Below are 55,603 nucleotides of genomic sequence, written 5' to 3'. Positions count from 1 at the left end.
TGGATTTGGACACCATCAAATCCGGCCTTATGCACAATCCGTGCGGTTTCCGCGTAGCGCGCGATGGCCTCATGAATATCCTCAACCGTCATGGCGCGCGGCTTGGCGAACAACCCCAACATGCGCAGCTTTTCCGACGACGGTGACAAGGGCCGTGCATTCACCACCATCGGGCATTGCCGGCCGGGATGATTGATCTGAACCCAGGCTTGCGTCGCGTTGCGTTTTGAGGCCTCGGCCCATTGCGACAGCGCCGCAAGATCGCCCTCGTCTTCCACCACAACATTGCCGGGGCGCTCCAGATAACGGCGATCCACCATCACGTTGCCGGTGACCTGCAAAGCCAAGCCACCCTTGGCCCAACGGTCATAAAGGGTCAGATGCCGGTCGTTGGGGGCATCATCTTTGCCGGCCATTGCCTCGGTCATGGCACTTTTGCAAAAGCGGTTCTTTAGCACGGTGCCATTAGGCAGCGTGATCGGCGCAGCGAGCGGGCTGGTCATGAACAGTGGCCTTTGCATTTAGGTCAGAGGGCAAACATATGCCCTGACGGGTTAAGTACAACGCTTGGGCTTGCAGATCGACAATCAAGCCTGCACTAAATGCACCACACAAACACAGGAACCGGCCCCATGGATGCATCGCCCGCTTTTCAAGACAGCCTGCCCGTCAGTTCAGATGCGCTTTTGGGCAGGTTACGCGGCTGGGGCTTGGATTTCACATACCACGAGCATGTACCATTGCGCACCGTCGAGGATGCCAAACAGGTTGAGGCCGACTTGGTGGTGGCGGGCGAGACGCCGTTTCGGCTCAAGAATCTCTATCTGCGAGATAAGAAAAAGCGGAACTATCTGGTGACGCTGGAACAGGATCACGTGATCGATCTGAAAACGTTAGGGGCAGAGTTGGGCGTTGGGAACCTGTCCTTTGGATCAGCCGATCGATTGATGCAAAACCTGGGCATCCGGCCGGGCGCGGTCAGCCCATTGGCGATGGTCAATGGCGCAGGACAAGGCGTTCGGTTCTTTATGGATGCAAGGGCCAAGAAAGCTGACCGCGTTTACATGCATCCATTGGTCAATGATCGCACGATTGGCATGACGCCGGTGGACTTGATGACATTTTTTGAGCGCGCTGATGTGCAGCCGGACTGGCTGGACCTCGCCTAACGCTCTTGGGGTGACCGACTGCGCTTTGACTGTTGTGGTGCAACAGAAATCCGGAAAATCTGCCCGCCGGACCCTTGGGAGGCCCGGTCGGTCAAGCCGGTCAAATAGACAGGCAGTTGCTTAAGCAGCTTTGGCTTCGATTGCTGTGCCGTCTTTGTCCAGAATGGTGACATCAGTGATGCCGACAAACCCCAGAGCAAAGCGCAGGTACCCACTGGCAAAGTCAAAGTCCGAACCGAGCGGCGTGCCGCCCGTGGCAATGGCGATGATCGCCTTCTTACCTTTCAGCTGCCCTTCGGGGCCATTTTCGGTATAGGCAAAGGTCACACCCGCGCGACAGATTTGGTCGATCCACGCCTTCAGCACGGCTGGAATGGAAAAATTGTACATCGCGGTGCCGATGACAATTGTGTCCGCCTCTTGCACTTCTTTCACCAGACGATCTGAGAGCTCCAGCGCCTGAGCCTGTGCAGCATCACGGTCATCGGGTGCAACAAAGGTCGACTGCACCCAAATCGGATCAAGAAACGGCAGACCATCTGCCAGATCGCGGGTAAGAACGGTGTCGGCCTCTTGTTGGGCAACAATTGCGGTGGATTGCGCCCGTGAGAGCGAACCGTCATGGCGGGCCGAGGCGTCGATGTGCAAGACTGTATGGGTCATTGTGGATGTGTCCTGATTTGAATTCTTGTTGTTCCCCTCAAATAGATATTGCGAAAACGAACACAATTTGGAATTCTGCACGGGTAATGTTTAAAATTGCACAGGGCTGAATATGGACAACTGGGACGAAATCCGCACGGCGTATCAGGTCGCCCGCATGGGAACGGTGAGTGGCGCGGCGGACGTATTGGGTGTGCATCATGCCACTGTCATCCGCCACATTGACGCTCTCGAAGGCAAACTGGGCATCAAACTGTTTCAGCGCCATGCGCGTGGATACACTGCCACAGAGGCGGGCGAAGACTTGTTGCTGGTTGCCAAAGCCACAGATGACCAGTTCAACCAGTTGGAAGGGCGCCTTAAGGGCAGCGGGTCTGAAGTTTCAGGTGAACTGGTCGTGACAACGCTGGAAAGTATGGCACAACTGATGGCGCCGGTTCTGACCGACTTTCAGGAATTGTACCCTGACGTTGTCGTGCGATACCGAACGGGCGCGCGCCTGTTTCGGCTGGAATATGGTGAGGCACACGTCGCCTTGCGCGCCGGCCCTCAGCCACAAGAACTCGACAATGTTGTTCAATCCTTGGGTCGTCTGAGGCTGGGGCTATATGCCAGCCCTGCCTATGAAAAGCGCTTTGGACTGCCAAAGGACGAGAATGACCTTGCGGGTCATCGGTTTGTTGGGCCAGACGATGATCGAATAAAGGCACCCTTCGCTGTGTGGATGAAGGATCACCTGAAACCCGAACAAATCATGTTTCGGACGACCGATGCCGTGGCGAGTGAACAGGCGGTGCTGTCGGGGGCCGGGATAGGGTTTCTGCCGCAGTGGACGGCACATGAACATCCCGAGCTTCTTGAGGTTTTCCCAAGCCGCGAGGACTGGAGTGGTGAGTTGTGGCTGGTAACCCATGTGGACCTGCACCGAACGACCAAGGTTCAGGCTTTTGTTGCCTTCCTTAAAGAGCAGGCTGCGTTGAACTGGGTCTGTCTATGACCGCGACATCCCGCGGACATCTTGCCATGCTGTTGTTCTCGGCTCTTGTGGCCGGGTCCTTTTCGCTGGGGTCGCTTGCGGCAAATGAAATTGCACCAACCGCGCTGAATGCGCTGCGCTTTCTGATCGCTGCGATTGTGATCGGAGCCGTGGCGTTGGCCACCACAGGCCTGCCGCGCAGCGCGTGGCAGGCACCGTGGCGATATCTTGTGCTGGGCGGGCTGTTTGCGGCCTATTTCGTGTTGATGTTCGAGGGTCTCAAAACGGCTGCTCCGATCAGCACCGCGGCCGTCTTTACGCTCACACCTTTGATGTCCGCAGGGTTTGGCTATGTGTTGTTGAAACAGATCACCACGCGGCGGATGGCACTGGCCCTAACCATTGGGGCCATCGGTGCGCTTTGGGTGATTTTTCGGGCTGACTGGTCGGCGTTCCTGCGGTTTCGTGTGGGACAGGGGGAAATCTATTACTTCTGGGGCTGTGTTGCACATGCGATCTATACGCCGATGGTGCGCAAGCTTAATCGTGGCGAGCCGGCAGTTGTGTTTACATTTGGTATGTTGATCGCAGGTTTGGCGGGCCTGACACTCTATGGCTGGGGCGATATTCGCGCGACGGATTGGGTTTCGTTGCCGGGAATTGTCTGGATCACGGTTTTCTACCTTGCGATTTTTGCGTCTGCGGCCACGTTTGTGTTGTTACAGTTCGCAACGCTCAATCTGCCATCTGCCAAGGTCATGGCCTATACATATTTGGTGCCAACTTGGGTCATCTGTTGGGAGATCGCGCTGCGCCACGGCACGCCGACCGGATACGTGCTGTTTGGTGTTGCGATGACAGTCGTTGCATTGCTTTTGTTGCTCAGAAACGAGCATTGATTGCGCGGTATCAAGGTAGGGATCGCGGGCTTGCGTCAAGATAGGCGCAAAGGAGAAATACATGCCCGCAGCCACCAACAAAGCCGACCTTTTGGCGATCACAGCCAAAGAGTATTCAAAGCTCACACTGTTGTTGGACCCTCTGGACCCGGTCCTAGTTGAAAGGCCGTTTGAAGACGGTTGGAGTATTCGGGACGTGATTGTGCACCGCGCCCACTGGATCGATCTTTTCCTGGGTTGGTACCATGATGGGCAAGCAGGAAAAGAGGTCGCTTTTCCTGCGCCCGGGTACAAGTGGAACCAGTTGAAAGCCTATAACGCGGATCTTCTGGCGCAGAAATCTGACGTGACGTGGCCCGAGGCTCGCGCAGCGTTGGAAAAGGCACATCAAACCCTGACATCATTTCTCGAAACGCTTGATGACGCGGCGCTTTATGGCGAGCCGATGAAAGGCGCGAACAACAAATGGACACGGGGCGCTGGGCTGAAGCCGCAGGTGCATCGCACTATCGGTCGGCCGCCAAGTTTGTGAGGGCGTGCAAGCGGGCGGTTTAGAGACAGAGACTATGCGTCGCTGTCCAATTCATGTTCCAAAAACCGTTCGAATGCATCCAGGTTCACAGGTTCGAATTGTCCAAAACCCTGCATCCAGACACTCGCGGCGCGCAGGGCGTCGGGCTCCAGTTTGCACCACTTTACGCGGCCGCGCTTTTCCTGAGAGATCAGGCCTGACTTGGTCAGGATACCGAGGTGCTTGGAAATCGCCGCCAATGACATCTCGAACGGTTCGGCCACATCTGTCACGGCCATGTCGTCTTCCAACAACATATTCAGGATCGCCCGGCGGGTCGGATCGGCCAGTGCGGCAAAGACGGTATCAAGTGGATCGGCCATGGCAGCGTTAAACCGATACGCTAGATAATCGTCAACCATTTGGTTGAATATAGCAAAACAGGCAGTTCGATCGAAATCACCCCTGCGACAGACTCGACGCGCCGCTACGTAGCTGTGAATAATTGTTTTAGTACAATATCTTAAAGGGTTTGGGTTGGGCGTGTTTGTGCTGTTGACTCAGCCGCCCCTCCGCAATAGCAATGCGCCAAGTCCGAAAGGGGGCATTTTCGCGTGACCGATCCCGACCAGAAAGAGCGCATGGCGCAGCTGGAAGCGAAGATCGAGGCGGCCAAATTGGCCCAGGCACCGAAACCTCGGGTGGACGAACACTATTCGGCGGCCAACCTGGCCTGGCGCATGGTGATTGAATTAGTGGCCGGTCTGGGGATCGGCTTTGGCATCGGATACGGGCTTGACCTGTTGTTGGGAACCATCCCGATTTTCCTGGTGCTGTTTACAATGTTGGGTCTCGCGGCCGGTATCAAAACGATGCTGCGCAGCGCCAAAGAGATCCAGGAAGAACAAGAGGCCGACCAGGCCGACAGAGACGAAGGGAACTAGAACGTGGCAAGCGAAGCACACGGCGCCGAAGAAGGCGGTCTCGTATTCCACCCGATGGATCAATTCATCATCAAGCCGCTTTTTGGCGGGGATGAGATTGGATTGTTCACCGTCACCAACGCGACCCTTTGGATGGCTCTCGCCGTTCTGGGTATCATCGTGATGATGGTCATCGGCACCCGCAGCCGCGCAATCGTTCCCAGCCGCTCTCAGTCTGTTGCCGAACTGGCTTATGGGTTCATCTACAAGATGGTTGAAGACGTGGCCGGTAAGGATGCGGTCAAGTTCTTCCCCTACATCATGACGCTTTTCATGTTCATCGTGTTCGCCAACTTCCTTGGCCTGATCCCGATGTCCTTTACCACTACGTCGCACTTTGCGGTGACCGTGGTTCTGGCCTTGCTGGTGTTCCTGACCGTGACCATCGTTGGTTTCGTCAAGAATGGCATGGGCTTTCTAGGCCTGTTCTGGGTGTCGTCTGCGCCACTGGCACTGCGTCCGATCCTGGCCATTATCGAACTGATTTCCTATTTCGTGCGCCCCGTGAGCCACAGCATTCGTCTGGCTGGCAACGTCATGGCGGGCCACGCGGTGATCAAAGTTTTCGCAGGCTTTGCCGCGATCGCAGTCGTCAGCCCTGTCTCAGTGGTTGCCATCACCGCCATGTACGGTCTTGAGGTCCTCGTGTCCTTTATCCAGGCCTACGTCTTTACCATTCTGACCTGTGTGTATCTGAAAGATGCGCTGCATCCGTCGCACTAAGGTCTGAACACTCACACTACCTATTAACTTCCAATCGTAAGGAGATATACCCATGGAAGGTCAACTCGCACACATCGGCGCAGGTCTCGCAGCAATCGGTTCCGGCGCAGCCGCAATCGGTGTTGGTAACGTAGCCGGCAACTACCTCGCAGGCGCTCTGCGCAACCCTTCGGCAGCTGCTTCGCAAACTGCCACCCTGTTCATCGGTATCGCTTTCGCAGAAGCACTGGGCATCTTCTCGTTCCTGGTTGCTCTTCTGCTGATGTTCGCCGTCTAAGCCAACTGGACTTATCCTTACGTGCGGGCGCGGGCGCGTCTCTGACAGCGCCCCGCCCGTAATCTAACGGAAGTTCCCAGGAGGACGACATGGCGACCGAAACGCACGAAGCCACAAGCCACGCCGCAGATGCAGCCGCATCCGCGCCCGGCATGCCACAGCTCGATTTTTCGAACTGGGGAAACCAGATCTTCTGGTTGCTGGTCACGCTGGTCGTGATCTACTTCGTCCTGTCGCGTATCGCGCTGCCGCGCATCGCGAACGTACTGGCCGAGCGCCAGGGGACAATTACAAATGACATCGCCGCAGCTGAACAGCTGAAGGCGAAAGCCGCCGACGCAGAAGACGCCTACAACAAGGCGCTCGCAGATGCCCGTGCAGAAGCACAGCGCATCGTTGCCGAAGCCAAGGCCGAAATTCAGGCCGATCTGGATGCAGCCACCGCCAAGGCGGATGCTGAGATTGCAGCCAAAGCTGCCGAGTCGGAAAAGGCGATTGCCGAAATCCGCGCCGGTGCATTGGAAAGCGTCAAGGTTGTTGCAGCAGACACGGCCGCCGAGATTGTGTCCGCCCTGGGTGGTCAAGCCGACGACGGCACTGTCGTGGCAGCAATCGACACACGGATGAAAGGGTAAGGACCATGCGGAAACTAGCCACACTCCTCGCCCTGACCGCCGCCAGCCCGGCATTCGCCGCAAGCGGCCCGTTCTTCTCGTTGCACAACACGAACTTTATCGTGTTGCTGGCCTTCATCCTGTTCATTCTGGTTTTGATGAAATTCAAAGTCCCCGGAATGCTGGCAGGGATGCTGGACAAGCGCGCCGAAGGCATTCAGTCGGAACTGGACGAAGCACGCGCCCTGCGTGAAGAAGCCCAGACCATTCTGGCGTCTTACGAGCGCAAGCAGAAAGAAGTTGCTGAGCAAGCCGACCGCATTGTTGAGCATGCCAAGTCCGAAGCAGCCAATGCTGCCGAACTGGCCAAAGAAGATCTGAAAGCCTCGATCGCGCGCCGTCTGGCCGCAGCTCAGGATCAGATTGCCTCGGCTCAGGCTGCTGCGGTCAAAGAAGTCCGCGATCAGGCCATCATCATTGCTGTTGGCGCTGCCAACGACGTGATCGCCAAGCAGATGACCGCCGCCAAAGGCAACAAGCTGATCGAAGATGCGATTGCCGAAGTGGACGCCAAGCTGCACTAAGCCGGCACTGGCACCAAAAACGATAAACCAAAAAACCCGGCGATCATGCCGGGTTTTTTTGTTTCGGGTACCTAATGAAAAGTTTCGCAGGCTGTACGATCGGAACGACAGTCTGCAATGCCATCAATCAGTTGGTTGGCATCGTATTTTTCGACTGTGGAGACCTCATTCAACTCATTGTAGTAGTACCACAAACCCGTCTTTAAACCTGCATCATCATACACACTTTCGGACTGAAGGTTGCCGGTAGGATAATAGAGCTCCCAGTTGCCGACACGATGCCCTTTGGCATGCTGGCCAATCTCCTGTTCACGCACCCGCGGACCCCGTTCGACAAGCTCATCTACTGGTGTAAGAGGCCCTGGAAAATGGTAGCGAACGTACTTTCCATCGGGTTGACCATTCTTAAAGTTCGAGATGGTGTCGATGCTTCCGTCCAGCGCATGGAACGTCGTCGAAGTACCATCCAATGTGCCCAGGTGATAGTTGGCTTCCTTGATCTTTGTGCCTGTTGCGGTCCAATCGGTCCATAGCCCTTGCCGCTTTCCCGAAACATGCTTGCCACTTTCAGAAACCTGCGCGTCTTCAACGTCGTGATACCCGGTGTAATCGCCCGTCAACACATCATATTCAAATGTGGTTTCAAACTTCAAAAACCCACTTTCGTAATAGATTGTCGCGTCTCCGTGTTTAAGGTTGCCGTAATACGCTATCTCGCTGGCCAGTTTGCCATTTCCAACCAGGTTGCCCATGTTCCCGTACGGGTGTCCTCTTTGTATTCTCCACTTTCATTCATACTGTTTTCGACATTGTTGTACCGGGTTTCGGCGGGGCCGTGTTTCAATCCATTTCGAAAGACGAGCCGTTGCTGGACACTCTGCTTTTCGTCTTTTAGGGCCGGGTAATACTCGACAAAATCACCGTGCAAGCGCCCGCGATCATAGTTGATCTCTGCTTGTTTGCGACCGCTTGGATAGTATTTAGTCCATGTGCCGTGTGCGTTGCCGTCCTCGTACTTTCCTTGTTCTTTGAGAGTGCCGTCGGCGAAGTACGCAGAATACTCACCGTGCAGCACACCATCCTTGTAGCTACTCTCTTTTGCGAATGAGTCGTCAGGATTGTAAATCGTGCTCTTCCCATGTCGTAGCCCGTTATGAAACGTAACAACTTCGATGATCATGGTTTCCTCGTCGTCCCATAACTCAAAGTTGCCATGCTTGCGTCCGGCGTCATCGTAAGGGCCTTTCCAGTTCTCGGCAAAACCGGGCAGTGAAACCAAGAGTGATAGTGTAATGGTCAATCCGATGGGCGAAATTCGCATCATGATCTCCTCAAGTCAGAGCATAGGAATGGGTCAGCTTAACCCGCAAAGCGTGATTGTGTCACGTAACCGGCCGATTTGACGGATGTTTGAGCTGGCCTTGTGGGTTCCTATGTGACCCCATCGCGATGAGATCTGGGTTCTTAACGAACCGGATCAAATCTGGCGTTCGCCATAGTGCAATCACGAATGGTATCCCTGCCACATGGTACGGGTTCCAGATCCTTTGACAGGCAGACCCGTGCTTCCTGAATGAAACCACCGCGGCAGGTGATGGTCAGCATGTCTTTGTCCAATTGGGGATTGGCCTTGAGGAAAGCGTCTTCAACGACACTGGCGGGCAGTTTGACAGTCTGATCGAGTTTGCGAAACACGACAGGCCGTTCAATACTTTCGTACGCTTTGCGGGACAGTGCGTAATAATCTTCTCCGGATAGCCCCGAACAACGTCCGTGTTTTTTCCACTGGTACCAGGCGAGGCCGGACGTTCCCATGATATCGGCCATTTGCTCGGTGAGCCAGCGTGGTGGATTGCGCTCGGGTGAGTAGCAATTCTCGGGCCAGCCGCGATGATACTGCGGCCAGAGGCCGTGCAGAACCCAGCCAAAATCCTCAGCGGCGTCACATTGCGGTGACCGCTTGGCATCGCCCTCAATGGCGCACCAGTTTGGAGACCAGCTGAGCGCCATGACGTAATAGTCAAATTCCCCTGCTTTGTGGGTCTGTGCCTGAGAGACTCCGCCGATCAACAGGGCAATTGACAGAAAACTTACAAACCGCATTCACTCTTTCCTTATCTGCTGAATGCCACTATATAGCCCGCAAGTTCCCCGACAACGGAAACCCGCACCCCTCAAAAGGTGCCGCCTGCAAAGTCAGGCAACGGGGAAGATTTGTGTATAGGAGACTGGCAAATGACCAAATTGCTGCACCCGAAAGCCACCGCCGTCTGGCTGGTTGATAACACCACGATCAGCTTCAAGCAGATCGCCGATTTTGTCGGCATGCACGAGCTTGAAGTTCAGGGCATTGCCGATGGTGATGTTGCTGCCGGCGTCAAAGGGTTTGATCCGATTGCCAACCATCAGTTGGATCAGGAAGACATCGACAATGCGCAAGACAACGCGATGTTCAAGTTGAAGGTCAAGTTCAACGCCGCCGCATCGGGTGAAGAAAAGCGCCGTGGTCCTCGCTATACGCCATTGTCCAAACGCCAGGATCGTCCTGCGTCGATCCTGTGGTTGGTGAAATTCCACCCTGAGCTGACAGACGGCCAAATCTCGAAACTGGTTGGCACCACCAAACCGACCATTCAGGCCATTCGTGAACGCACCCACTGGAACATCTCGAACATTCAGCCGATTGATCCGGTGGCATTGGGATTGTGCAAACAATCTGAACTGGATGCGGTTGTACAAAAAGCGGCGGCCAAAAAGGCTGCTGATGGCGAAGTGATGACAGACGACGAGCGCCGCAAACTGGTGTCGACCGAACAATCCTTGGGGATGGAAGCTGAACCCAGAATCCCCTCTGCCATTGAAGGGCTGGAAACCTTCTCGCTCTCCAATGACGATGAGGGTGAAGACGAAGAAGACAAGCGTGGCGCAGGCGATTTTGCCGACGCTGACAGCTTCTTCAACCTTCCATCCGACGACGAAAAAGAACAACCCTAAGCTGGGTTCAAAACTTGTTTTCTTAGCGCCTCGGTCCAGTCGACCGGGGCGCTATTTTTTGACCGACAGGACCCCGGCGACCGTGATCAAGGCGATGCCTGCAAATGCGGTCGCGCTGGGGACTTCACCGATGATCAAAACACCCCAAACCACCGAAAATCCGACATAAGCAAAGTCAAAAATCCCGACCACTGCGGGCGGTCCCTTTTGATATGCAATGGCCGCGCCGAGACTGCCAACTAGGATCCCGGCAGCCATAATGCCCATAGTGGTCCATGCGGCGCTGTTCATCTCGGTCCAGCGGCTGAGCATAAACCCTTCTGGCGGCAAACTTGGCATAGCAGTCAAGCCCAGTGACGCGACCGTGCCAACGGCGATGAAGCTGAGGTTCAGCGCCAGCGCGAGCGTCATCGGGTTCTCACCCCGGCATTTGCTGCGGGTCAGGATCATGGCCAACGCATAAAGCATGGCAGACAAGAGTGGCTTTAAGGCGTAGGTATTAAAATCGCCCGCATCAGGTTTCAGGATCAGCAGGATACCTGCGAAGCCAATGCCGACGGCCAACCAACCTTGTCGGCTGATGCGGTCTCCGAGAAGAACTGCTGAGAACAGGGTGATGAAAAACGGGAGGGTGTAGAATGCGGCCGCCGCCACGGGCAGTTGCAAATGGGGCAGGGCGCCATAATAAATCACCCACATGCCCACCAACATCAAGCTGCGTACCAAAGTCCAGAAAAGATGCTTTGGCCACAGGGACGCGCGACGCCCATAAAGCCGCCAGATCAGAACCAGCGCCGGGGTCGCCAACAGCGACCGCAAGACAAAGATCTGCCACAGTGCGAAACTGTTGCTGGTCAACTTGATCAGCGCATCTCCGAGCGACAGGGCAAAGACCGAAAAAACAATGGCCCCAACGGCCAGAGCCAGATTGTCACCAGAGGGTTGAGGATCAGGATCACGGAGCGTCATGTTGCGCCTTGGCTTGGAAAGTCCGGCCAGAGTTTTGACCGCTGGAAACCCTAGCACCGGGTGGTGGTTTCACAAGCCTTTGGCGGCGGCGGGTCAACTGTTGTAGCCGTTTCCTGTCAGGAGCACCCGCCGCGTGGAGAGGTCAGAGCGCTTTGCGAGCGGTCAGGGCCGCGCTGATGGTGCCTTCGTCCAGGTAGTCCAACTCCCCCCCGATGGGAACGCCTTGGGCCAGCGATGTCAGTCGTACCCGGTCTTCCACCTGATCGGCGATGTAATGCGCCGTGGTCTGCCCATCTACGGTTGCGTTCAGCGCGAGGATCACTTCTGAGATGTGTTCAGTGGTGATGCGATCGACTAATTTTGGAATCGAGAGATCCTCTGGGCCGATACCTTCCAAGGCGGACAATGTGCCTCCCAGAACGTGATAGCGTCCCTTGAACACGTTTGCGCGCTCCATGGCCCAAAGGTCCGAGACATCTTCCACCACGCACAACTCACCGGTCGCGCGTTTCTCGTCATTGCAGATTTCGCAGATGTCAGAGGTGCCGACATTGCCACAGTTCAGGCATTCCCGCGCCGTTGCGGCCACGGTCTGCATCGCATCGGCCAATGGCGTCAGCAACAATGCCCGCTTGCGGATCAAGTGCAAAACAGCCCGGCGTGCGCTGCGCGGGCCCAAACCCGGCAGTTTCGCCATCATCTCGATCAAGGTGTCGATGTCATTGCTGCTCATGGGCTTTGCCTCACAAAAGTCCGGCGGCCGAGGCCGCCGAGGTTTTGAGTATGTATAGCAAGAATTCGCCCGGGTGGCGCAAGCCTTTAGAACGGCAGCTTGATATCCGAAGGCAGGCCAAGGCTCTCGGTGATCTTGTTCAGTTCTTCCTGACTGCGGTCAGCGGCTTTGGTCTGGGCGTCTTTGATGGCCGCGAGGATCAGGTCTTCGACCACCTCTTTGTCGTCGCCATTAAAAATCGAAGGATCGATATCCAACGCCTTGAGTTCACCCTTGGCCGATGCCGTTGCTTTGACCAGACCGGCACCGCTTTCACCGACAACCATGACGTTGTGCAGCTCTTCTTGCATGTCCGTCATTTTGGACTGCATTTCCTGCGCCTGTTTCATCATTTTGGCCATGTCGCCAATGTTACCAAGCCCTTTGAGCATAAATCTCTCCTGATCCGGATCGTGTCTGTTGCGGCCTAGATAAGCCTCGCAAAGCCTGCGGGCAAGGTGAAACGCCGAGGCTGGCGTTTTGTCCATGCAATGGCTAGCGTCGGGCAAACGACGGATCAGTGAGGACAGACATGCATATCGAACCTTTCGGCGTTGAGATCTGGATGAACGAGTGGGAGACGCGTTGTGAGTGGAACCTTGCCGAGACCTGTGTAGAGAGCATTTCCATCGCGGAATTGTTGGCGCTGGCAGGAAAGAATGAAACGGACCTGTCCGATCTTTTGACGATGAAGATGACCTATGGCGCCATCGAGGGTTCAGACCGCCTGCGCACGGCCATTGCCGCGCTTTACGAAAGGCAGACGCCCGAGACGCTGATCGTCACTCACGGTACGATTGGTGCCAATATGCTGGTCCACAAGGCGCTGGTGTCGCGCGGCGATCACGTGGTGGCCGTGGTACCGACCTATCAACAGCACTATTCGATCCCTGAAAGCATCGGGGCCGAGATGCACCTTTTGCATCTGCGGGAAGAGGACAATTGGCTGCCCGATCTGGATGCCTTGCGCGGGATGGTCACGAAAGACACGCAACTGATTGCCATCAACAACCCCAACAATCCCACAGGCGCACTGATGGGGCGCAAGATGCTGGAAGAGATCGCTGCGATCGCGCGCGAGGTCGGCGCTTGGGTTCTCTGCGATGAGGTTTATCGCGGCACGGCCCAAGATGGCGACGGCATGGGGGCTTCGATGGCCGACATCTATGAAAAAGGCATCAGCACTGCCAGTACGTCCAAGGCGTTTTCACTTGCAGGTTTGCGGCTTGGGTGGATCGCAGCTCCGCGTGAAGTGATCGAGGCGGTGTCGATCCACCGCGACTATGACACGATCTCAGTTGGCATGATCGACGACCATTTCGCAACTCTGGCGCTTGAAAATGTGGATCGCGTGTTGGCGCGTAGCCACGGCATTACGCGGGGCAACCTTGGTTTTCTGTCTCAATGGGTTGAGGGCGAACCGCTGATCTCGTGGATCAAGCCGCGCGCTGGCACCACGGCTCTGCTCAAATATGAACTGCCGATGTCATCACGCGATTTTTGCGTCGCATTGCTGAAGGAAACCGGAGTGATGTTCACACCCGGGTCGGCGCTGGGCATGGAAGGTTATGTGCGGATTGGGTTTGCGAACAACCCCGAGGTTTTGAAAGAAGGTCTGCTCCGGGTCTCTGGGTTTTTGTCACAAAGAGCCTAAGCATTGCTGCCAGCTGCTACAGGTTCAGCACGCCCTCAATCAGAATATGGCTTTGACCTCCAATCAAAACCTTTCCGGGACGTTGCGGGTCGCGCCGGTAATACACCCGACCCGAGCGCCCCATCTTGGTGCCTTGGGCTGCGATGGCACTGTCCGGCAGCCGGTCTTCAGCCAATAGCCAGCACGCAATGGCGGCGTTCAGTGAGCCTGTGATCGGGTCTTCTGACATGCCGCTGGAAGGGCTGATATTACGGGTTTCATAATCAAACGGTCCGCCTTTGGGGAGCGCGCCAAACAGCGACACTCCGACGAACTCAGGCCACCGCACCCGGGTTTCATCAACCGCAAGTACTTCCGCCGCGCTGTTGAGTTCCAGCAGTTGCCAAACCGGGCCGTTGTCAAGCGTCACGGCGTTCTTGACTTGCTGCTCTTCTATTCCCAAGGTGTTGATAATTCTTATCTTTTCCTGAGGATCCATTGGTGCAATGCGAGTTGGAGGAGACACAAAGGCCGGAGCCGCGCCGGTAAGGTCGATGTCCACGATGCCTATGGCGCATTCCTGTCGGACGACATCTGCTCTGGCGGGCGCGTTGCCAGAATGCAGCCAAGCGGCACAGCTGCCCAAAGTCGGGTGCCCCGCAAACAACATCTCGCGGCCCGGGGTAAATATCCTAAGGCGATAGTCGGCATCCGCCGTTGTCGGAGGCAACAGGAATGTAGTTTCGGCAAGATTGGTCCACGCCGCAAAGGCCTGCATCTCGTCGTCGCTCATGCCGTCTGCATCAACAACCACGGCCAGCCCGTTACCAAGGGTAGGGGTAGGTGAAAAAACGTCGGCTTGAATGAATCTGCGCTGCAGTTGATCAATCCTCTTCAAATGGATCCCATTCGTCTTCGACCTCGGGAAGGGCCTCCTCTTGGGCTTTCGCCGTGATGTCCTGTTGGGTCTTTATCGAGATGATCTTGGCCTTTGGAAATGCATCGAACACAGCTTTGACCATTGGGTGATCAGCGGCCTCACCCTTTAGGGCGTTTTCAGCCGCGTTGCGCTTTTCGACAATGGTCTCGCCACCGCCATCACTGACCACGATCACTGCCCAACGGTTGCCTGTCCAACTTTGCAGACGCGAGCCCAAACGCTGGGCCAAGTCCGAGGGGGCTTTGTCCGTTGGAACGAACTCAATCCTACCGGGGCGATACGAGACCAGCCGCATGTCGGCCTCGATGTCCATCAACAATTTGGCGTCGCGGTTCTTGCGGATCAACTCGATCACATGGTCGAAAGTTGCGAACCGTGCCAGCGCGGTTTCGGTTTGCGGGGCCAGAGCAGTCACAGTGCCTCCGGGACCACCGGCAACCTGAGTTGTGGAATAGGCCTGGCTGCCGTCTGCGGGTCCACTCGCGGGCACACCGCCGCCGGGACCACCCGAAGGGGGAGGAGGTGGTGTATCTTGAAGTTTGCGAACCAGTTCCTCGGGACTCGGCAGGTCGGCCACATGGGTGAGACGAATGATCGCCATTTCGGCAGCCATCATGGCGTTTGGCGCAGCACCAACCTCTTCTAGCGCTTTCAAAAGCATCTGCCACATGCGGGTCAGGATGCGCATCGGAAGTTTGTCGGCCATGAACTGACCGCGCGAGCGTTCATCAGGGCTGATCGTCGGATCCTTCGCCGCATCTGGGGTAATTTTCACGACGCTAACCCAATGGGTCACCTCGGCCAGATCACGCAACACGGCCATCGGATCGGCCCCATCAGCATATTGCGCGCTCAGCTCGGATAGGGCGCCACCGGCGTCGCCTTTCATCACCATGTCAAAGAGATCGAGAACGCGACCGCGGTCGGCCAGCCCCAACATGGCGCGCACCTGATCGGCGGTGGTTTCACCGGCACCGTGAGAGATGGCCTGATCCAGAAGCGATTGCGCGTCACGGGCCGAGCCTTCGGCCGCGCGGGTGATCAAGGCCAGCGCATCGTCACTGATCTCGGCGTTCTCTGCCGTCGCAATGCGGCGCAACATGGCGATCATGTCTTCTGGTTCAATCCGGCGCAGGTCAAAGCGTTGGCAGCGTGACAGGACCGTGACCGGAACTTTGCGAATTTCGGTGGTGGCGAAGATGAACTTTACATGGGCGGGTGGTTCTTCCAACGTCTTCAACAGCGCGTTGAACGCACTGGTCGACAGCATGTGAACCTCATCGATGATATAGATCTTGTAGCGCGCCGAAGCGGCCCGGTAGTGCACCGAGTCGATGATCTCGCGGATATCATTCACACCGGTGCGGCTGGCGGCGTCCATCTCCATCACATCGACATGGCGGCCCTCCATGATCGCGACGCAGTGTTCACATGTACCACATGGCTCTGTGGTTGGTCCGCCTTCCCCATCTTCACCGATACAGTTCATGCCCTTGGCGATGATCCGCGCGGTGGTGGTTTTGCCCACGCCGCGGATGCCGGTCATCACAAAGGCCTGCGCGATGCGATCCGCTTCAAACGCGTTTTTCAGTGTGCGCACCATGGCGTCCTGTCCGACAAGGTCGGCAAAGGTCTCGGGGCGGTATTTTCGTGCGAGAACCTGATAGACGGTGTCAGAAGAGTCTGTGTCGCTCATAAGGGGCCTTCGGGATTCGAGTATCAAGGACAACCTAGGGCGTAGACCCTTGGATGTCACGTCGCTCACTCATGCGGGGGAACATGGCGCAGGGCCCGCTTTGGGTCTATCTTCAGAGGGCAGATGGCGCCCGGCATCCGGCGCAATGCTGCGCTACGCCAGCCTTGCCGAAAATGCGATTATCGCCGCGCTCGGGTTGAATGTCCGCCGAGCGCGGCAAAACTGTCATTTATGCGGCCGTCATTCTTTGCCCATCAGTTGTCCCATCATGGCAAAACCATCGACCAACGCTTGAGTTTCCGGTCTCAGGTTCTCGATCCCGCCATAGGGAACACCGTGCCCTTGCTCGCGGTCGGGATACTTCTGTTTCCATCCCAGATGGCGTTTCATCATGCCAACAAATGGCCCACCAAAGCCAACACCCAAGGTGATTGTCTTTGCCGTATCAATCCGCTCTTCGCGACTGTCCTTGTAAAGGTCGAAAACGGGTGCGGCGATCGGATTGGCCCCCGGTGTGGGCAGGTGAAATTTGAACTGTTGTTTCACGATGGATCGCAACACCGGACCTTCGTAGATAAAGACGTAATCGCGCCGCCCATGGCTATCGCCCACAAACAGCAGCGGCGTCTGGTCGACGCCATCGATCAATCGGTCGCGTGGGATATGGTCGTCGCTGTCGGCTAGTCGAGCCAGCGTTGTAAATAGATCGGTTACATGGACAATGTCCTGAACCCGACCGCCCGCTTCTATACCCGCCGGCCACCGCATAAAGGCATTGACCCGCACGCCACCTTCCAGATGGTCAGTTTTGCCGCCGCGGTAAATCCGGTCGTTCTGACCGCTATACTCGCGATATTGCATGAAGGGTCCGTTGTCACCCATGACGATGACAATCGTGTTTTCGGCAATGCCCAATTCGTCCAGTTTTGACAGGATCTCTCCGATCCAGGTATCTACCGTCGCCAAGGATTCCGCCATCGGGCCACCGTTCAGCGTCTGTGCCCCGTCGATGTCCCCACGGGTCAGAGATATGGGCAGCTGCGGCCAGTAGTTCAGGAAAAAGGGCTGGTTGCTACCGGCCAGCTGTTCAAGCTGCTCCAGAACACCGTTTTTATAATCCTCTTCCATGCGCTGATAGTGGGCCTGCGTATAGATTTCACCGGCTTCGAAATTGACTTCGCGTGATGCCCCGCCCTTTTCACCGACGATGCCATAGACCATCGCATGCGGGTTCAGGCGAAAGCTTTTGTCCAGCTCATAGGTATTGGTGCGCGCGGTCTGTGACAGGCCGGTCGAGATGCCTTCCTGCTCGGCGTCCGCATTCATGATTGCCATCTGGCCCTGTTGGTGAACCGGGTGCTCGGCATAGTCGAACCCCTGGTTAAAGGCATAGGATTCCTCAATGTCGCCCAAGTGCCATTTGCCCATATGAACAGTCTTGTAACCGCCTTCACTAAGAACTTCGGCCAAGGTAACTTCCCATGCGCTGAGACCATCACCGGAAACTACCGATTTCGCCTCTGTCGTACCGGTGCGAATGGCATAGCGTCCCGTCATCATTGCCGCCCGCGTAGGCGTGCATGAGGGTTCGGTATACATTCTCATAAAGGAGAGCCCTTGCTCGGCGAACCCAGAAATATTCGGAGTGCTGTAGCCGCGGATAACATCGAGATTGGGCATCCCGATCTCACCAAACCCGAGATCATCGAGCAAAATGTAAACTATGTTTGGGGCTTTGCCGCCGTTTGCATCACGGATACTTGCAAGCTTTTCGCTGATTTCCGTGTCTTCTTGCTGCCAGCGCTCGGCATGCTGGTTCAGCAGAATGTAGTGTTCTGCGTCGTGAATGATAGGGGGCTCTTGCGCAGCAACCACTGTCGGCAAAAGCAGGCTCAGAAATGCAACTACGCGCCAATACATCTATATTCCTCCAGAATCTCTATGTTCGTTCTGCCTTTTCGATAGTGGTTAGAAACCAGATCGAAGACAAGAGAATACGATGGTCGTTGCAGTGTGGACCTTTGAACCACTCTTGGCGCGGAAGGGAGGTTGGGGTAATCCTTGCGTTACGTCTGATTAGTAGGTGAAATCATGCGGTTGAAAAGCATTCGGCATAGCCGGAACATCGAGGATCGACGCCGGTCTGGTGGTAAAGGAGCCGTAAGGATTGGCGGTGTTGGTCTGTTGGTGATCCTTGCCATTGGGTATTTCGCCGGGATCGATGTGTCGCCGTTGCTGGATGAGGTCGCTGCACCTCAACAGTCGGTAGATCGGGAGTTAACTGAGGAAGAGCGTCGCGCAGGAGAATTTAGTGCGGCGGTGCTTCGGACGACCGAAACCGTTTGGGCGCAGGTGTTTGAGGATCAATTGGGCCGCGCGTATTCCCCGCCCACATTGGTCTTGTTTGCCGGTGTGACTCAAAGCCCGTGTGGTGGGGCCAGCGGCGCGACCGGACCTTTTTACTGTCCGGCGGATCGCAAAGCCTACTTGGACACGCAGTTCTTTGCCACCCTGTCCCGTCAATTGGGGGCCAAAGGCGATTTTGCAGCAGCTTACGTGATCGCTCATGAGGTCGCACACCATGTGCAAAACGAGTTGGGGATTTTGGGTCAGGTTAATCAAATCCGTCAGAGTGCCAGCCAAACCGAGGCCAACGCCTTGACGGTCCGGCTTGAGTTACAGGCGGATTGCCTCTCGGGTGTTTGGGCGCGCGAAGTGCGCGATCTGATGCAAGGCGGCGACCTGGAGGAAGCCTTGAACGCCGCGCGCATGATCGGAGATGACCATCTGCAACGGCGGGCGGGCAAGGTGCCGCAACCTCATACTTTCACGCATGGCACTTCCAAACAGCGCGCCAGCTGGTTCAAGCGTGGGTTTGATAGCGGTGACCTGTCGCGTTGCGATACCTTTGCGGCGAAACGCCTGTGAGTTTTGCTGTCGCGACGATTGAGGCTGGGAACGGAAGACTGGGCATCTGTCCAGCGCCGGGACGATTTGGAGACTATGCCAGTGATCTGCGCCAGATATTGGCCTGGGCGCCATCGCTGGTGTTGACCATGACCGAGGCGGCCGAACTCGCCCGTCTTGGGGCCGAAAGCTTTGCCGATGATCTGAAAACTGCTGGCGTTGACTGGGTGCACTTACCCATCCGTGATTTCGGGGCCCCCGGAGCGAGTGTGCAGGCACTCTGGCCGTCGACTTCGGCCCGCGTGCGGGCAATGCTCACCGACAAGGGTCGCGTGCTGGCCCACTGTTATGGGGGCTGCGGAAGATCAGGCATGGCGCTTTTGCGGGTGATGGTCGAGATGGGCGAAGAGGGGCCTGTAGCTCTTGAACGATTGCGACAGGTCCGCCCCTGTGCCGTGGAAACCGAGGCGCAACGCCGCTGGGCGATGCGCCTCTGAACGCCTTACCTGCGGCCGTGCTTTTCCTTCATCACTGAACGCACCATCTTGCCAAAGGCTTTGTCCTTGGCGCGGGCCTCATGCAGTGTCGCGCTGTTGTGGGCATCTTCGCGCAGCAGTTTGCGCCAACGTTGCAATCGGTCTTCGCTGATCTCGCCAGTTTCCAACGCTGCGCGGATGGCGCACCCCGGTTCAGTTTCATGGCCACAGTCGGAAAACCGGCAGGCACGTGCGAGTGTTTCGATGTCCTCGAACACGGCCTCGATCCCTTCGGAGGCATCCGTCAACCGCAATGCCCGCATGCCCGGTGTGTCGATCAGCCAGCCGCCAAACCGCGTTTGATGCAGCCCACGCGCGGTTGTCGTATGCCGCCCTTTGGCATCGTCTTCGCGGATGCCTTGTGTTTCGGCGCCGGCTTGCGTCATGGCGTTGGCCAGCGTCGACTTGCCGACGCCCGAAGACCCTACCAATGCAAGGGCCTGTCCCGCCTTGCACCAAGGAGAGAGTGCCTCGGCCTCGTCATTGTCGAGGGCATTGAGGGCTATGGCCGTAACGAGCGGCGACAACCGCTCGGCCCGGCGTACATAAGCGCGCGGATCGTCCGTCGTATCGGCTTTGGTCAACACCACCAGCGGTAAGCACCCGGTGCTGGCTGCGAGCGCCAGATAACGCTCGATCCGAGCCTCGTTGAAATCCGCGTTGCAGGACGTCACGATCGCCAATGTATCGACATTGGCGGCGATCAGCTGCGCTTCGGCTCCGGTGCCTGCTGCCCGTCGGTTGAGCGTTGTCATGGGCTGCAGGCGCCGCAACACACGAGGATGAACGGGGTCTAGAACGACCCAGTCGCCCACGGCAAAGCTTGCTGTGGTCATGTCTGAAGGCGGAACAACCGTTTGGGCCCCCCGTGGGCCAATGGTGAAAAGGCGGTCGCGTGCAACCGAAGAAATGCGCGCAGCCTGAGGCAGGTCACCCTCGTCAATCTGTGCGGCAAAGTGGGCCGACCACCCAAGGTCGGCAAGTGTTAGGTCTGTCAATGGACTGGTCCCGATATGTAAGAAAACTGGCGCGATCCCAAAGGGTCACGGGGCTTTGATACGGTCGGGCGGTGGTTACCTCAGCTGGTAACGACGGCCCGAAAGGATGCAACAATCTTCATCAATCCTCCGGGTCTTGTGTTTCTTAGTGAACCCTTTTGGCAGAGTTTTCTCGCAAAACTCGCCTATCGGGGCGTCGGAAACCGCACCGCGGAACCCGACAAGGGTGAGAGGTTGGACATCGACCCAAGCGGGGCTCGTTGTGGCTGCTACCTTCCGGTCCTGACCAGGTTGGCGAGGCGCTTGCCCGCGCCAACCCCTCAGGGCGTGATATAGTCGCCCCTAGGCGCGGATGCAAGCTGGCGTATTCAGCTCAAGTCAAGCTCTAGGGCCAGAAAGCCATTGAGTGTCAATTCCAAGGCTCTAAGCCCCTTTTGGAACTGTTTTTCAAGGATTTCAGCCATATCTGGATGTGTATTGATCACAGCCGTAGCGGCCGGAATTCGCGAAAACCGCCAAGGTACCTGCCCGTCAGAAACCGAAGGATCACCTAACGTAAAGGCCTCAACCAGAAGATCGCGAATCTTTGTGTGATCTTCAAAAAGAATGCGGTCTTGTGAGGCAAGGGGGAAATTGCCTCCACCGCCAGCACGGTAATTGTTCACGGCCAATGCAAAAATCTGATCCGGTGGAACCGGCGCGCCTTGCCAGGACAGGTTGCGAATGCGCCGGGCCGAAGGGTTCTGCAAGGTGCCGTCCGATGCAAACCGGGGCGGTTGGCTAAGGTCTATCTCATAGCTCAGGCCATAGATGGTATCGCTGTTGTAGACCGGGAAATCCTCGCGATGCAGAGGCTGTGCGGATTGTCCGGGTAAGATCTGGTTGTAGATGCTGGCCGCCATCTCTAGCCAGTCAGCCACCTCGGCGCCAGAAAGTCTCAATGCACTGATATCATTTGGAAAATATTGCAGATCGCTAATGTGGTTCAAGGCCACTTTGCCGGGTTGAATCCGGGTGAAGTTGTTGACACCACTGCGCCCGCCGAACTTCTGTGGCGCGGCTGCAGCCAGAACTGGCAAATGCGACCACTCGGTCTGCCGCAAGCGCTCTTGTGCAAATCGGGCAAGGGACTCTGCGATGATCCGAACAGACGGACACCCCGGCAGCAATGCAAGGAAAGAATGGATGGGTTGAGAGATTTCTCCGACAGGCTCTCGCAACTTCTTCAACGCCCAGTTGTGTGCCGGCTGAAGCGCCTCAACAAAGTCGCTGTCCTCAGGAACATCCTTGGTCGCAAGTAAATCAACGTGATGGTCGACGACTTGCCAACGCCCCTTAGATTTTTCGAGGGTCAGGTCGATTTTCCCCAGCACATCCCCTCCAAAACCGGGCTGAACAGTGGGCGTTCCATTCACCGTCGCTCGATCCAGATCAATGGTTGCGATTTGCGGCTGATTTTCGCCTGGAAAGTGCAGGTGTGTGTGCCCAAGGACCATCGTATCCAATCCCTCTATCGCAGAGATCGGAAGCCCGGCGTTTTCCATTCCTTTTTCATATGGCCCGTCGCCGAGACCCATGTGGCACAGACCGATCACAATATCCGCGCCGCTCTCACGCAGGCTCTGAACCGCCTTTTCAGCGGCCTCCAAACTATCGCCTGCCGTAAGTTTTCCATGTACTCTGGAATGGTCCCAATTCATCACTTGAGGCGGGCAAACGCTAAACAGGCCAATGCGAACCAGATGCTCGTGCCCTTTCGAATCCGTCAGCTGTTTATCCAGTATGATCTGAGGTGACCAACACGCATCCAGACCAAGTGGTGCGTGAACTGTAGGCGCAAGATTTGCGCAGAGAATCGGTGCTTCTATTTCTGACAAGAGGTCGGTTAATCGTGACAGAGAGACATTGAATTCATGATTGCCCAGCGCAACCGCATCGTACTTCAGTTCAGACATCGCGGTGGTGATTGGATGGCGCATCTCAAGCGTCTGATCATCGGAGGCCAGATCACAAAGTGGCGTGCCCTGTAAGAAGTCCCCATTGTCCACCAACACTGTGTTAGCAGACGCGGCGCGGAATCCTTTGACCAGTGTCGCAACCCGCCCAAGTGCGGGCACATCTGCCACGCGATCCGAGTAATAATCGTAGGACAAAAGGTGACCGTGCAGATCCGTCGTGGCGAGGACAGTCAAACAAATCTGGGCAGCATCAGGGTCTGATGCACGACGCGTGGGCAATTTTGAGCCTCCGGATGTGAGGGAGAATAGTAAAACCACTTGGCACTAAAACGCAGTTGCATGGGATCACTCAGTACGCTCGAAAACAAGAGAAAAATCTCTAAAAACAATTTGTTGAACGATTGTAGTGGTGACCCATTGCCGTACGGCGGCAACCGTGGCAAGCCTGTAACAACGGTAAGGAACAGCCATGAAACATGCAGAAACAGTGACTTTCGGTGGGTCAGAGTTCGACCGAGCCGCCGAAATACGGGGTGATGCCGAGGCCTTGTCAGAAGCGCGCGACAACCCGGCAACGCGAACAATTTTATTGTGGCGTGGCAAACCGCTTGTGACCGCTGAAAACCGCGATGCCCTTGCACGTCTGGACATGACGCATCCAGTGCTGTCCATGGCCAAGTCGGCGCCAATCTACTTAGGCAAAGACCGTTTGGGGCATGTGTTTGCGCATGACATTTCCTCTTGGAAACCTGCCGAGCTTGATGCCTCGGCGATGGGCAGTTTTCTGGATCAGACCGAACAAAGGCACCCTTTGACGGGGGATGCCTATGTGTTTGCGGAATTGCGCGCGATCATGACTTTGTTGGATGAACGGGATGCTGAATTGGCATCAACCGCCAAAGCTATTCTGGGCTGGCACCGCTCACACCGCTATTGCGCGATTTGCGGTCACGAGAGTCACATCGCAATGGCGGGCTGGCAGCGCGACTGTCCATCTTGTGGTGGCCATCATTTTCCACGCACCGACCCGGTTGTGATTATGCTGATTACCCGCGGCAATAATGTGTTGATGGGCCGCAGTCCGGGTTGGCCTGAGGGCATGTATTCGCTCTTGGCCGGGTTCGTGGAACCTGGGGAAACTCTAGAAGCTGCCGTGCGGCGCGAAGTCATGGAAGAGGCAGGCATTCGGGTGGGCCCCGTAGATTATCTTGCCAGCCAGCCTTGGGCGTTCCCGTCTTCGCTGATGTTTGGGTGTCGAGGAACTGCCTTGACCGAGGACATTATCCTTGACCCGGTAGAACTTGATGACGCGCTTTGGGTTACACGTGAAGAGATGATGCAGGCGTTTTCAGGCACGCACCCGATTCTGAAACCTGCGCGAAAAGGAGCCATCGCCCACTTTATCCTGCGCAACTGGCTTGCAGACCGATTGGATTAAGGCGTATCTGAAAGAAACAACTGGCACGCGAAAAGCCGAGGGCAAAGCATCATGCAATTGACGAGTAAGGAAAACATCGAAGTCCCGATCGATCAGGTCTTTGAGATGTTGACAGACTTCGAACGGCATGAACGCTCAGCTATGCGGCGCGGCGCCGAAGTTGCCCGCACCGACACATTGTCAAAACCAGGTGTCGGAGTTGGCTGGGATGTCGGGTTTGAGTTTCGCGGCAAGCCGCGTCAGGTGCATCTTGAAGTCATCGAATTCGATCGGCCATACGAGTTGGCGCTCAAGGCTGAAATGCAAGGGCTTGATTCGATTATCAACCTTCAGCTTGTGGCATTGTCCAAAACCCTGACACGGCTAAATGTCGTGACTGACATCAAGCCCAAGACGCTTTCGGCGCGGCTTTTGGTTCAGTCGATGAAACTGGCCAAATCAAACATCACCAAGCGATTTGACAGCCGTATGGCCGCACAAGCCAGAGACATGGAAAACCGGTTTAACCGTATCGCGTAACGCGGGCATTGCTTCACAAATGCCGCGCTTGGACCGCCGGGTATACGCCAAGGATGTTCAGCGAATTTGTGAAGTAGTCCAGCTCTTCCAATGCGCGCCGCACCGGTGGATCGTCTGGATGGCCCTCGATGTCGGCATAAAATCGGGTGGCGGTGAACGATCCGTCGACCATGTAGCTTTCCAGCTTGGTCATGTTGACACCGTTGGTCGCAAAGCCCCCCATCGCCTTGTAGAGCGCAGCAGGAATGTTGCGCACTTCGAACACGAAAGTTGTCATCATCTCGATCTCACCACGACGTGAGTGATCGGGTTCTCGCGACATGATGACGAACCGGGTGGTGTTGTGCCCGTGGTCTTCGATGTCCGAGGCCAGCACGTTCAAACCGTAGATTTCGGCAGCCAAAGACGATGCCAAAACACCTTCGTTGCGGTGGCGGTGTTCGGCCAGCTCGCGAGCCGCTCCTGCGCTATCAGCTGCAGCGATGCCATGAATGCCGTGTGTTTTCAGAAAGTTGGCAGATTGCGGAAGCAGAACCAAATGCGCCCGCACAGTGTCGACTTCGTCCAGTGTCACGCCAGGCAACGCCATAAGGCTGATCCGAACACGTACAAAGGCTTCGTCCACAATGTGCAAACTACTCTCAGGAAGCAGGCGGTGAATGTCCGCGACTCGGCCGTAGGTCGAGTTTTCAATTGGCAACATGGCCAACTCAGCAGCCCCGGAGCGCGCCGCACCAATAACGTCTTCAAAGGACTGGCACGGAAGCGCCTCCATATCTGGATAGGCTTCGAGACAGGCCTGATGTGAATAGGCCCCCGGGTCTCCCTGAAATGCGATGCGTTTGGTCATCTCGTGTCTTTTCCGTCCTAAAGCCCAAGATTGGGCGTTTGGTCGCGGTAACTATACCTTGCGTTTGACAAGAGGAAGCGGATAGATACCCGGCAAAACGCCACGAGACGGAAACGTAGCATGTTTGACACGATGACAATGACCAAGACTATCGGCGCACTTTGCGGAGCGCTCCTGATTCTGATGCTGGGCAAATGGGGTGCTGAGGCCCTGTTTCACGTCGGCGGTGGTGGCCACGGCGATCACGCTGAACAGGCCTATGTGATCGAAGTAGAAGGCGCAGACGGCCACGGCGGCGGTGACGTTGAAGAAGAAGGCCCAAGCCTGGAAGAGCTTCTGGCTGAAGCCGATGTTGCCAAGGGCGAGAAATCGTTCAGCAAATGTAAAGCCTGCCACAAGCTAGAAGATGGCGCCAACGGTACTGGCCCGCATCTTTATAACGTGGTTGACCGCGCAGTTGGATCGGTCGCTGGTTTCAAATACTCCGGTAACCTGGTTGCAGTGGCAGACACATGGTCAGCAGAGAACTTGGACGGATTCCTTGAGAACCCCAAAAAGTTTGCGCCGGGTACCAAGATGTCATTCGCAGGCTTCAAGAAGGCCACAGATCGCGCCAACATGATCGCGTATCTGCAGACCATCGGAAACTAATAGTCTCCGAAAGAGAATTTAGAAAAGCCGCTACGATCGCGTAGCGGCTTTTTTTGTTTTGGGTGCGCGCACGGTCTTTTCACGCCTTGTTTACGCAATACGACCTTGAATCCCGCAGGCGAGGCACTTTAGCTTGAGTCATAAGAAAAGTGACCTAAATCGTCCGACAGTCAGAGGAAGAGCCATGCCCCGCGCCCATGCAATTGTCGTTGAGACCCGCGTTTTGTCTATGCTGCCGCAGTGGTTGCTCGCTGGGGCCGCTGCCTTGTGCCTTGCGATGGCTGCTGGTGCCGCTAAATCTGAGGATACCGAAACCACAACCAGCCACGGGTATTCCTATTTCGGAAACCTCGACTATCCGGCAGATTTTTCTCACCTCAACTATGTCAATCCGGATGCCCCAAAAGGCGGCGAACTGTCCTTGTCAGCGTCAGGCACGTTTGACTCTTTGAACCCTTACACGGTCAAAGGTCGTGCCGGGGCATTGACGACGATCCAGTTCGACCGCCTTATTGAAAGCTCGTCCGATGGTATCGGGCAGTACTATGGCGTTCTTGCCGAAAGCATCGAATATGACAAAGCACGCAATTGGGTCATCTTCCGTCTGAGGCCCGAAGCCAAGTTTTCCGATGGCACTCAGGTCACCGCCGAAGACGTGGTCTATTCTCATCGCTTGTTCATTGAGCAGGGCTTGCCGTCCTATGCTCAGGCGGTCAGCCAGTTGGTCACCAATGCCGAAGCGCTTGATCCGCTTACTGTGAAGTTTTCGTTCAATCCTGAAGTGTCTCGCCGCAGTTTGATCGAAACCGTTGGCAGTACCCCTGCATTTTCCAAAGCTTGGTTTGAGGCTGACCCGGAAAACCGCCGTCTGGATGAACCCCGCATGGAAGTGGCAATCGGCTCGGGACCGTACATTCTTGATAGCTATGACGTGAACCGCCGCATCGTTTACAAACTGCGAGACGATTATTGGGGCAAGGACCTCGCCTTTAACCGCGGCAAACACAATTACGGCTCAATCCGCATTGAATACTTTGCTGATCAAACGGCCGCTTTTGAAGCCTTCAAAGCCGGAGAGTTCACGTTCCGGATCGAAAGCGACCCCAAGCAATGGGCCTCGGCCTACGATTTCCCAAAGCTCAGCAATGGGACGGTTCTTCAGGATGCTATTCCTGACCTGAGCCCGCCAACGCCCTCAGGTTTTGTGTTCAATCTGGCACGCCCACAATTCGCGGACAAAAACGTGCGCAAGGCGATTGCCTTGGCCTTCAATTTTGAGTGGACCAACGAGTCGCTGTTCTTTGGTTTGAATTCGCGGCGCAGCTCTTTTGTCGAAAACGCGCCGCACATGGCGTCTGGCGTTCCGGAAGGGGCCGAACTGGCCTTTCTGAATGCGTTGGGAGATGTGGTGCCGGAAGAACTGCTGTCTGAGCCGGTAATCGAATCTCATGTGTCCAAACCCGACCGTCTAAATGACCGGCGCAACCTACGTGCGGCGTCTAAGCTGCTTGAGGCTGCGGGATGGGTCGTCGGCGATGATGGCGTGCGCCGCAATGACAAAGGTGAGACACTTAAGATTGACCTGCCATACCCGTCCAACATTGCCGGATCGACAGCGACAATGATCGATAGCTTTATGCAGAACCTGCAAGGTATCGGGATCGACGCACGGGCCGAAAAGGTTGATCCATCACAATACACGTTGCGGTCCCGCGAGCGGGACTACGACATGGTTTATTCCACCCGCTATAGCGCGTTTCTGTCGACCGGCGGTGGGTTGAGCCAGATGTATGGCTCCAAGGAAGCCGAGTTCAGCATCTTCAATCCTGCTGGTCTGGCGAGCGCGCTGGTTGATGAGATCATCGAAGCGTCTTTCGACACCAAAAACCAGGACGAGCAAGATGCGGCACTGATGGCTCTGGACCGTGCCCTACGCTACGAATTTTTTGTGATCCCGGATGGCTATGTCGCCGATCACTGGGTGGCGCACTACGATATGTACGGTCGACCCGAAAACCTCGCGCCGTATGATCTTGGGTTTCTTGATACGTGGTGGATTGACCCGGACAAAGAGGCCAAGCTCAAAGCAGCAGGCGCGTTCCGCTAAATGGGCGCCTATATCCTCAGACGGCTGTTGTTGATCATCCCGACATTGTTCGGAATCATGGTGATCAACTTTACACTGACGCAATTTGTCCCGGGTGGACCGATCGAACAGATTATTGCCCAGCAACAAGGGCAAGGCGACGTTTTCGCAGGCTTTGCCGGTGGCGGTCAGGATACGGGCGATCTGGGTACGAATGACCTGGCGACCAGTGCCGCAACCAATAGCAAGTACGCAGGCGCGCAAGGGTTGCCGCCTGAGTTCATCGAACAGTTGGAAAAAGAGTTTGGCTTTGACAAGCCTCCTGTCACCCGATTCCTGATTATGATGGGCAACTACATGCGCCTGGATTTCGGCGAGAGCTATTTCCGAAAAATCGGTGTGATTGATCTGGTGCTGGAAAAGATGCCCGTGTCGATCACACTGGGGCTCTGGTCGACGCTGATTGCCTATCTGGTGTCGATCCCCCTGGGCATCCGCAAAGCGGTCAAGGATGGCTCTCCGTTCGATACCTGGACCAGTGGTGCCATCATCGTGGCCTACGCGATCCCGGGCTTCCTGTTTGCGATCATGCTCGTGGTGTTGTTCGCTGGCGGGTCATATTGGCAGTTCTTCCCGCTCAGGGGCCTGACGTCCGACAACTTTGATAGCCTCAGCTGGTCAGGTAAGATCCTTGACTACTTCTGGCACATCACCTTGCCAGTCCTCGCGTCGACCATCGCGGCTTTTGCAACGCTGACCTTGCTGACCAAAAATTCATTTTTGGACGAGATCAAGAAACACTATGTCATGACGGCTCGTGCCAAGGGTCTGGCCGAAAATCAGGTGCTCTATGGCCATGTCTTTCGAAATGCCATGTTGATCGTGATCGCCGGGTTCCCTGCCGTGTTCATCGGGGTTTTCTTTGGCGGTTCAGTCCTGATCGAAACTATCTTTTCGCTTGATGGGCTGGGGCGGCTGGGCTTTGAGGCCGCCGTAGCACGCGACTACCCGGTTGTGTTCGGGACACTCTTTGTCTTTGGCCTGATCGGTCTTGTGGTCGGTATCCTGTCGGACCTGATGTATGTGCTGGTTGACCCGCGCATCGACTTTGAAAAGCGGGAGGGCTAAGGCATGGCACTCTCCCCCCTTAATCAACGCCGTTGGAGCAACTTCAAACGCAATCGCAGGGCGCTTTGGTCGCTGGTGATCTTTCTGGTGGTGTTTACCATCACGTTGTTTGCTGAAGTGCTGGCCAACGACAAGCCAATCCTCGTGAACTATCGCGGCGAGTATTACGTTCCGATTGCCAAGTTTTATCCTGAAACCACCTTTGGCGGAGACTTCAAGACCGAAGCCGACTATCGCGATCCGGTTGTTCAGTGCCTGATCGAGAGCGGTGGCGTTGAGTTCTGTTTTGATGAACCCGAGGACATTCTGGACGAGATTTCCACCGGAACCTACGCCGAAGACGGGTTTGAGAAAGGGTGGACGATCTGGCCCTTGATCCCCTATTCCTTTGACACGCCCGTGGACCGCCCCGGAGCCGCGCCACTGCCACCCAACGCACAGAATTGGCTGGGGACTGATGATCGCAAGCGGGATGTCTTGGCCCGAGTGATCTATGGCTTCCGCCTGTCGATCGTGTTCACGCTGATCGTGACGACGGCGGCCAGCCTGATCGGCATTCTGGCGGGTGCGGTGCAGGGGTACTTCGGCGGATGGATCGACTTGATCTTCCAGCGCATCATCGAGATTTGGAGCTCAACGCCCAGCCTCTACGTCATCATCATCCTATTTGCCATTCTGGGGCGAAGTTTCTGGCTCTTGGTGTTCTTAACGGTTTTGTTCGGCTGGACCGCTCTTGTTGGCGTTGTCAGGGCTGAATTCCTGAGGGCGCGTAACCTTGAATACGTGCGCGCCGCCAAGGCGCTGGGCGTGTCGAACCGGGTCATCATGTTCCGCCATATGCTGCCCAACGCGATGGTCGCGACGTTGACCATGCTGCCGTTTCTGGTGACAGGTACGATTTCCACCCTCGCCGGTCTGGATTTCCTCGGCTTTGGATTGCCTTCAACCGCGCCGTCCTTGGGAGAGTTGACGCTACAAGCCAAGCAAAACCTACAGGCGCCCTGGCTGGCCTTCACGGCGTTTTTCACCTTTGCCATCATGCTGTCGCTTCTCGTCTTCATCTTTGAAGGTGTCCGTGATGCCTTTGACCCGAGAAAGACGTTTTCATGAGTATTCTTGAAGTCAAGGATCTGCGGGTCAGCTTCCGGCAGGACGGTCAAAGCGTGGATGCCGTGCGCGGTGTGTCGTTCACAGTGGACCGGGGAGAAACCGTCGCTTTGGTGGGCGAATCCGGGTCTGGCAAATCGGTCACAGCGCTCTCGACCGTATCTCTATTGCCGTCCAGTGCAACGATCACTGGCGACATCACCTATGATGGTCAAAAGATGGTTGGCGCGGACGAAAAGATGCTGCGCAAGGTGCGCGGCAACGACATTTCGTTCATCTTCCAAGAGCCGATGACATCCCTCAACCCGCTGCACACTTTGGAAAAACAGTTGGGCGAGTCGCTGGCCCTGCATCAGGGCATTGCGGGCGAAGGCGCACGAGCACGGATTGTCGAGTTGTTGAAGCGCGTAGGCATTCGTGATCCGGAAAGCCGCTTGGGCGCCTATCCCCACCAATTGTCCGGTGGCCAGCGTCAACGGGTGATGATTGCGATGGCATTGGCAAACAAGCCAGATGTCCTGATCGCGGATGAGCCGACAACAGCGTTGGACGTCACCATTCAGGCGCAGATTCTTGAGCTTTTGGCGGAACTTAAGAAAACCGAGGATATGGGGCTATTGTTTATCACCCACGACCTCGGAATCGTGCAGCGTATCGCCGACAAAGTCTGCGTCATGAAAGACGGTGAGATCGTCGAAGCCGGACCGGTGGATGAGATTTTCTCGAACCCGAAACATGACTATACCCGCAAGCTGCTCAGCGCCCGTGCGGTTGGAGCCCCAGAGCCTGTTAAGCCTGAGGCGCCGGTCGTGGCCGAGACGAAGAACCTCAAAGTCTGGTTCCCAATTCAGCAAGGATTCTTCCGGCGTACGGTGGGCCATGTCAAAGCGGTCAATGACGCAACGATCTCGGTACGTGCAGGTGAAACGCTGGGCATCGTGGGCGAGTCCGGGTCGGGCAAAACCACGTTAGCTCTCGCGATGATGCGACTGATCAGCTCTGACGGAGGGATCACCTTTGACGGGCAGGACGTGCGCAGTTGGTCGACCAAAAAGTTGCGTGATCTGCGTAAGGATATGCAGATCGTCTTTCAGGATCCTTTTGGCAGCCTTAGCCCGCGTATGACGTGCGAACAGATCATCGCCGAAGGGTTGGGGGTCCACGGCAATCCGGGCGGCAGGGACGAGCGCGACCTTGTGGCGGATGTCATGGTAGAAGTCGGCCTCGACCCGGCCATGATGGACCGCTACCCACATGAATTTTCTGGCGGTCAGCGTCAACGTATCGCCATTGCGCGGGCGATGATCCTACGCCCCAAGCTGCTGGTTCTGGACGAGCCGACGTCCGCGCTGGATATGACCGTGCAGGTGCAGATCGTTGATTTGCTGCGCGAGCTTCAGCAGAAATACGGGCTGGCCTATCTTTTCATCAGCCATGACCTGCACGTTGTCCGGGCAATGAGTCACAAGATCATGGTGATGAAGGCAGGGGATGTTGTGGAGCAGGGCGAGGCTCAATCGCTGTTTTACAACCCGCGCACAGATTACACCCGCGAATTGCTGTCAGCGGCACCCGACTTGATCGAGCTTCCCCAAAACACGCTCTAGGCTAACCGGAAGGCCAGATGCAAACAGCGCAGCCTGAAACAGGCCGCGCTGCGCAATTTTGATCGCAATGACTTAGATCGCAGAGCTATGGCCTGCTTGATCCATGTCGTAGGCGTCGAGTGCGCGGGCGATCATTCGTGTCAATGGGCGCGCCTCTTGAGGAATGAACAGTTGGTCCTCGGTCAGACGCAGCATATCCGGGAACTGTTGCAACACGGGGCGGTACAGGTCCTGCAATTTGGCTTCCGAAATGCCAAAACTGTCACGAATTTCCGCGTTGTTGATTTTAAAGTCGCACATCAGTGCTTCGATCATCCGCGAGCGCAGTTTGTCTTCCCCACGGAAAGCATGCCCGCGGCTGGTTGAGAACTTGCCATCGCGGATTGCGCCGGTGTGGGCGGATGTCGATGGGTTGTTCTGCGCGAAGCCTTGCGGGAACTTGGCAATCGAAGAGGCCCCGACCCCGACCAACACGTCCGACGTGTCATCGGTGTAACCCTGGAAGTTGCGGCGCAAAGTGCCATTGTGCAGCGCGACCGACAAACCGTCTTCTTTTGTGGCAAAGTGGTCAATGCCGATTTCATCGTAATTGTCCCACATGAACAGCTTGCGCGCGGTCTCAAACAGGTCGAGCCGCTCCTCTGGTGTGGGCAAGGCATCCGACGGGATCATTTGCTGACGCTTGGCCATCCACGGCACGTGAGCATAGCCATAAAGCGCGACGCGGTCCGGGGATAGCGACAGAAGCTTCTGAACACTCTCAGTGATCTTCGCATTCGTCTGGTGCGGTAGGCCATAAAGGATATCAGCGTTTAGGCTTTTCACCCCGTGCGAGCGGATCATATCCACCGCATCACGGGTGATGTCATAACCCTGGATACGGCCAATCGTCTTTTGAATTTCGTCGTCGAAATCCTGAACCCCGATCGAGGCGCGGTTCATGCCTGCATCGGCAAGAGTTTTCAGGCGCGTATCGTCCACTTCATTCGGGTCGATCTCAACTGAAAACTCGCCATCTGCGGCCATAGGCGCCACGTCGAAGATCGCGCCGGCGAGGTCTTCCATCATACCTGGCTCGAGCAGGGTCGGTGTGCCGCCACCCCAATGCAAGCGCGACAGGGTCACGCCATCTGTCAGGTGATCTTTGAGAATCACCAATTCTTGTTTCAAGGTTTCAACGTATGCGGCGACCGGAGAGGCGCTGGCCGTGCCTTGTGTTCTGCAAGCACAGAACCAGCAAAGCCGGCGGCAAAATGGAACGTGGATGTAAAGAGATATCTGCGAATCTTCTTTAATCGACCGGATCCATTCCCCGTAGAGATCGGATGTGACGTCGTTTTTGAAGTGCGGGGCGGTGGGATAACTCGTATAACGCGGTACTTTAGCGTCAAATAGACCCAGCTTTGCCAATTGTGTTTTCGTTTCCATGGAACTACGCTTAAGCGGAACCGGTCAGGGCCATCCTTGACCCAGATCAAGCGCGAACTCGATAATGCTGAATGAACCAATCCTGAATTCTTCGCATGACTGTGGAGATTGCCCGATACGCCACCGTGCCGTTTGTGCGCGTTGCGAGCCGGATGAGTTGGAGACTTTGGAAGAAGTTAAGTACTATCGCAGCTTCGAGGCGGGGCAGACTGTGGTTTGGTCCGGCGACCCGATGGATTTTGTTGGCTCGGTTGTTTCCGGCATCGCCTCGTTAACTCAGACAATGGAAGATGGCCGCACGCAAATGGTTGGCCTTTTGTTGCCAAGCGACTTTGTTGGGCGTCCCGGCCGCGAGGGTGCAGCCTATGACGTTGTGGCCACGACAGACTTGGTAATGTGCTGTTTCCGTAAGAAACCGTTCGAGCGGATCATGCTTGAAACGCCGCATATTGCCCAACGTTTGTTAGAGATGACGCTGGACGAACTGGATGCTGCGCGCGAATGGATGCTAGTCCTTGGCCGCAAGACGGCTCGAGAAAAGATTGCTTCCTTGTTGTCGATCATCGCGCGTCGCGACGCATCGCTGAAACTGGCAGGCGTTCGAGGAACGATGGTTTTTGACTTGCCGCTGACCCGCGAAGCGATGGCCGATTACCTCGGACTAACACTCGAGACAGTCAGTCGCCAGATGTCCGCTCTGAAACGCGATGGCGTCATTCTTCTGGAAGGTAAGCGTCATGTGACCATCCCGGATCTTGGGCGGCTTCTTGAGGAAGCGGGTGACGATTCTGATGGCGGTGTTATGGCCTGAACAAGAAAAAGGCGGAGAACACCTCCGCCTTGCCGCAAAGCCGGGCGTTGCCCGGCTTTTTTTGTTAGTGCGCCATGAAAACCGGGATTTCGGCCTGTTCCAGCATGTTGCGTGTCGCGCCGCCCAGAATGGCTTCGCGGAAGCGGGAATGCCCGTAGGCCCCCATCACAACCATGTCGCAATCCGAATCCTTCGCGTGACGCATAATCACGTCTGAGACGCGTGGCAGTGTTTTAGACAGCACGTCGATTTCAACTCTGACACCGTGGCGCGACAGAAATTGCGAAAGCATGCCGCCGGGATCGGACCGGTTGGGTCCATGTGTTGGCGGGTCAACCACCACGACACGGACAAGGTCTGCTTCCTTCAGGATGGGCAAGGCCGCGCGAATGGCAACCAATGCTTCGGCGCTTTCATTCCACGCGACCGAGACCTTGCGGGCTTCGGCCAGAGGGGTCGCCTCATCGGGCACGACCAGCACCGGCGTTTGCCCCTCAAAAAGAGCGGCCTCAATTGTTGGCTCCAATTCAGCGCCGTGACCGTCTCCATAGGGTTTCGGAAGAATGACCAGATCAGCAAACCGTGCGCGCTGCGCAACGTGGCGTCCCAAATCGGCGATTTGAGCAACACCTGATTCCGTGCCCCAACGCAAACCGGACGCCGCGAGCTTTGCCTGAGCGAACTCTTCGATTGCAACGGCCTCGTCCTGCGCTCGCGAGAGGGTTTCTTGCAAGACCATCGCGTTGGCACCTGCATAGTAATATCCGCTTTGGCTGCGGTCTACGCCAAGGCATAAGATGTCCAGATGTCCGTTGTTGGCTGCAGCCAGCGACATGCCTTGCGCGATCGGTGCTTCGGCCAATTTGGTGTCAGTCAGAACAGTCAGAAGCGATTTAAAAGCCATCAAAGTCTCCACGGCGCTAAAGATTTTAACCCGAAATGGGTCCGTCTTGGGGTAATCTCGTCCTACTGCGCTGATTGGGAACGTTTTTCATGCTCTTCGCTTTGACACAGATCAATGCGAGAATGGGGGTGTGGGACGACAACACACTCAGTCTAAATCCGCCAGAGCGCAGTCGAATCGTGCTCGGCAAGACGAAGGGACGCAAAATGTTGAATTATATCAAGCTTATCGCGCTTGCGGTGGTCACGCTTTGTGCGTTGATCGCGGCGAACTATGCGCGCGATGTGGCTTATCTGGTGCATGCGATCATTATCGCGCTGGTGTCAGGTGGGCTGTTTATCTGGACCTTGCGGAGGGTCGGTGACACTACGTCGCATCCGCAAAACGAGTATATGGACAGCGTTGTACGCGCTGGTGTTATCGCAACGGCATTCTGGGGTGTTGTTGGATTTCTCGCCGGTGTTTTCATCGCATTCCAACTGGCATTTCCGGTGCTGAACTTTGAATGGGCAGAAGGCTATGCCAACTTTGGTCGCCTGCGTCCGTTGCACACGTCAGCCGTAATTTTCGCCTTTGGTGGTAACGCGCTGATCGCGTCGTCTTTCTATGTTGTCCAACGTACAAGCGCTGCGCGCCTCTGGGGCGGCAACCTGGGTTGGTTCGTCTTTTGGGGCTACCAACTGTTCATCGTACTGGCAGCCACCGGCTATTTGCTGGGCGGCACACAGTCGAAAGAATATGCTGAGCCTGAATGGTACGTCGACCTTTGGCTGACTGTTGTCTGGGTGGCTTATCTGGCCGTATTCCTGGGTACGATCATCAAGCGTAAAGAACCGCACATCTATGTGGCCAACTGGTTCTACCTGTCGTTCATCATCACCGTGGCAATGCTGCACCTGGTGAACAACGCGACCATCCCCGTTTCAATCTTTGGATCGAAGTCGGTTATCGTCTGGGCCGGTGTCCAGGACGCGATGACCCAGTGGTGGTACGGACACAACGCCGTTGGCTTCTTCCTGACCGCGGGCTTCCTCGGCATGATGTACTATTTTGTACCGAAACAGGCCGAACGCCCGGTTTTCTCGTACAAACTGTCGATCATCCACTTCTGGGCTTTGATCTTCCTGTATATCTGGGCTGGTCCTCACCACCTGCACTACACAGCGTTGCCTGATTGGGCGTCGACGCTGGGTATGGTGTTCTCGATCGTTCTCTGGATGCCTTCTTGGGGCGGCATGATCAACGGTCTGATGACGCTGTCAGGCGCATGGGACAAGCTGCGCACCGACCCTGTGATCCGTATGATGGTGATCTCGATCGGCTTCTACGGCATGTCGACCTTTGAAGGTCCGATGATGTCGATCCGCGCGGTGAACTCACTGTCGCACTACACTGACTGGACCATTGGTCACGTGCACTCTGGTGCGCTCGGCTGGAACGGCATGATCACCTTTGGTGTTCTGTACTTCTTGGTTCCCGTCCTGTGGAAACGCGAAGCACTCTACTCGCTGAAGCTGGTGTCCTGGCACTTCTGGCTCGCCACGATCGGTATCGTTTTGTATGCCGCATCGATGTGGGTCACGGGTATCATGGAAGGCCTGATGTGGCGCGAAGTTGATGCCAACGGTTTCCTTGTGAACTCGTTTGCTGACACCGTTGCTGCGAAATTCCCGATGTACGTTGTGCGTGGACTGGGTGGACTGATGTTCCTGCTTGGCTCGATCATCATGTGCTATAACCTGTGGATGACTGTGAAGAAGTCGCCGGCCAAAGAGTCGAGCCTTTCTGTCGCAGTCCCGGCTGAATAAGGAGGGCCGGAGCAATGGGAATTCTTGACAAACATAAGGTTCTAGAAACCAACGCGACCCTCCTGCTGATCTTCAGCCTGTTGGTCGTAACCATCGGTGGCATCGTACAGCTGGCACCCCTGTTCTACCTCGAAAACACCATCGAAGACGTTGAGGGCATGCGCCCATACACGCCTCTCGAAATGGCGGGTCGTGAGGTTTATCTGCGCGAAGGTTGCTACGTCTGCCACAGCCAGATGATCCGCCCGATGCGCGACGAGGTGGAACGCTATGGTCACTATTCGCTGGCCGCAGAATCCAAGTATGACCACCCCTTCCAATGGGGCTCCAAACGGACAGGTCCTGACCTGGCGCGCGTGGGCGGTCGTTACTCGGACGAGTGGCATGTGGATCACTTGAACAGTCCACAATCGGTTGTGCCTGAATCAGTGATGCCGAAATACTCATTCCTCGGTCGCAAGAAAATCGATGGAAAGTATATCGGTGAGATCATGGCAACCAACGCCATCCTCGGCGTGCCCTACACAGAAGACATGATCGCGAACGCTCAGGCTGACTTTGCAGCCCAGGCGGACCCTGACAGCGATTATGACGGTCTGTTGGAGCGCTATGGTGACAACGTGAACGTACGCAACTTTGACGGCAAAGCCGGTGTGACCGAAATGGATGCGCTTGTTGCCTATATGCAGATGCTGGGAACGCTGGTCGACTTCTCGACCTTCAATCCCGATCAGCACCGTTAAGGGGTAGGGATCATGGAAACATATTCTCTAATGCGTGAGTTCGCCGACAGCTGGATGCTTTTGTTCCTGTTCTTGTTCTTTATCGGGGTCGTCCTTTGGGTGTTCCGTCCTGGAGCGAGCAAAGGGTACCGCGATACTGCGAGCATTCCGTTTCGGCACAGTGACAAACCCGCCACGGATGAGGAGGCGAGGACATGAGCAAGAAACCTGTTCAGAAAAAGCAAGATCCGGAAACCACTGGCCACAGCTGGGACGGTATTGAAGAGTTCAACAATCCGCTGCCTCGTTGGTGGGTCTGGGTCTTCTATGCCACCATCGTGTGGGGCATTGGCTATACGATCGCCTATCCCGCATGGCCAGGTCTGACCGGCGCGACCAAGGGCGTTCTGGGTTGGTCTCAGCGTGCAGACGTTGAAGCTGACATCGTAACCGCCAATGACAAGCTGGCTCCGATCAATGCCAAATTGGAAGCGGCCGAGTTGACGGCAATTCCAGGTGACGCAGAACTCGGTGGATATTCGGCTTCGGCCGGTGCTGCAGTCTTCAAAACTTGGTGCGCTCAGTGCCACGGTTCCGGGGCTGCCGGAGCGGTTGGATATCCCAACCTGCTGGACAATGACTGGTTGTGGGGTGGTGATATCGAAAACATCTACCTCACCGTCAAGCATGGTATCCGGAACACCGAAGACGACGATGCCCGTTATGCAGAGATGCCTGCCTTTGGTCAGGACTATCTTGAAGACGAGCAAATCGACGCAGTTGTTAACTACGTGATGTCGCTGTCGGGTGAACCGATGGATGCGTCTCTGGTTGCCGCTGGTGGCGAAGTCTTTGCCGAAGAGTGCACCTCGTGCCACATGGAAGATGGCACCGGAGATCGTGAGCAGGGCGCACCGAACCTGACGGATGCGATCTGGCTCTATGGCGGGGACTACGACTCGATCCGTGAAACCGTGTCCAACAGCCGCTTTGGTGTAATGCCGAGCTGGAGCAATCGCTTGAGCGAAGCACAGATCCGCGCGGTTTCGGTTTATGTCCACCAGTTGGGTGGCGGCGAGTAAGCCAACAAAAATTGTGGGGCGCGCAATCGCCCTTCAAAAAAACACCGGTTTCCGCAAGGAGATCGGTGTTTTACGTTTGGTCCAGAGTGGAAGTACCGACCTTTAAAAAAACACTGTAATTGCCTTGAATGCCCAAATAATCATCATGGTTTGATCTGGGTCAAAGGCCGATTGACGGAAATCGGAAACACTTAAGGGGAACAGACCCACTTGGTGCCAGTTTCTGGAGCTTTGGGGGTCGCAAGGTTGCCCACGGCGCAAGTCGTTGAGCAAAGGTGTCGGCTTTCCGTCCTGTTCGCGCGTTTCCTGGAAAGCCGACACTTACTAAAACCAGCATATCAAAAACACCTTTTCTTGCAACTGGCATTTGCCTGTGGTCTGGTGCCTGTAGTCTGGGTTGGCCAACCAGGCAAAGCCTCGCGATGGGCCACATAATATTCTAAAAATCGCACATGAAATGCCTTGAAACCTACATTGAAGATGTAGAATTTGACCCAAATCAATGTCTTGGGGCTGCCAGCAAGCCAAAAGGAAATAGACGCATCAATTCCGTGAGTGATTCCTGTGAACGCCAGTGACCAAGAACCGGGGCTTTACGCCGCCCGGGAGCCTATTTTTCCCAAACGCGTAAGTGGCAAATTTCGTAACCTTAAATGGATTATTATGGCGGTCACGTTAGGTATTTATTACCTGACCCCATGGATTCGTTGGGATCGCGGGCCCAGCCTGCCTGATCAGGCCGTTTTGGTCGATATCGCCAACCGTCGCTTCTTTTTCTTCATGATCGAGATTTGGCCGCACGAATTCTACTTTGTTGCAGGTCTTTTGATTATGGCGGGGCTGGGCCTCTTCCTGTTCACCTCGGCCTTGGGGCGTGTGTGGTGCGGCTATGCCTGCCCGCAGACGGTCTGGACCGATTTGTTCATTCTGGTTGAACGGTGGATTGAGGGTGACCGAAACGCGCGTTTGCGGCTACATCGACAGAAAAAGTGGGACTTCCGAAAAGTCAGACTACGTTTAACTAAATACATAACCTGGGTCTTGATCGGTCTCGCGACGGGTGGCGCCTGGGTGTTCTACTTCACGGACGCCCCGCAACTCTTGCAAGATCTTGTGTTTGGCACGGCGCATCCAATTGCCTACACCACAATTGCGGTCATGACCTTTACCACCGTGTTCTTCGGGGCAATCGCTCGCGAACAGATTTGTATCTATGCCTGTCCGTGGCCGCGTATCCAGGCCGCCATGATGGACGAAGAAACCCTGACCGTCGGATACCGCGAATGGCGTGGCGAGCCGCGCGGCAAAGGTAAACGCACCACTGATTCAGAACTTGGTGACTGTATTGATTGCATGGCCTGTGTGAACGTCTGCCCGGTTGGTATCGACATTCGTGACGGCCAGCAGCTCGAGTGCATTACCTGCGCCCTCTGTATCGACGCTTGTGACGAGATGATGGAGAAAATCGGCAAACCGCGTGGTTTGGTCGACTATCTGGCCGTCGGAGACGAGGCCTATGAAACCGCCGGGAACCCACCGCGCAGTATCTGGAAGCATCACTTCCTGCGGCCGCGCACGATCCTCTACACCGCTCTGTGGTCGTTGGTGGGCATCCTGCTGGTCGTTGCCCTGTTCATGCGGACCGACATAGATCTGACCGTTGCTCCTGTACGCAATCCGGTCTTTGTAACCTTGTCTGATGGCACGATCCGAAACACCTACGAGGTACGCTTGCGCAACAAGCACGGAGATGACCGGCCCTTCACCATTTCGATCAAGGGCGATCCGACCATGCGCGTAGAGCTCGAAGGGACACCGGAAAGCACCGTTATGGTTCCTGCCGACCAAATGAAGCTGCAACGTGTCTATGTCCTGGCTCCGAACGGGTCTGTCCCTGCCGAAGGCAATCGCACAGAGTTCCGTATTTGGGTCGAAGATGCGACAAACGGCGATCGGGTGTATAAAGACACTGTATTTAATGGAAAGGCGCGATGACAATGGCTCAACGTCAGTTTACAGGTCGGCATGCGGCCATCCTATTCGTCAGCGCGTTTGCTGTGATTATCACGGTTAACCTTGTGTTGGCCTACTCGGCGGTCAAAACCTTCCCGGGTCTTGAGGTTAAGAACTCTTACGTCGCCAGCCAAGAGTTTGACGACCGCCGCGCCGCTCAGAGCGAGTTGGGATGGACCGTTGACGCGCGCCATGCCGGAGGCTTGCTGGTTTTGTCGATCACCGACGAACAGGGCCGGCCTGTGGAGGTCACCTCGCTCGAGGCAATTCTAGGCCGCCCTACACATATCAAAGACGACTCGCACCCGGCCTTTCAGTTTGATGGGACGGCCTATGTTGCCCCTGTCGAATTGTCGGACGGCAATTGGAACATCCGCATGAAGGCCGTGGCCGCGGACGGGACCGAGTTCATGCAGCGCGTCGTGCTGCACGTCAAAGGCTGATCCATGACCGCTGCGATGCGCCCCAACGCGTCGGCCTGCCCGGCATGCGATGCGGCCCCCGCCGCCGAAGCGCTGGCGGAACAGGCCGCGCAAAAAGATGCGCGTCTGGCCTTGTCGCTGCCCACGATCCACTGTGCGGCATGCATTTCAGCGGTTGAGCGTGAACTCAGCGCGCAGCCGGGTGTCAAATCGGCGCGCGTGAACCTGACCCTCAAGCGGGCCACGGTTGAAGCGGAACAAGACGTTACTGCCGAAGATCTTGTCGGCGCGCTTGAAGCCATTGGCTACGAAGCGCATGAGCTGGACGCAGGGACGCTGTCTTCGACGCAAAACGACCGCGCTGGCCGCGATCTCTTGATGCGGCTGGCCGTGGCCGGTTTCGCGTCGATGAATGTCATGTTGCTGTCGGTGTCGGTCTGGTCCGGTGCCGAGGCGGCCACACGCGACATGTTCCACTGGATTTCGGCGGCGATTGCCCTGCCGACAATCGTGTTTTCAGGCAAGCCGTTTTACGTGAACGCGTGGTCTGCGCTGAAGAACAAGCGCCTGAACATGGATGTGCCAATCGTCCTGGCCATTGTGCTCGCCGTAGCGACATCGCTTTGGGAGACCATGCTGTCGGGCGAACATGCCTACTTTGACGCGGCTCTGACGCTTGTGTTCTTTTTGCTGGCCGGACGCTATCTTGATTACCGCACCCGTGCGGTGGCTAGGTCGGCAGCTGAAGAGCTGGCCGCGTTGGAAGTGCCTCGGGCCACACGCATTGTGGACGGGGAAGAAGACACTGTGCAGGTACGAGACCTCGCACTTGGTGATTTGGTACTGGTGCGCCCCGGCGGGCGTATGCCCGTGGATGGTGAGATTGTCGAAGGGCAATCGGAACTGGATCGCTCACTTTTGACTGGAGAAACCGTCCCGGTTTATGCCGAACCCGGTCTTGGTGTCAGTGCGGGTGAAGTGAACCTGACGGGGCCGCTGGTCATCCGGGCCACAGCTGTAGGCGAAGAAACCAGCCTGCATCGCATGGCGGATCTGGTGGCGATCGCGGAATCTGGTCGGTCGCGCTATACGTCGCTGGCCGACAGCGCCGCCAAACTTTATGCGCCCGGCGTACACATTCTCTCAGCTTTGGCGTTTCTAGGATGGTATCTCTACACGTTCGATCTGCGGACCGCGCTGAACATCGCCGCAGCCGTTTTAATAATCACCTGCCCTTGTGCCTTGGGGCTTGCCGTCCCTGCCGTGACCACGGCGGCGTCGGGCCGTTTGTTCCGCAAGGGCATGCTGATCAAGCATTCCACGGCACTTGAACGTTTGGCTCAGGTCGACACGGTTGTTTTTGACAAAACCGGGACCCTGACCGCCGGAACCCCGCAACTCACTAACCTTGATGACTTTTCGCGAGAAGATCTCGCCGTGGGTCTGGCGCTCGCAATGGGGTCTTCGCATCCTTTGAGCATGGCTCTGAGTGATGCGGCGCGTGAGGCTGGCATTCGCCCGGCCAAGCTGAGTGATATCGAAGAGGTTCCCGGTTTTGGAACCCAAGGGAAACTGAACGGTAAGCTGGTGCGTCTCGGGCGTGCCGGTTGGGTGGGTGCGCAAGCCTTGGCCCAAACCTCGGCCTTCCTGTCCTTCGAAGGGCGGTCACAGGCATTTACCTTCTCTGACACCTTGCGGGACGGCGCAGAAGAGTCTGTGCAGGCGCTGATCGAGGATGGCAAGGACGTCATGCTGATTTCCGGTGACAGTGCAGGCGCGGTAGAAACGCTGGCCAACCGCTTGAACATCACGAAATGGGTTGCCGAGGCATTGCCAGAAGACAAGGCCGCCAAGGTCCAGGAGCTGTCCGAACAGGGGCGCCATGTTCTTATGGTGGGTGACGGGTTGAATGACACGGCCGCATTGGCTGCGGCACATGTGTCGATCTCACCCGCGTCTGCATTGGATGCGGCCCGGGTTGCCTCAGACATCGTCCTTTTGGGCAGCGATCTCAGCCCCATCGCAGATGCGCTCGCCACTGCCCGCGCCGCAACCAAGCGCATCAAGGAAAACTTTCGGATCGCCACGGTTTACAACATTATCGCGGTGCCCTTGGCCGTTGCTGGATTGGCAACGCCCTTGATTGCCGCATTGGCGATGTCGTCCTCTTCGATTACTGTCTCGCTGAATGCGCTACGACTGAGGTAGACAGTTATGGAAGTCCTTGCCTATCTGATCCCGATTTCATTGATCCTCGGGGGGATCGGGCTCTTGGCGTTTATCTTCACTGTGCGCACCAACCAGTATGATGATCCCGAAGGGGACGCACAGCGTATCCTGAGCGATGAGTGGGACGACCACCCCAAGCCCTAGTGGCGCAGTTCATCCTGCCCTCTGTGTGCGCAGACCGGACTTAGTCAAAGGTGACTGTTGCCGGTTCCAGCCCTTCAATGGAAATCGTACATGTTTCACCGCGGTTCAACGGGCCGACACCTGCGGGCGTGCCCGTCATGATCAGGTCACCCGGTTGCAGGGTCACAAAGCCAGACAGAAACGAGATGATATTGGCTGTGGGCCAGATCATTTCGCTGAGATCACCATCCTGACGGGTATCCCCGTTCACAAGACAGCGGATCGCCCCTTGGGTCATGTCTGTGTAATCCGAGGCTGGTTTTAAGGGGCCAATCACTGCGGAATTGTCAAAGCCCTTGGCCATACACCACGGGCGGCGGTCTTCTTTGGCCTGGGCCTGCAAATCGCGCCGCGTCAGGTCGTTGCCCGCCGCATAGCCCCAGATGTGACGGCCTGTGTCCTTCACCGCGATATCGCTGCCACCAGTGCCGATTGCGACGACCAGTTCGGCCTCGTGATGCAGATTTTCTGTGGCTACGGGAAATGGATTTGTACGCCCAGACGGGATCGCGCAGTCAGCGGGCTTGTTGAAGAAGAAGGGCTTTTTCTTTTCCGGGTCCAAACCCATTTCGCGGGCATGTTCCGCATAGTTTCGGCCGACACAGAAAATGCGGCGCACAGGGAACAGGGCATCGCTGTTTGAAACGGGCAATAGAACCGGGGCGGGGCTGGGAAGTACAAGATTATCCATGTCGTCCGTTTTGGACCAGCCGAGGATCGTGTGCAACCGTCAGGATGGACCGATCGTCTGACAGGCAATCTGTCGTGCTTTTAGCCTGCGACATGCAAGATCAGCCGTTTCCTGGGACAATCCGACAAAGTTGGCCTCAAATCCGCGAGAGCTTTTCACCACTTTGCGCAGGGACCCGTCCAATGTGGACATCTCTGCCAGTGCGGTTTTCAGCAGAACTTTCTCAGCTGCATATCGACTGTTGTACTGGCCGACATTGATCCCCCAGTGACGTCCGCCAGAGGTCGAAACTCGTGTCACCACTTGAGGCGTCTCGGGTTTTGGGCTGGGTTGGGTCAAATCAATGCTGGTGTCACTTTGCTCTGTTCGCGTGACCTGGGCCTGAACCAAAGCGTTCTGAATGTCGGTCTCAATGACCGCGGCTGCAGCGATCACGACAGGTTGCGACGCTGGCTCCATTGAGCGTGGCCGGAGCCGTGGCCGCAGACTTGTCTTAACTGCGCCGCTGACACGGATTGTTTTGCCCGAAGCACCTGCGCCGGTATAGTCGGGCGCCTTAGGTTTGCTGACCGCGACACGGCTTGGCGCGCGACGGAACCCAAGGTCAAGAAGTTCCGCAACTTTGGCGTTGCGCGAAGCGGTCGAACGTCCACCAAATACGGTTGCGATCACGCGTTCATTGCCGCGTTCGGCTGACGCCACAAGGTTGAACCCCGCAGCACGGGTATAGCCGGTCTTGATGCCGTCGGCACCGCGGTAGGCGTCCAGAAGACGTCGGTTGGTGTTAGAGACTGTCTTGATGCCCGCATCGGTCGAGCGACGTGAGAAAAGGTTATAATACTCGGGATAGTCGTAGAGCATGTGACGACCCAACGTGGTCATGTCACGCGCGGTCGACAAATGCCCGGATTCGGTCAGACCATGCGCGTTCTTGAACGTCGTGTTTGTCATGCCCAACGCCCGCGCAGTCCGGTTCATGCGCCGCGCGAACGCCGCTTCCGAGCCCGAGATTGCCTCACCAATCGCGGTTGCCGCGTCATTGGCTGACTTTACAGCGGCTGCGCGGATCAAATACCGAAGTTTAATGCGTTGCCCGGACGCGAGCCCCAGTTTCGAAGGCGGTTCAGCAGCTGCGTTCTTTGAGATGCGCACCTTGGTATCCAACGATATCTCGCCGTTCTTCACCGCCTCAAAGGCGATGTAGAGCGTCATCATTTTGGTCAATGAGGCTGGATGAAGACGCGTATCGGCATTGCGCGAGTGCAAAACTTCGCCGGACCTTGCGTCCACGACCATCGCCGCATAGGGCGCTGCGGCTGCCGACAATGGGACGATGACCAACAGCCAGATAGCTGCCAGAACATAAAGCCCAAGTCGGGCCGGCTTGGGATGCCGAACCTTCACGTGGATACTGCCTTTTCTGCCTCAAGCCCGCCGAGTTTTCCCGGTCGGATCATTTTGTTGGTTCTACGCTAGCACAGAGTGGGACACGAATAAAGTCTAAGAATTCAGCAGACTTGACGGGCGTGGCTGCAACGACAACCAACATGTAGATGCCGTGAGTCCAGCAGACACTAAACTGAGCTTTGTGCTTGCAGAAAACCGTTGATCACCCGATCACTTTGACGAGATCGGGCAGGGCATCAAGGGCTTGAATTTCCACGTAACGTGAATGGTCTTCTGGTTTCTCGGCTTTTTCCAACTCCCAGACCAGACCATGAGGAACATAGACTCCCCAACTGCCAGCATCGATGGCTGGCACGACATCCGAGCGCATGGAGTTACCGACCATCATGGCCCGCGCGGCCCCATCTCCATGACGCTCAAACGTCGTTGCATAGACCTCAGGCGTTTTGTGCGAGACGATTTCAACCCAGTCGAACATCTCGCCCAGGCCAGATTGCGCCAGCTTGCGTTCCTGGTCCAACAGATCTCCCTTGGTGATGAGGATCAGGTGATGGCTGTTCGAAAGTGCTTCGACTGTTTCCCGGACATGCGGCAGCAATTCAATCGGGTGACGCAACATCTCGCGTCCCGCCTGCATTAACTCCGCGATGACCGCTGCTGGCACCCGCTCTTCTGTGACCTCGATGGCTGTTTCAATCATCGACAGGACAAAGCCCTTGATGCCGAAGCCATAGTGACCAACATTACGTTTTTCGGCTTCAAGCAGACGTTCTTCCAGATGATCTTGCGGCACAAAATCTGCTAACAACTCGGCAAAGCGTTCTTGCGTGATGCGAAAGAACCGCTCGTTGTGCCAGAGCGTGTCGTCCGCATCGAAACCGATTGTTGTGAGGGATTTTACCATTCCACGCCTCGATAATGTCGCCCGAGGCTCTTTTCTAACGCTCAGGACAGGTTATATAAACCTCCCAAGACGAAATCCGGAACGCATTGATTGTACATGAGCCACCACCCCTTCCATATGTCCGTCGGAGATGACGATGACAGCGATGTCGGAATCGCGGTTCAGACCCGTGCGCGAACGAAACGTCCGCCGCTCTACAAGGTGCTGTTGCTGAACGACGACTACACACCGATGGAGTTTGTCGTGCACATTCTCGAGCGGTTTTTTGGCCTGACCCATGCGCAGTCTTTTGAGATTATGCTGACAGTTCACAAAAAGGGCGTTGCCGTTGTGGGTGTGTTCAGTCACGAAATCGCCGAAACCAAGGTGACGCAGGTGATGGATTTTGCCCGGCGTCACCAGCATCCCCTGCAATGCACGATGGAAAAGGAATGACGTCTCAGCCCTGAGATGCCATTACATCATTTATGTCTGTTTCCCGCCTTACACTGGCCGTCCAAGAGCACGGCCTCGAATTGCCTGACGAGGGTCGGTTTGCGGTTTTCGCACCGCGCATCGGCTATGATCTGTCTGCCTTGCCCAAAGACAGATGTGATGTTGTCCAGCCGCTCTTTCCCGATCACACAGCATTTGCCCGAAGTGGGTTCAAATGCGTGGTTGAAGAAGAAGGTGACTATTCTGCTGCCATCGTCTGTTTGCCACGGGCCAAAGCCCAGGCCCGCGATTTGATTGCACGTGCCGTGGCTTGTGCAGACCTCGTGATTGTGGACGGCCAGAAAACCGAAGGCGCGGAAAGCTTGATAAAAGATTGCCGCAAGAAAGCGGATCTCTCAGGAACCGTCTCCAAGGCGCATGGTAAGCTGTTCTGGTTTCGCGGAGGCGACTTTGCTGACTGGCAGGCGCCGGATGTGACAAAGATCGAAGACGGGCTTGTGACCCGTGCCGGTGTGTTCTCAGCCGATGGTATCGACCCTGCGTCGCGCGCATTGGTTAACGCTCTGCCCGAAAACCTTGGACGCAATGTTTCCGACCTCGGGGCCGGGTGGGGGTATCTTTCGGTTGATATTCTCAAGCGGCCGACAGTCGAGACCCTGTATTTGATCGAGGCGGATCACACTGCGCTGGACTGTGCCAAACAAAACGTCACGGATGAACGCGCCCGATTTTTTTGGGCTGACGTCACAACATGGGAACCGCGCGCACGCATGGACACCGTGGTGATGAACCCGCCTTTTCATACCGGACGTACGGCAGACCCATCATTGGGTGCGGCCTTTATCACGGCAGCATCGCGCATGTTGGCGCCGACAGGCCAGCTCTGGATGGTGGCCAACCGACACTTGCCCTACGAGACCACCCTCTCGGCGCAGTTTGCCAAAGTGGAAGAAGTCGCCGGCGACAATCGGTTCAAAATTCTACACGCCACTCGGCCTGCTCGCGCTAGGCGTTAAGACCGCGTAACCTGCCGCAGGAAACGCGGCTAGAATCACTGGAGACAATCCATGTCATTTTCGATCGCAGGAAAAACCGCAATCGTGACCGGCGCCGCAAACGGTATCGGCCGGGCTGTGGCGCGCCACTTCGCGGACCATGGTGCCAATGTCATGTTCGCTGATATTGACGAAAGCCGTTTGATCGACGAATTGGGCGAAAACCGTGACGATGCTAATGTGCGGTACTTCGCAGGCGATCTGCGCGAGCGCTTGTCTATCGCCAACCTACTGTCCGCTACAATTGATGCCTTTGAAAACGTCGACATTCTGGTCAACGGTTGCAGGCAGGTGATCCGTTCAGACGTTCTCGACCCAGAGGATCGCGCGGTTGAGACCATGATGAACCAAAACCTCATGACTGCGCTGCGTCTGTCGCAATATGTTGCCAAACGCATGATCAAACAGGCTGAGGGACAGGAAGAGGGGCAGGTTGGCTCTATCGTGAACCTTTCATCCATTGCATCGCGCCGGACCCACCCTGACCTGATGGCATTCTCTATTTCCACGGCTGCAGTGGATCAGATGACGCGGTCTTTGGCTGTGGCCTTGGCACCGCATCGCATCCGAGTGAATGCCGTGGCCTTTGGTTCTGTGATGTCCGCCAGCCTGCAGGATGTGCTGAAAGACAACGACGACTACCGCGCGCAAATTGAGGCCAAGACGCCGATGGGGCGCATCGCCGCTGCGGGAGAACTGGCGGATGCTGTGCAGTACCTTGCGTCGGAAGGGTCTGGTTTCATGACTGGGCAGGTTCTGACGTTGGACGGTGGTCGAACTCTCCTTGACCCGGTGTCTGCGCCCGCACACTAGACGGACGATATGTCTCTGGCGCGCGCGCGGCGGCCCTGCTAGGCAAGTCCAGCCAATTCAGGGAGGGTGCAATGAGCGAACAAATGCAATCTGAAAAGGAACGGGCCTCGAAGTGGTTCCGGGATTTGCGCAACGAGATCGTTGCGGCATTTGAAGCTCTAGAAGACAGCCACACCTCTGGCCCTTTTGCAGACATGCAGCTAGGACGTTTCGAGGTCACTGAAACCAAACGCGCAAGTGCTGATGGATCGGACGCAGGTGGGGGCCTGATGTCCGTGATGCGTGGCGGCCGTGTATTTGAGAAAGTTGGCGTCAATATTTCCACAGTGTTCGGAGAGCTTGGCGATCGCGCTCAGGCGGCCATGGCAGCCCGTAAGGGTATTCCTGGCATGAAAGATGACCCGCGATTTTGGGCGTCAGGCATTTCTTTGGTCGCGCACATGCGAAACCCGCACTGCCCGGCCGTTCACATGAACACGCGGATGTTTTGGACACCACACGCCTGGTGGTTTGGGGGTGGGTCCGACCTGAACCCGTGCTTGGAATATGAGGAAGACACGGCGCATTTTCATGCGGTTCAAAAAGAGCATTGCGACCGTCATGATGCGGCTCACTACCCACGCTTCAAAGAGTGGGCGGATGAGTACTTTTATGTCCCGCACCGCAATCGTGCCCGCGGCGTCGGGGGTATCTTTCTGGATGATTACAACAGCGGTGCCTGGGAGCCGGACTTTGCTTTTATTCAAGACGTCGGTCGCGCCTTTTTGCCGGCATTTGTACCACTGGTAGAGAACCGGCGCGGAACGGATTTCTCAGAGGCTGACAAGGATGCGCAACTTGTTCATCGAGGTCTCTATGCCGAGTACAATCTTGTTTATGATCGCGGCACCAAGTTTGGTCTCGAAACCGGTCACGATGCCAACGCGGTCCTGATGAGTCTGCCGCCAATGGCCAAGTGGGTCTAAAAAGAAATGGGCGGGGAAACCCGCCCAATCTCAAAAACACTTTTGGCTGACTTACGCTTGGGCCAGTTTAATGCTGCGACAAAGTTGGCGATGAGCAAGCTCGACCTCATCATATGATCCACGCAGAACGGTCTGCTCCGTAGGATTATCATACAGTTTGATGCGCATTTTTGAAGGTGCGCCTGCCACTTCGGCCCTCAGAACGTAGATGCTTTTAATGTTGCGCAGAGGAATGTTGCGGATCGACCGCGTGCGATCCCGCTGATCCAGTTTTGCGACGCTCAGGACGTGCTTGGATGGGTCAAACCGGATTTCGATGCGGTGACCGCGCATTGTATAGGTGTAGAGCGCCAATCCAACCATTGAGAACGCGATCGACATCCCCACTTTGGTGACATGCGGGTCGCCAGCGAAATTGGCGTCGGGTGTAAGCCATTGAACAAAGGCTCCCAGCAAGATTACCAAGCCAACAAAACGAATGACCGCTTCATTGCGCGATGTGTGGCGAAAGTAATCATCCCGCTCACGCACCGAAAACATCTCAGACATCTTTTTCCCATTCTGGGAAAAAGGAACTCTGCGATCTGCTGTTTTTTGAGCCACAGCAATATTCATGTCTATCCCTCACGACATTATTCCTATCACTAGGGTTGCAGCCAAAAATGGCGGAATGAGGGCGTATTTTTCGCCATTTTGTGAGAATTTGCCGCGCTGGGCGGATGCCCTGCGCGGTGCGGTAACAGTAGAACAGGACAAAACTGTCCTGTCTACGCGAGGGTGACTGACGTTCCCTCGACAAGTCGGCGGTTGTTTCTGCGGACTTTTTCAAGCATGTTACGCAACCTTGTGCCAGGAGCCGACTTGCTTGGAGCAAACAACCGTGCGCCCCTTTGCGCAAACACTTTTTCTTCAAGTTCCGGAAACAGTAGGAAAATCTCGTCGCGGGCATCGTCGCCCACAGTGTCCAATGCCTGATGGCCCAGATACATGCTTTCCGCAGGGGCGGACTCGGCAAAGACAATTTCATGGTGCGGGAGAAGGAAATGAAAATACTCGATTGGCCCAGTGTCTTGTACCACCGCGGTGAGGGTGATGGTCTGAATGTTGATAAAATCCAGATCAGTTTCAGACGATGGAAGCACATAAAGGTTGCCGTCGGTCATTTGTGCGACGCCAATCGTTGTGTTGTACGTGGTGCCGTCACCGCGCGTGATGGTGACGGAATAGGCTTGGATACTGTCGAGTGAGGTTGTCACGCCATCGATCGTGATTGTATCGCCATTGGTGCCAAGGTCATTTTCCGAAATGAGACCATCGCCATTGGCGTCGTTTCCAAATGCTTCAACGTTGGACAGCAATGAATGGGAATAGCTTCCCAGCAAATTGGCAGCATTCTCACTCAGGTAGCTGCCTTCAGTCGGATCCACGTCAGCGGCCGACCCCAAATGTAACCAGGTTGCCATAGCAAAACCTCATGCACACAAACAAAACATCGACGCCAAATGGGCGGCGTCCGATCAACGACCTAGGTAACGTTTGTGGAGGAATTTAGGCAAGATCGCGCCCCAGTCGGGGCACGTCTGGATTTTTAGTCAAATTGTCAGCTGCGCCACTCAAAAAAGCCTGTGCCAGCTTTGTCCAACAGGCTTTGGGCCATGTCTTGCCCCAGCTTTACAGCATCTTCGACGGGCGCGGTGCGATCTTCGGCAGCGCTTTCAGAACCATCAGGACGCAACACCTCGCCGCGCAAACGGATGGTGCCACCATTCAATTCTGACAGCGCGGCAATTGGAGTTTCACAAGATCCGTCCAACGCGGCCAAAAAGGCGCGCTCGGCAGACAGTCGTTGACCGGTCTCGTGGTGGTGCAGGGCTGCCAACATGTCCGCAGTGCGCGTGTCGTCTGCACGGCGCTCAATCCCAATGGCGCCCTGTGCGACGGCTGGCAACATGTCTTCGGGCTCAATGGCAGAAGAAGCCACGTCACTCATGCCGAGCCGATTGAGGCCAGCCATTGCAAGGAAGGTGCAGTCCGCAACCTTGTCATTGAGTTTCTTGAGGCGCGTTTGAACATTCCCGCGGAACTCAACCACCTTCAGGTCTGAGCGATAGTTCAATAGCTGCGCGCGGCGTCTGAGGGACGATGTTCCCACTACAGCCCCTTCGGGCAGGTCTGCCAGAGTTTTGACATCCGGTGACACAAAAGCGTCGCGCGTGTCTTCGCGCGGCAGATAGGTGTCCAACAACAGGCCCTGCGGCTGCAGAGTCGGCATATCCTTCATGGAATGCACTGCAATGTCGATGGCACCAGACAACAGGTCATCCTCAATCTCTTTGGTGAACAGACCTTTGTTGCCGATCTCTTTCAGCGGGCGATCTTTGGCGATCAATGACGCATCGTCCCCGGTGGTCTTGATGACGACAATCTCGAACGCCTCTTCCGGGAGATTAAAAGCTTCACTCAGGCGGCGGCGTGTTTCATAAGCTTGGGCGAGCGCCAGTGGCGAGCCACGTGTACCAATGCGAAGGGGTGAATCGGGGGAGGGCAGAGGTTTTGTCATGGGTTCGGGTGTAATCCTGACTTCTTGGCCTGACAAGCGCAGAAGGGTTGACATCCGGCCACTGGCACGTGACTGACACGGGCAAGTGGCCTGTTCTGATCCTGCAAGGGGCCGCGTTTCTTCCGGGGGACTTGGCCCGATTTGACGCGCGCTTTCCTTGACACATGTCAACGCTGAAGGAATTGGCCAAAGCTAAGAGGTTGAGCATGACAGAGACCAAGAAAATGATGCGGGCACTGGCGGGCGAGACGCTGGACACGCCCCCGATCTGGATGATGCGCCAAGCCGGTCGCTATCTTCCCGAGTACCGTGCCACCCGCGCCCAGGCCGGTGATTTCCTATCACTGTGCTATAACAGCGAACTGGCGGCAGAGGTGACCCTGCAACCGATCCGACGCTACGGGTTTGATGCATCGATCCTGTTCGCCGACATCCTGTTGCTGCCACAGGCACTGGGCGCCGACCTTTGGTTCGTTACCGGCGAGGGTCCTCGCCTGTCGACGATCCAGTCGCAAGCTGACTTTGACAAACTCAAAGGCAAAGATGCCATCCACGACACCCTCAACCCGGTTTATGAGACTGTGCGCATCCTGTCGCGGGAACTGCCTGACGAAACGACGCTGATTGGCTTCGCGGGTGCGCCGTGGACTGTGGCGACCTATATGATTGCGGGCCGGGGAACTCCGGATCAGGGGCCCGCGCATGCGCTAAAAGATGAAAACCCAGCTCTGTTCGATCAGGTGATTGACCTGCTGACAGACGGCACGATCGACTACCTGTCTAAACAGATCGAAGCCGGTGCCGAAACGGTTAAGCTATTCGACAGCTGGGCCGGCTCGTTGAAAGGGGCAGATTTCGACAAATACGCGCTGGAGCCTGCGAAAAAGATCATCGCGGCACTGAAAGCGAAACATCCGGGCGTGCCGATCATCGCCTTCCCACGTGGAGCCGGTGAACGATATGTGGGCTTTGCTAAGGCGACGGGCGCAGATTGTGTGGCGCTGGATGATGGTGTGACGCCCGAGTGGGCAGCAGCCCATGTCCAGAAAGACAGCTGCGTTCAGGGCAACCTCAAGTCTTCGCATATGGTGACCGGCGGTCAGGCATTGGTTGATGAAACCCGCCATATCGTCGAGGCACTGGGCAAAGGGCCGCACATCTTCAATCTCGGTCACGGCATCACGCCGGATGCTGATCCTGAGAACGTGCAACTGATGATCGACACGGTGCGCGGCGCATAACCCACCAAAGCAAAACCTTACGAAAGGTGCGACCATCTGGTCGCGCCTTTTTTGTTGCGCCCTTGGCCTCGCGCGTCGTCACCTCCGCGTGATCGGGGTTTCAAGGGGCTTGGCTTTTGCCGTTCGGCTGACCACCCTCAGTAAACCCTATCGGAGTCTGCCAAATGTCTATTGAACGCATCTCATTCCGCGGCCACAGCGGCGAACAACTGGCCGCGCGGCTGGACCTGCCCGAGGGGCCGGTTTTGGCCACGGCGCTGTTTGCCCATTGCTTCACTTGCTCCAAGGACATCCCGGCGGCTCGGCGCATTGCAGGTCGGTTGGCCAGTATGGGGATCGCCGTGTTGCGGTTTGATTTCACCGGGCTTGGACATTCTGACGGAGAATTTGCCAACACGTCGTTTTCCTCGAATGTTCAGGACCTCGAGGCCGCCGCCATCTATTTGCGCGACCGTGGCATGCCGCCCAGCTTGTTGATTGGTCATTCTCTTGGAGGTGCCGCAGTCCTGAAAGCCGCCGCGCAGATTGGTGGCATCAAGGCCGTGGTGACGCTCGGCGCGCCGTTTGACCCCGAGCACGTGACCCACAACTTTGCCGAGGCGATACCTGATATTCTTCGAGATGGTATGGCCGAAGTGCAGCTTGGCGGGCGCCCCTTCAACATTTCACGGGCGTTTGTCGAGGACGTGTCCAAAGGTAAATTGACCTCGGCGATCGCTTCACTGAACGCGGCGCTTCTGGTGCTGCACGCGCCGATGGATGATATTGTTGGCATTAAAAACGCCAGCGACATCTTTCTTGCGGCGAAGCACCCCAAGAGTTTCGTGACATTGGATGATGCCGATCACCTGATTTCCCGCGCCGAAGATGCGGAATATGCGGCTGACGTCATCGCAGCGTGGTTGTCACGCTACGTTGACCTGTCGCCACCTGCGCCGCCGCCCGGCGCGCCTGAGGGCATCGTGCGCGTGACCGAGGCCGACCCGCGCGGGTTTCTGCAAGATGTCCAATCTGGCCCGGCCCATCATATCTTTGCTGACGAACCTGTGGCCTATGGCGGGACCAACAAGGGCCTGACGCCCTATGGGTTGGTTTCCGCAGGGCTGGGGGCCTGCACCTCAATGACGATCCGCATGTATGCCCGTCGCAAGGGATGGCCTCTGACTGCGGTCAGTGTGGACATTAGCCACAACAAGGTCCACGCACAGGATTCCGAAACCGGCAACCGGGATCGGATTGACGAGTTTCAGCGGATCATCCGATTAGAGGGGGCATTGGACGAAACGCAACGCGCGCGACTATTGGAAATTGCTGACAAATGCCCGGTCCATCGCACGATGGAACACAGCTCCAAGGTGGTGACTCGACTGGAGCCGTGACGCTAGCGCGATTGCAGCTCAGCCAAGATCTCGGCGGTGTGCTCGCCGCGTTTGCACGCGGGTTTTAGCGGCGCGGCGCGGCCATCAAACCGCGGCGCGGGCGCGGGTTGCAGCACCCCGTCCGGTGATTGCCAAACATCCCGGGACTGCATATGCGGCGCGTGACTGGCCTCAACCGGTGACAGAACCGGCGCGACACAGGCATCTGAGCCATCAAACAGCATCTCCCAATGGGCGCGTGTCTCAGACAGAAACAGGTCCTCAAGCCGCGCAGTCAGCTTGGGCCACAGCGTCGCGTCATGTTGTTTTTGGAACTCGGCGTCATCTGAAAGCCCGAGAGTCTCAATGAAGATCGCATAGAAT

59 protein-coding genes and 1 other RNA gene (2 of these 60 cut by a window edge) are annotated in these 55,603 nt (G+C 56.3%); 35 read left to right on the top strand and 25 right to left on the bottom strand.

What is annotated here, in order from left to right:
- Nucleotides 1-503: the 5' portion of an NADH:flavin oxidoreductase/NADH oxidase family protein gene (locus Q0932_RS15435; RefSeq protein ID WP_299355035.1), read on the bottom strand. Its footprint begins 802 nt before the window's first position; the window shows 503 of its 1,305 coding nt (coding positions 1-503); it begins with the start codon at nt 501-503; its stop codon lies beyond the left edge, outside the window.
- A gap of 129 nt (nt 504-632) precedes the next feature.
- Between Q0932_RS15435 and Q0932_RS15430 the strand changes: the two genes are divergently transcribed.
- Nucleotides 633-1,169 carry a prolyl-tRNA synthetase associated domain-containing protein gene (locus Q0932_RS15430; RefSeq protein ID WP_299355032.1) on the top strand — a complete coding sequence of 179 codons (537 nt, stop codon included), beginning with the start codon at nt 633-635 and terminating at the stop codon, nt 1,167-1,169.
- Between the two features lie 120 nt (nt 1,170-1,289).
- Here the strand turns inward: Q0932_RS15430 and Q0932_RS15425 are convergent, their stop codons facing one another.
- Nucleotides 1,290-1,832: an NAD(P)H-dependent oxidoreductase gene (locus Q0932_RS15425; RefSeq protein ID WP_299355029.1), complete on the bottom strand. Its 543-nt coding sequence runs from the start codon at nt 1,830-1,832 to the stop codon at nt 1,290-1,292.
- A gap of 112 nt (nt 1,833-1,944) precedes the next feature.
- Here Q0932_RS15425 and Q0932_RS15420 point away from each other — a divergent pair, with 112 nt between their 5' ends.
- The 3 genes from Q0932_RS15420 (at nt 1,945) to Q0932_RS15410 (ending at nt 4,239) form a co-directional block, all read left to right on the top strand.
- Entirely contained in the window at nt 1,945-2,829 is an 885-nt protein-coding gene (locus Q0932_RS15420) for a LysR family transcriptional regulator (protein ID WP_299355026.1), read from the top strand.
- Nucleotides 2,826-3,707 carry a DMT family transporter gene (locus Q0932_RS15415; RefSeq protein WP_299355023.1) on the top strand — a complete coding sequence of 294 codons (882 nt, stop codon included), beginning with the start codon at nt 2,826-2,828 and terminating at the stop codon, nt 3,705-3,707. Before Q0932_RS15420 ends, Q0932_RS15415 begins: the two co-directional genes overlap by 4 nt.
- A gap of 61 nt (nt 3,708-3,768) precedes the next feature.
- Nucleotides 3,769-4,239, top strand: coding sequence for a ClbS/DfsB family four-helix bundle protein (locus Q0932_RS15410; RefSeq protein WP_299355020.1), 471 nt, complete (start codon nt 3,769-3,771; stop codon nt 4,237-4,239).
- Between the two features lie 32 nt (nt 4,240-4,271).
- Here Q0932_RS15410 and Q0932_RS15405 read toward each other — a convergent pair whose 3' ends face one another.
- A complete protein-coding gene (locus Q0932_RS15405; protein WP_299355017.1) occupies nt 4,272-4,601 on the bottom strand; it encodes a metalloregulator ArsR/SmtB family transcription factor in 330 nt (109 codons plus the stop codon).
- Between the two features lie 231 nt (nt 4,602-4,832).
- On the opposite strand from Q0932_RS15405, the gene Q0932_RS15400 reads away from it, so the two are divergent.
- The 5 genes from Q0932_RS15400 to Q0932_RS15380 all read left to right on the top strand — a co-directional run bounded on the left by Q0932_RS15400 (nt 4,833) and on the right by Q0932_RS15380 (nt 7,399).
- Entirely contained in the window at nt 4,833-5,162 is a 330-nt protein-coding gene (locus tag Q0932_RS15400; RefSeq protein WP_299355014.1) for an AtpZ/AtpI family protein, read from the top strand.
- A gap of 3 nt (nt 5,163-5,165) precedes the next feature.
- Nucleotides 5,166-5,924 carry a F0F1 ATP synthase subunit A gene (locus tag Q0932_RS15395; protein ID WP_299355011.1) on the top strand — a complete coding sequence of 253 codons (759 nt, stop codon included), beginning with the start codon at nt 5,166-5,168 and terminating at the stop codon, nt 5,922-5,924.
- Between the two features lie 52 nt (nt 5,925-5,976).
- Nucleotides 5,977-6,201 carry a F0F1 ATP synthase subunit C gene (locus tag Q0932_RS15390; RefSeq protein ID WP_022572950.1) on the top strand — a complete coding sequence of 75 codons (225 nt, stop codon included), beginning with the start codon at nt 5,977-5,979 and terminating at the stop codon, nt 6,199-6,201.
- Between the two features lie 89 nt (nt 6,202-6,290).
- Nucleotides 6,291-6,836, top strand: coding sequence for a F0F1 ATP synthase subunit B' (locus tag Q0932_RS15385; RefSeq protein ID WP_299355005.1), 546 nt, complete (start codon nt 6,291-6,293; stop codon nt 6,834-6,836).
- Nucleotides 6,837-6,841: 5 nt separating this feature from the next.
- Complete coding sequence (locus tag Q0932_RS15380) at nt 6,842-7,399, top strand: F0F1 ATP synthase subunit B (protein ID WP_299355002.1); 558 nt, start codon at nt 6,842-6,844, stop codon at nt 7,397-7,399.
- A gap of 71 nt (nt 7,400-7,470) precedes the next feature.
- On the opposite strand, the gene Q0932_RS15375 is transcribed toward Q0932_RS15380, so the two are convergent.
- The 3 genes from Q0932_RS15375 to Q0932_RS15365 form a co-directional block, all read right to left on the bottom strand.
- Nucleotides 7,471-8,151 carry a hypothetical protein gene (locus Q0932_RS15375; protein ID WP_299354999.1) on the bottom strand — a complete coding sequence of 227 codons (681 nt, stop codon included), beginning with the start codon at nt 8,149-8,151 and terminating at the stop codon, nt 7,471-7,473.
- Complete coding sequence (locus Q0932_RS15370; RefSeq protein ID WP_299354997.1) at nt 8,109-8,720, bottom strand: hypothetical protein; 612 nt, start codon at nt 8,718-8,720, stop codon at nt 8,109-8,111. Before Q0932_RS15370 ends, Q0932_RS15375 begins: the two co-directional genes overlap by 43 nt.
- A 143-nt stretch (nt 8,721-8,863) precedes the next feature.
- Nucleotides 8,864-9,502 carry a ribonuclease T2 gene (locus Q0932_RS15365; protein WP_299354995.1) on the bottom strand — a complete coding sequence of 213 codons (639 nt, stop codon included), beginning with the start codon at nt 9,500-9,502 and terminating at the stop codon, nt 8,864-8,866.
- A gap of 132 nt (nt 9,503-9,634) precedes the next feature.
- Between Q0932_RS15365 and Q0932_RS15360 the strand changes: the two genes are divergently transcribed.
- Nucleotides 9,635-10,393 (top strand): DUF1013 domain-containing protein, encoded by a 759-nt coding sequence (locus tag Q0932_RS15360; RefSeq protein ID WP_299354992.1) that lies wholly within the window; start codon nt 9,635-9,637, stop codon nt 10,391-10,393.
- A gap of 51 nt (nt 10,394-10,444) precedes the next feature.
- Here the strand turns inward: Q0932_RS15360 and Q0932_RS15355 are convergent, their stop codons facing one another.
- From Q0932_RS15355 to Q0932_RS15345, 3 genes are all read right to left on the bottom strand, one after another.
- Entirely contained in the window at nt 10,445-11,362 is a 918-nt protein-coding gene (locus Q0932_RS15355; RefSeq protein ID WP_299354989.1) for a DMT family transporter, read from the bottom strand.
- A 142-nt stretch (nt 11,363-11,504) separates the two neighbouring features.
- A complete protein-coding gene (gene recR, locus Q0932_RS15350; protein WP_299354986.1) occupies nt 11,505-12,095 on the bottom strand; it encodes a recombination mediator RecR in 591 nt (196 codons plus the stop codon).
- Between the two features lie 86 nt (nt 12,096-12,181).
- Nucleotides 12,182-12,526 carry a YbaB/EbfC family nucleoid-associated protein gene (locus Q0932_RS15345; protein ID WP_299354983.1) on the bottom strand — a complete coding sequence of 115 codons (345 nt, stop codon included), beginning with the start codon at nt 12,524-12,526 and terminating at the stop codon, nt 12,182-12,184.
- A 140-nt stretch (nt 12,527-12,666) separates the two neighbouring features.
- Between Q0932_RS15345 and Q0932_RS15340 the strand changes: the two genes are divergently transcribed.
- Nucleotides 12,667-13,788, top strand: a complete 1,122-nt coding sequence (locus Q0932_RS15340; protein ID WP_299354980.1) for an aminotransferase — start codon at nt 12,667-12,669, stop codon at nt 13,786-13,788.
- Between the two features lie 16 nt (nt 13,789-13,804).
- Here Q0932_RS15340 and Q0932_RS15335 read toward each other — a convergent pair whose 3' ends face one another.
- The 3 genes from Q0932_RS15335 to Q0932_RS15325 form a co-directional block, all read right to left on the bottom strand.
- Complete coding sequence (locus Q0932_RS15335) at nt 13,805-14,665, bottom strand: PhzF family phenazine biosynthesis protein (protein WP_299354977.1); 861 nt, start codon at nt 14,663-14,665, stop codon at nt 13,805-13,807.
- Nucleotides 14,652-16,403, bottom strand: a complete 1,752-nt coding sequence (locus Q0932_RS15330; protein WP_299354973.1) for a DNA polymerase III subunit gamma/tau — start codon at nt 16,401-16,403, stop codon at nt 14,652-14,654. Before Q0932_RS15330 ends, Q0932_RS15335 begins: the two co-directional genes overlap by 14 nt.
- Before the next feature lie 240 nt (nt 16,404-16,643).
- The gene (locus tag Q0932_RS15325; RefSeq protein ID WP_299354970.1) at nt 16,644-18,323 is read right to left on the bottom strand and encodes a sulfatase-like hydrolase/transferase; all 1,680 of its coding nucleotides are present in this window, start codon (nt 18,321-18,323) and stop codon (nt 16,644-16,646) included.
- A 171-nt stretch (nt 18,324-18,494) separates the two neighbouring features.
- Between Q0932_RS15325 and Q0932_RS15320 the strand changes: the two genes are divergently transcribed.
- Together Q0932_RS15320 and Q0932_RS15315 are read left to right on the top strand one after the other, a co-directional pair.
- Entirely contained in the window at nt 18,495-19,331 is an 837-nt protein-coding gene (locus Q0932_RS15320) for a neutral zinc metallopeptidase (RefSeq protein ID WP_299354967.1), read from the top strand.
- On the top strand, nt 19,328-19,807 hold the full coding sequence (locus Q0932_RS15315; protein ID WP_299354964.1) for a protein phosphatase: 480 nt from the start codon (nt 19,328-19,330) through the stop codon (nt 19,805-19,807). Before Q0932_RS15320 ends, Q0932_RS15315 begins: the two co-directional genes overlap by 4 nt.
- Before the next feature lie 5 nt (nt 19,808-19,812).
- On the opposite strand, the gene rsgA is transcribed toward Q0932_RS15315, so the two are convergent.
- From rsgA to Q0932_RS15300, 3 genes are all read right to left on the bottom strand, one after another.
- Nucleotides 19,813-20,844 carry a ribosome small subunit-dependent GTPase A gene (gene rsgA, locus Q0932_RS15310; RefSeq protein WP_299354961.1) on the bottom strand — a complete coding sequence of 344 codons (1,032 nt, stop codon included), beginning with the start codon at nt 20,842-20,844 and terminating at the stop codon, nt 19,813-19,815.
- A gap of 224 nt (nt 20,845-21,068) precedes the next feature.
- Nucleotides 21,069-21,167: signal recognition particle sRNA small type (ffs, locus tag Q0932_RS15305), an RNA gene on the bottom strand.
- Nucleotides 21,168-21,212: 45 nt separating this feature from the next.
- On the bottom strand, nt 21,213-23,081 hold the full coding sequence (locus tag Q0932_RS15300; RefSeq protein WP_299354958.1) for a bifunctional 2',3'-cyclic-nucleotide 2'-phosphodiesterase/3'-nucleotidase: 1,869 nt from the start codon (nt 23,079-23,081) through the stop codon (nt 21,213-21,215).
- 190 nt (nt 23,082-23,271) lie between these two features.
- Between Q0932_RS15300 and nudC the strand changes: the two genes are divergently transcribed.
- Both nudC and Q0932_RS15290 read left to right on the top strand, forming a co-directional pair.
- The gene (gene nudC, locus Q0932_RS15295) at nt 23,272-24,240 is read left to right on the top strand and encodes an NAD(+) diphosphatase (RefSeq protein ID WP_299354955.1); all 969 of its coding nucleotides are present in this window, start codon (nt 23,272-23,274) and stop codon (nt 24,238-24,240) included.
- A 51-nt stretch (nt 24,241-24,291) separates the two neighbouring features.
- Nucleotides 24,292-24,759 (top strand): SRPBCC family protein, encoded by a 468-nt coding sequence (locus Q0932_RS15290; protein ID WP_299354952.1) that lies wholly within the window; start codon nt 24,292-24,294, stop codon nt 24,757-24,759.
- Nucleotides 24,760-24,772: 13 nt separating this feature from the next.
- Here Q0932_RS15290 and Q0932_RS15285 read toward each other — a convergent pair whose 3' ends face one another.
- Nucleotides 24,773-25,609: a prephenate dehydratase gene (locus tag Q0932_RS15285; protein WP_299354949.1), complete on the bottom strand. Its 837-nt coding sequence runs from the start codon at nt 25,607-25,609 to the stop codon at nt 24,773-24,775.
- Nucleotides 25,610-25,729: 120 nt separating this feature from the next.
- Between Q0932_RS15285 and Q0932_RS15280 the strand changes: the two genes are divergently transcribed.
- From Q0932_RS15280 to Q0932_RS15260, 5 genes are all read left to right on the top strand, one after another.
- Nucleotides 25,730-26,260: a cytochrome c family protein gene (locus Q0932_RS15280; protein ID WP_299354946.1), complete on the top strand. Its 531-nt coding sequence runs from the start codon at nt 25,730-25,732 to the stop codon at nt 26,258-26,260.
- A 184-nt stretch (nt 26,261-26,444) separates the two neighbouring features.
- A complete protein-coding gene (locus Q0932_RS15275; protein ID WP_299354943.1) occupies nt 26,445-28,367 on the top strand; it encodes an extracellular solute-binding protein in 1,923 nt (640 codons plus the stop codon).
- Complete coding sequence (locus Q0932_RS15270) at nt 28,368-29,474, top strand: microcin C ABC transporter permease YejB (RefSeq protein ID WP_299354940.1); 1,107 nt, start codon at nt 28,368-28,370, stop codon at nt 29,472-29,474. It abuts the gene before it with no gap.
- A 3-nt stretch (nt 29,475-29,477) separates the two neighbouring features.
- Nucleotides 29,478-30,584, top strand: a complete 1,107-nt coding sequence (locus tag Q0932_RS15265) for an ABC transporter permease (RefSeq protein ID WP_299354937.1) — start codon at nt 29,478-29,480, stop codon at nt 30,582-30,584.
- Nucleotides 30,581-32,188 (top strand): ABC transporter ATP-binding protein, encoded by a 1,608-nt coding sequence (locus tag Q0932_RS15260; RefSeq protein ID WP_299354934.1) that lies wholly within the window; start codon nt 30,581-30,583, stop codon nt 32,186-32,188. The genes Q0932_RS15265 and Q0932_RS15260 overlap by 4 nt, the downstream gene beginning before the upstream one ends.
- 72 nt (nt 32,189-32,260) lie before the next feature.
- Here Q0932_RS15260 and hemN read toward each other — a convergent pair whose 3' ends face one another.
- The gene (hemN, locus tag Q0932_RS15255; protein WP_299354931.1) at nt 32,261-33,616 is read right to left on the bottom strand and encodes an oxygen-independent coproporphyrinogen III oxidase; all 1,356 of its coding nucleotides are present in this window, start codon (nt 33,614-33,616) and stop codon (nt 32,261-32,263) included.
- 64 nt (nt 33,617-33,680) lie between these two features.
- Here hemN and fnrL point away from each other — a divergent pair, with 64 nt between their 5' ends.
- The gene (gene fnrL, locus Q0932_RS15250; RefSeq protein WP_299354928.1) at nt 33,681-34,427 is read left to right on the top strand and encodes a transcriptional regulator FnrL; all 747 of its coding nucleotides are present in this window, start codon (nt 33,681-33,683) and stop codon (nt 34,425-34,427) included.
- A 64-nt stretch (nt 34,428-34,491) separates the two neighbouring features.
- Here fnrL and Q0932_RS15245 read toward each other — a convergent pair whose 3' ends face one another.
- A complete protein-coding gene (locus tag Q0932_RS15245; protein WP_299354925.1) occupies nt 34,492-35,331 on the bottom strand; it encodes a universal stress protein in 840 nt (279 codons plus the stop codon).
- A gap of 206 nt (nt 35,332-35,537) precedes the next feature.
- On the opposite strand from Q0932_RS15245, the gene ccoN reads away from it, so the two are divergent.
- The 8 genes from ccoN to ccoS all read left to right on the top strand — a co-directional run bounded on the left by ccoN (nt 35,538) and on the right by ccoS (nt 43,751).
- The gene (gene ccoN / locus Q0932_RS15240) at nt 35,538-37,139 is read left to right on the top strand and encodes a cytochrome-c oxidase, cbb3-type subunit I (RefSeq protein WP_299354922.1); all 1,602 of its coding nucleotides are present in this window, start codon (nt 35,538-35,540) and stop codon (nt 37,137-37,139) included.
- 14 nt (nt 37,140-37,153) lie between these two features.
- Nucleotides 37,154-37,882, top strand: coding sequence for a cytochrome-c oxidase, cbb3-type subunit II (gene ccoO, locus Q0932_RS15235; RefSeq protein ID WP_299354919.1), 729 nt, complete (start codon nt 37,154-37,156; stop codon nt 37,880-37,882).
- A 12-nt stretch (nt 37,883-37,894) separates the two neighbouring features.
- Complete coding sequence (locus Q0932_RS15230; protein ID WP_299354916.1) at nt 37,895-38,080, top strand: cbb3-type cytochrome c oxidase subunit 3; 186 nt, start codon at nt 37,895-37,897, stop codon at nt 38,078-38,080.
- Nucleotides 38,077-38,943: a cytochrome-c oxidase, cbb3-type subunit III gene (gene ccoP, locus Q0932_RS15225; protein WP_299354913.1), complete on the top strand. Its 867-nt coding sequence runs from the start codon at nt 38,077-38,079 to the stop codon at nt 38,941-38,943. The genes Q0932_RS15230 and ccoP overlap by 4 nt, the downstream gene beginning before the upstream one ends.
- 564 nt (nt 38,944-39,507) lie before the next feature.
- Nucleotides 39,508-40,938: a cytochrome c oxidase accessory protein CcoG gene (gene ccoG / locus Q0932_RS15220; RefSeq protein ID WP_299354911.1), complete on the top strand. Its 1,431-nt coding sequence runs from the start codon at nt 39,508-39,510 to the stop codon at nt 40,936-40,938.
- Between the two features lie 2 nt (nt 40,939-40,940).
- Entirely contained in the window at nt 40,941-41,399 is a 459-nt protein-coding gene (locus Q0932_RS15215; RefSeq protein ID WP_299355328.1) for a FixH family protein, read from the top strand.
- Nucleotides 41,400-41,402: 3 nt separating this feature from the next.
- Nucleotides 41,403-43,586: a heavy metal translocating P-type ATPase gene (locus Q0932_RS15210; protein ID WP_299354908.1), complete on the top strand. Its 2,184-nt coding sequence runs from the start codon at nt 41,403-41,405 to the stop codon at nt 43,584-43,586.
- A gap of 6 nt (nt 43,587-43,592) precedes the next feature.
- A complete protein-coding gene (ccoS, locus tag Q0932_RS15205; protein WP_299354905.1) occupies nt 43,593-43,751 on the top strand; it encodes a cbb3-type cytochrome oxidase assembly protein CcoS in 159 nt (52 codons plus the stop codon).
- 40 nt (nt 43,752-43,791) lie between these two features.
- Here ccoS and Q0932_RS15200 read toward each other — a convergent pair whose 3' ends face one another.
- From Q0932_RS15200 to Q0932_RS15190, 3 genes are all read right to left on the bottom strand, one after another.
- Nucleotides 43,792-44,481 carry a fumarylacetoacetate hydrolase family protein gene (locus tag Q0932_RS15200; RefSeq protein ID WP_299354902.1) on the bottom strand — a complete coding sequence of 230 codons (690 nt, stop codon included), beginning with the start codon at nt 44,479-44,481 and terminating at the stop codon, nt 43,792-43,794.
- 39 nt (nt 44,482-44,520) lie between these two features.
- Nucleotides 44,521-45,885: a D-alanyl-D-alanine carboxypeptidase family protein gene (locus tag Q0932_RS15195; RefSeq protein WP_299354899.1), complete on the bottom strand. Its 1,365-nt coding sequence runs from the start codon at nt 45,883-45,885 to the stop codon at nt 44,521-44,523.
- A gap of 205 nt (nt 45,886-46,090) precedes the next feature.
- On the bottom strand, nt 46,091-46,792 hold the full coding sequence (locus Q0932_RS15190; protein ID WP_299354896.1) for an HAD family hydrolase: 702 nt from the start codon (nt 46,790-46,792) through the stop codon (nt 46,091-46,093).
- 117 nt (nt 46,793-46,909) lie between these two features.
- Between Q0932_RS15190 and clpS the strand changes: the two genes are divergently transcribed.
- The 4 genes from clpS (at nt 46,910) to hemF (ending at nt 50,060) form a co-directional block, all read left to right on the top strand.
- The gene (clpS, locus tag Q0932_RS15185; protein WP_299355325.1) at nt 46,910-47,227 is read left to right on the top strand and encodes an ATP-dependent Clp protease adapter ClpS; all 318 of its coding nucleotides are present in this window, start codon (nt 46,910-46,912) and stop codon (nt 47,225-47,227) included.
- Nucleotides 47,228-47,259: 32 nt separating this feature from the next.
- On the top strand, nt 47,260-48,243 hold the full coding sequence (locus Q0932_RS15180; RefSeq protein WP_299354893.1) for a methyltransferase: 984 nt from the start codon (nt 47,260-47,262) through the stop codon (nt 48,241-48,243).
- A 51-nt stretch (nt 48,244-48,294) separates the two neighbouring features.
- Entirely contained in the window at nt 48,295-49,095 is an 801-nt protein-coding gene (locus Q0932_RS15175; protein WP_299354891.1) for an SDR family oxidoreductase, read from the top strand.
- 71 nt (nt 49,096-49,166) lie between these two features.
- Nucleotides 49,167-50,060, top strand: a complete 894-nt coding sequence (gene hemF, locus Q0932_RS15170) for an oxygen-dependent coproporphyrinogen oxidase (protein ID WP_299354889.1) — start codon at nt 49,167-49,169, stop codon at nt 50,058-50,060.
- Between the two features lie 51 nt (nt 50,061-50,111).
- Here the strand turns inward: hemF and Q0932_RS15165 are convergent, their stop codons facing one another.
- The 3 genes from Q0932_RS15165 to hemC all read right to left on the bottom strand — a co-directional run bounded on the left by Q0932_RS15165 (nt 50,112) and on the right by hemC (nt 52,620).
- A complete protein-coding gene (locus tag Q0932_RS15165; protein WP_299354887.1) occupies nt 50,112-50,609 on the bottom strand; it encodes a hypothetical protein in 498 nt (165 codons plus the stop codon).
- Nucleotides 50,610-50,827: 218 nt separating this feature from the next.
- A complete protein-coding gene (locus Q0932_RS15160; RefSeq protein WP_299354885.1) occupies nt 50,828-51,523 on the bottom strand; it encodes a hypothetical protein in 696 nt (231 codons plus the stop codon).
- A 137-nt stretch (nt 51,524-51,660) separates the two neighbouring features.
- The gene (gene hemC, locus Q0932_RS15155) at nt 51,661-52,620 is read right to left on the bottom strand and encodes a hydroxymethylbilane synthase (RefSeq protein ID WP_299354883.1); all 960 of its coding nucleotides are present in this window, start codon (nt 52,618-52,620) and stop codon (nt 51,661-51,663) included.
- Nucleotides 52,621-52,826: 206 nt separating this feature from the next.
- Between hemC and hemE the strand changes: the two genes are divergently transcribed.
- Together hemE and Q0932_RS15145 are read left to right on the top strand one after the other, a co-directional pair.
- Entirely contained in the window at nt 52,827-53,861 is a 1,035-nt protein-coding gene (hemE, locus tag Q0932_RS15150) for a uroporphyrinogen decarboxylase (protein WP_299354881.1), read from the top strand.
- A 164-nt stretch (nt 53,862-54,025) separates the two neighbouring features.
- Nucleotides 54,026-55,240, top strand: a complete 1,215-nt coding sequence (locus Q0932_RS15145) for a bifunctional alpha/beta hydrolase/OsmC family protein (RefSeq protein ID WP_299354880.1) — start codon at nt 54,026-54,028, stop codon at nt 55,238-55,240.
- Between the two features lie 2 nt (nt 55,241-55,242).
- Here Q0932_RS15145 and Q0932_RS15140 read toward each other — a convergent pair whose 3' ends face one another.
- On the bottom strand, nt 55,243-55,603 hold the final stretch of the coding sequence (locus Q0932_RS15140; RefSeq protein ID WP_299354878.1) for a CaiB/BaiF CoA-transferase family protein. The gene runs 722 nt beyond the window's last position; the window shows 361 of its 1,083 coding nt (coding positions 723-1,083); its start codon lies beyond the right edge, outside the window; the stop codon is at nt 55,243-55,245.

The organism is uncultured Shimia sp. (assembly GCF_947498095.1).
Lineage (GTDB): Bacteria > Pseudomonadota > Alphaproteobacteria > Rhodobacterales > Rhodobacteraceae > Shimia.
This window is presented reverse-complemented; position numbering and strand designations above follow the sequence as displayed.

Excerpts from the sequence above, each read along its gene's own strand:
- Q0932_RS15390 (WP_022572950.1), top strand. The coding sequence starts at position 5,977 with ATGGAAGGTCAACTCGCACACATCGGCGCAGGTCTCGCAGCAATCGGT.
- Q0932_RS15200 (WP_299354902.1), bottom strand. The coding sequence starts at position 44,481 with ATGGATAATCTTGTACTTCCCAGCCCCGCCCCGGTTCTATTGCCCGTT.
- Q0932_RS15380 (WP_299355002.1), top strand. The coding sequence starts at position 6,842 with ATGCGGAAACTAGCCACACTCCTCGCCCTGACCGCCGCCAGCCCGGCA.
- Q0932_RS15415 (WP_299355023.1), top strand. The coding sequence starts at position 2,826 with ATGACCGCGACATCCCGCGGACATCTTGCCATGCTGTTGTTCTCGGCT.
- recR (WP_299354986.1), bottom strand. The coding sequence starts at position 12,095 with ATGAGCAGCAATGACATCGACACCTTGATCGAGATGATGGCGAAACTG.
- Q0932_RS15325 (WP_299354970.1), bottom strand. The coding sequence starts at position 18,323 with ATGTATTGGCGCGTAGTTGCATTTCTGAGCCTGCTTTTGCCGACAGTG.
- hemN (WP_299354931.1), bottom strand. The coding sequence starts at position 33,616 with ATGGAAACGAAAACACAATTGGCAAAGCTGGGTCTATTTGACGCTAAA.
- Q0932_RS15410 (WP_299355020.1), top strand. The coding sequence starts at position 3,769 with ATGCCCGCAGCCACCAACAAAGCCGACCTTTTGGCGATCACAGCCAAA.
- Q0932_RS15210 (WP_299354908.1), top strand. The coding sequence starts at position 41,403 with ATGACCGCTGCGATGCGCCCCAACGCGTCGGCCTGCCCGGCATGCGAT.
- Q0932_RS15145 (WP_299354880.1), top strand. The coding sequence starts at position 54,026 with ATGTCTATTGAACGCATCTCATTCCGCGGCCACAGCGGCGAACAACTG.
- ccoS (WP_299354905.1), top strand. The coding sequence starts at position 43,593 with ATGGAAGTCCTTGCCTATCTGATCCCGATTTCATTGATCCTCGGGGGG.
- Q0932_RS15165 (WP_299354887.1), bottom strand. The coding sequence starts at position 50,609 with ATGTCTGAGATGTTTTCGGTGCGTGAGCGGGATGATTACTTTCGCCAC.
- ccoN (WP_299354922.1), top strand. The coding sequence starts at position 35,538 with ATGTTGAATTATATCAAGCTTATCGCGCTTGCGGTGGTCACGCTTTGT.
- nudC (WP_299354955.1), top strand. The coding sequence starts at position 23,272 with ATGAAACATGCAGAAACAGTGACTTTCGGTGGGTCAGAGTTCGACCGA.
- Q0932_RS15280 (WP_299354946.1), top strand. The coding sequence starts at position 25,730 with ATGTTTGACACGATGACAATGACCAAGACTATCGGCGCACTTTGCGGA.
- Q0932_RS15285 (WP_299354949.1), bottom strand. The coding sequence starts at position 25,609 with ATGACCAAACGCATCGCATTTCAGGGAGACCCGGGGGCCTATTCACAT.
- fnrL (WP_299354928.1), top strand. The coding sequence starts at position 33,681 with ATGCTGAATGAACCAATCCTGAATTCTTCGCATGACTGTGGAGATTGC.
- Q0932_RS15375 (WP_299354999.1), bottom strand. The coding sequence starts at position 8,151 with ATGGGCAACCTGGTTGGAAATGGCAAACTGGCCAGCGAGATAGCGTAT.
- Q0932_RS15180 (WP_299354893.1), top strand. The coding sequence starts at position 47,260 with ATGTCTGTTTCCCGCCTTACACTGGCCGTCCAAGAGCACGGCCTCGAA.
- Q0932_RS15160 (WP_299354885.1), bottom strand. The coding sequence starts at position 51,523 with ATGGCAACCTGGTTACATTTGGGGTCGGCCGCTGACGTGGATCCGACT.
- Q0932_RS15270 (WP_299354940.1), top strand. The coding sequence starts at position 28,368 with ATGGGCGCCTATATCCTCAGACGGCTGTTGTTGATCATCCCGACATTG.
- Q0932_RS15290 (WP_299354952.1), top strand. The coding sequence starts at position 24,292 with ATGCAATTGACGAGTAAGGAAAACATCGAAGTCCCGATCGATCAGGTC.
- Q0932_RS15405 (WP_299355017.1), bottom strand. The coding sequence starts at position 4,601 with ATGGCCGATCCACTTGATACCGTCTTTGCCGCACTGGCCGATCCGACC.
- Q0932_RS15320 (WP_299354967.1), top strand. The coding sequence starts at position 18,495 with ATGCGGTTGAAAAGCATTCGGCATAGCCGGAACATCGAGGATCGACGC.
- Q0932_RS15385 (WP_299355005.1), top strand. The coding sequence starts at position 6,291 with ATGGCGACCGAAACGCACGAAGCCACAAGCCACGCCGCAGATGCAGCC.
- Q0932_RS15355 (WP_299354989.1), bottom strand. The coding sequence starts at position 11,362 with ATGACGCTCCGTGATCCTGATCCTCAACCCTCTGGTGACAATCTGGCT.
- Q0932_RS15420 (WP_299355026.1), top strand. The coding sequence starts at position 1,945 with ATGGACAACTGGGACGAAATCCGCACGGCGTATCAGGTCGCCCGCATG.
- Q0932_RS15370 (WP_299354997.1), bottom strand. The coding sequence starts at position 8,720 with ATGCGAATTTCGCCCATCGGATTGACCATTACACTATCACTCTTGGTT.
- ccoP (WP_299354913.1), top strand. The coding sequence starts at position 38,077 with ATGAGCAAGAAACCTGTTCAGAAAAAGCAAGATCCGGAAACCACTGGC.
- clpS (WP_299355325.1), top strand. The coding sequence starts at position 46,910 with ATGTCCGTCGGAGATGACGATGACAGCGATGTCGGAATCGCGGTTCAG.
- Q0932_RS15275 (WP_299354943.1), top strand. The coding sequence starts at position 26,445 with ATGCCCCGCGCCCATGCAATTGTCGTTGAGACCCGCGTTTTGTCTATG.
- Q0932_RS15430 (WP_299355032.1), top strand. The coding sequence starts at position 633 with ATGGATGCATCGCCCGCTTTTCAAGACAGCCTGCCCGTCAGTTCAGAT.
- Q0932_RS15365 (WP_299354995.1), bottom strand. The coding sequence starts at position 9,502 with ATGCGGTTTGTAAGTTTTCTGTCAATTGCCCTGTTGATCGGCGGAGTC.
- Q0932_RS15175 (WP_299354891.1), top strand. The coding sequence starts at position 48,295 with ATGTCATTTTCGATCGCAGGAAAAACCGCAATCGTGACCGGCGCCGCA.
- Q0932_RS15215 (WP_299355328.1), top strand. The coding sequence starts at position 40,941 with ATGGCTCAACGTCAGTTTACAGGTCGGCATGCGGCCATCCTATTCGTC.
- Q0932_RS15330 (WP_299354973.1), bottom strand. The coding sequence starts at position 16,403 with ATGAGCGACACAGACTCTTCTGACACCGTCTATCAGGTTCTCGCACGA.
- Q0932_RS15360 (WP_299354992.1), top strand. The coding sequence starts at position 9,635 with ATGACCAAATTGCTGCACCCGAAAGCCACCGCCGTCTGGCTGGTTGAT.
- Q0932_RS15260 (WP_299354934.1), top strand. The coding sequence starts at position 30,581 with ATGAGTATTCTTGAAGTCAAGGATCTGCGGGTCAGCTTCCGGCAGGAC.
- hemF (WP_299354889.1), top strand. The coding sequence starts at position 49,167 with ATGAGCGAACAAATGCAATCTGAAAAGGAACGGGCCTCGAAGTGGTTC.
- Q0932_RS15230 (WP_299354916.1), top strand. The coding sequence starts at position 37,895 with ATGGAAACATATTCTCTAATGCGTGAGTTCGCCGACAGCTGGATGCTT.
- hemE (WP_299354881.1), top strand. The coding sequence starts at position 52,827 with ATGACAGAGACCAAGAAAATGATGCGGGCACTGGCGGGCGAGACGCTG.
- Q0932_RS15425 (WP_299355029.1), bottom strand. The coding sequence starts at position 1,832 with ATGACCCATACAGTCTTGCACATCGACGCCTCGGCCCGCCATGACGGT.
- Q0932_RS15265 (WP_299354937.1), top strand. The coding sequence starts at position 29,478 with ATGGCACTCTCCCCCCTTAATCAACGCCGTTGGAGCAACTTCAAACGC.
- Q0932_RS15190 (WP_299354896.1), bottom strand. The coding sequence starts at position 46,792 with ATGGTAAAATCCCTCACAACAATCGGTTTCGATGCGGACGACACGCTC.
- hemC (WP_299354883.1), bottom strand. The coding sequence starts at position 52,620 with ATGACAAAACCTCTGCCCTCCCCCGATTCACCCCTTCGCATTGGTACA.
- Q0932_RS15340 (WP_299354980.1), top strand. The coding sequence starts at position 12,667 with ATGCATATCGAACCTTTCGGCGTTGAGATCTGGATGAACGAGTGGGAG.
- ccoO (WP_299354919.1), top strand. The coding sequence starts at position 37,154 with ATGGGAATTCTTGACAAACATAAGGTTCTAGAAACCAACGCGACCCTC.
- Q0932_RS15245 (WP_299354925.1), bottom strand. The coding sequence starts at position 35,331 with ATGGCTTTTAAATCGCTTCTGACTGTTCTGACTGACACCAAATTGGCC.
- Q0932_RS15345 (WP_299354983.1), bottom strand. The coding sequence starts at position 12,526 with ATGCTCAAAGGGCTTGGTAACATTGGCGACATGGCCAAAATGATGAAA.